The sequence below is a fragment of the Serratia proteamaculans genome, from assembly GCF_013337185.1.
GTDB lineage: Bacteria > Pseudomonadota > Gammaproteobacteria > Enterobacterales > Enterobacteriaceae > Serratia > Serratia proteamaculans_D.
Window position 1 is genome coordinate 403,315 of record NZ_SWDE01000004.1, and the last position, 57,671, is coordinate 460,985.

The window sequence follows — 57,671 nt, forward strand, 5'->3', positions numbered from 1 at the left end:
GTTGCCAGCACTGCAATTGGTGGCCGAACTGCCAGGCCGGTACCACGTGTTCCCATTCAATACGCTGTGCGCGTTGGGCGTTTTTACGTGCCTGATAACCGCAACTGTTCAGATCGGGAATGCCTTTTTTGCCCTGCCAGTCGATCTGGCAGCCGCAGTAGAAAGAGCCGGGCGCATCCTGATTGATTTTGGCCGCGGCCGCCTTGGCCTGAGAAAAGTTATTGATGCCGTGCGCCTGTGCGGCACCGGCAGTGAGAACCACCATAAATAAAATTTTGCGAAGCATATTCCAAAACAGCTCAAAATTGGAAAAGCAGGCAGGGTAGCGGAAGTTTGCAGCCGTAGCAAACGGCGATATTTGCTTGTTTTAACGGATAAATCGTTCCGCTAAATGGGCTCGCCGGCGAAAAAATTCAGTTTGTCGCCACACTGTCGGCAGCGATATTCGCTTTCTCCACGCATCACCCGATTGTGGCGGCGCACGGTCAACTGGTGTAGCTGGCAACTGCAGCGGTAGGGGTAGGTTTTGCTCTGCACCGAGGCAATCTCAAACTGATGGGTACGGCTGGCCGGTACCTGCAACACGCTTTCCATCATCCAGCGCCATTCGTTGCCGTGGGGTGGCACGCGACCAAACTGGCGGAATACCAGCAGGTGCGCCAGTTCATGCGGCACCACTTCATCGATAAACGGCTGTTGGTTTTCCATCAGCAGCACCGGATTAAGCCGGATTTCCCAGGCTTGCAGCCAGGCGGTGCCCGCGCTGGTACCACGTTGCTGGTAAACGACTTTGGGCTCGGGGAACTCGACGGAAAAGTGCTGACGGGCCAGCTGCAGTTTTTCTCGCAGACAGCGCATCACCGCCTGTTGCAGCGCAATGGGGATTCTTACTTTGTTCATTGCGGCTAGCTTAAGCAATGGCGCGCCGGCTGGCAATAAGAGGCAAAGCAAATTCGCGAGCGGCCCGCCAGGCAGGTTTTTCACCACATTGATAACCCGATCGACGCTGATGGATTGTAATCATTGTGTTAACTGCGGGATAATAAAGGGTACATGCTGAGACTGTACCTGTAGGGGATGAATATATTCGTCCCGATTAACACGGGCGCAGTATACAGCGCCCCTACAAACCAGCAGGGTATTATGCGATTTAGCGCAATAACCGGCTGATTAAAAATACGTAAGGTGTGGGGAGTTTTTTGACGCGGCCTGCCCCGAGCTGGCTCAGTAAGTGTGAATTTAACGCAGCTGACGTTGCAAGTGAGAGATTAATGTCGAATAAACCGTTCCATTATCAAGATCCGTTCCCGCTGAAAAAAGACGATACCGAATACTATCTGTTGAGCCGTGACCACGTTTCCGTGAGTGAGTTTGAAGGCCAGGAAGTGCTGAAAGTAGCCCCCGAAGCGTTAACCCTCCTTGCTCAACATGCGTTCCATGACGCCTCATTCATGCTGCGCCCGGCGCACCAGCAGCAGGTGGCCGATATCCTTAAGGATCCGGACGCCAGCGAAAACGACAAGTACGTTGCGCTGCAATTTTTACGTAACTCAGAAATCGCCGCCAAGGGTATTTTACCGACCTGCCAGGACACCGGCACCGCCATCATCGTCGGCAAAAAAGGCCAGCGTGTCTGGACCGGCGGCGGTGATGAAGCCGCATTGTCACGTGGGGTGTACAACACCTATATCGAAGACAACCTGCGCTACTCGCAAAACGCCGCGCTGGATATGTACAACGAGGTCAACACCGGCAGCAACCTGCCGGCGCAGATCGATCTCTATAGCGTTGACGGTGAAGAATACAAATTCCTGTGTATCGCCAAGGGCGGTGGTTCAGCCAATAAAACCTATCTTTACCAGGAAACCAAAGCATTGCTGTCCCCGGGCAAGCTGAAGGATTATCTGGTCGAAAAAATGCGCACGCTGGGCACCGCAGCCTGCCCGCCTTACCACGTGGCATTCGTTATCGGTGGCACCTCGGCCGAAGCGACGCTGAAAACCGTCAAGCTAGCCTCGACCAAGTACTATGACGGCCTGCCGACCGAAGGTAACGAGCACGGTCAGGCATTCCGTGACGTAGCGCTGGAAGAAGAGTTACTGAAAGAAGCCCAGAATCTGGGGTTGGGCGCGCAGTTTGGCGGCAAATACTTTGCGCACGACATCCGCGTGGTGCGTCTGCCACGCCATGGCGCTTCCTGCCCGGTAGGCATGGGGGTTTCCTGCTCCGCTGACCGTAACATCAAGGGCAAGATTAACCGTGACGGCATCTGGCTGGAGAAGCTGGAGCACAATCCGGGCAAGTTCATTCCGCAAGAACTGCGTCAGGCCGGGGAGGGCGAAGCCGTCAAGATTGACCTCAACCGCCCAATGGTCGAGATCCTCAAGCAGCTGTCGCAATTCCCGGTGTCTACCCGCCTGTCACTGAGCGGCACCATCATCGTGGGCCGCGACATTGCCCACGCCAAGCTGAAAGAGCGGCTGGACAACGGCGAAGGTCTGCCGCAGTACGTTAAAGATCACCCGATTTACTACGCCGGTCCGGCTAAAACGCCGGACGGTTACGCCTCTGGTTCTCTGGGGCCAACCACCGCCGGACGTATGGACTCTTACGTTGATCTACTGCAGTCCCACGGCGGCAGCATGATCATGTTGGCCAAGGGCAACCGCAGCCAGCAAGTGACCGACGCCTGCCATAAGCACGGCGGTTTCTACCTCGGCAGTATTGGCGGCCCGGCGGCGGTGCTGGCGCAACAAAGCATCAAGAGCCTGACCTGTGTCGAATACCCTGAACTGGGGATGGAAGCCATCTGGAAAATCGAAGTGGAAGATTTCCCGGCGTTCATTCTGGTGGATGATAAAGGCAATGACTTCTTCCAGAAAATCCAGGCCGGTCAGTGTTCGCGCTGTGTGAAATAACTTTAGTGAATACTTGCCGCTCAACTGCGGGCGGCAAGTTTCAGGTTTGATCAGACCCTGTGTAAAGTCCTGTAGCCCGCTGGACGCCGCGTTTTAACCTGTATACCCTACGTGCGCAGCAATAACATACGTATAAAGGCATATTTGGCACAGAAGGCTCGGCAACTACATGGAAACGCAAGAAAATCATATCAGGGAATTACTGGTCTGGATTGAAGACAACCTGACCAACCCGCTATCATTGGATATCGTTTCTGCCAAATCAGGCTACTCGAAATGGTACCTGCAACGAATGTTCAAGACGCAGACCAGTCTGTCGCTGGCCTCTTATATTCGCGCCCGTCGTTTGTATCTCGCCGCTTTTGCCCTGCGCTTCACGCAAAAGAGCATTCTTGATATTTCCATTGAATATCAATTTGATAACCAGCAAACCTTTTCCCGCTGCTTCAAAAAGCACTTTGCCGAATCTCCCAGCGTCTATCGCCATGCCCGCAAGCAGGATTTCAGCCACCTGGTTCGTTCGCTGTCAACCAACCATCCCGGCGACATTCAGGTTGATCGCATCAAGGTGGTCAAAGGGCAGTATGCGATTAAGGGGAAAAGTTACGCTTACCACCTCGATATTGCCGATTTGGATAAGTCGCACCTGCACATTCGCAGCAAAATCAGAGAGCAGTTCTATCAATCGGTGGCCAGTCGGCCGGCGTTGACCTATGCATTGACCCAGTTTATTCCTGATGGAGAGCAGGTCAGAGTGGAATATGCGCTTGGCATTGCCGAGGACTGCCCGGCCAGTGATGCCGCCGGGCTTGAGCCATGGCCGGAAATTCACGGCGATTATTGCCGCTTTTGTTACTCCGGCAAGCCGGTGGCCTTGCACGACCATGTGGTGCAGATTTACACCCAGGCACTACCGGAATTGGGCCTGGCCCGCAGAGTAGGGCCAGACCTGACGATGTTTAACTATTCGCTGAACGAGCGGGAGGAGTTGCAGCTTGAGCTCCAGCATCTGGTGCCAGTGACTCCGCTTGGTTGACAGACAGGGCGGCGGTAGTGCGGTTTTTCTGCTGCACGATATCCGCCATCACCGCCAGCGCGATTTCCGCCGGGGTTTTACTGCCGAGTGGCAACCCGATCGGGGCATGAATACGCTCGAGTTCCAGCGGGCTGAATTCGGCAATTTGCTGTAAGCGCTGGCGCCGACGCGCGCTGTTGCGTAATGATCCCATGGCACCGATATAAAACGCCGGGGTATGGATCGCCTCCATCAGCGTCAGATCGTCCATGCGCGGATCGTGGGTCAGCGCCACAATCGCGGTATTGGCGTGGCAGCCGCCGTCTTCAATAAACTTGGCCGGGAACTGGCGCAACAAGGTGACGTTGGCTCTGAGCTGCGGGGCGAAATTATCCAGCGCCTCCGGCCGATTCTCACAGACCAACACTTCAAACCCCAGAGAGCTGGCGAAGTCGGCGCAGTACAGCGCCACGCTCGATAGCCCGGCGATCAGTAAACGCGGGGCCGCAGCGATATGCAAAGTGACCTGCGGGCCGCGACGTTCCACCTGGGTGGCGCTGGCAAAGTCGGTCAATGTCAGGCTGGTACAGGCATCGGGCAGTGTCAGACGTTTGGCCAGCGCATGGTGTCCGTTCAGTGCACCGGCAATTTTTGTCAGATAGGCAATGCTGTCGTCGCCGGCAGGCAGGGATTCGATCAGCACTTCCAGTACGCCACCGCACGGCAGCGCCACGTTCGGCTCCAGACCTCCTTCACCATAACGGATCACCTGGCTGGCCGCCTGATATTCCCCCGCCGCCACGCGTCGCAGAAAATCCTCTTCAACGCAGCCCCCCGACAGCGACCCGCAATAATGCCCGTCCTGGGTGGCCACCAACATGGCCCCCGGCGAACGCGGTGAGGAGCCATAGGTGCTCAGTACGGTGCACAGCCATACCGGTTGTTGCTTCAGCCAGCTTATCGCCTGGTTGACCACGGTGATATCGAGATGTTGCATGATGATTTACTCGCTGGCCGGTAGCTGTGACGGAAGATCAATATCCTGCACCACCTCGGACCTTTCAAGAGGAAGCAGGAACACCGACTGCCCTTTAAGCAGTTCACGTGCGCCATTATCACCGCGCAATTGGCCCAGTTGTTTGCGCAAAATGGCGGAAAACCCGACCGGGTGTCCCGGTTGCTGCTGGAAACCGGGGCGGGCGATGGTGTGTTGCTGTAGAGCGGCCGCCACCTGCTGGAAAACCGTCGGCGTAACGAAGGGCATATCCGCTAAGTGGATCAGCCAGCCTTGCCAGTGCGGGGTGGCGTTAACGCCGGCGGCGATGGATTCTCCGAGGCCAGAGCTTGCCAGCAGTGTGACCGGAACCTGATAGGCCGCGCAGACCTGCTGCACCTGGAGATTGTCCGGCCGGGTCACCACCCATACCGGCAAACCAGAGGCCAGCGCCTGACGCAGCGTTTGTTCAAATACGGAACGTTGCTGGCCGGAGTCGTCTGCAAACCCGGCATTCAATTTATTGCCTTCGCCACCGGCCAGAGAGAAACGCTCTCCACGTCCGGCGGCGGCGATCACTATGCCCGTTGTCATCTTACCCGCCCGAATTTGCGCAACTTATTATTACCTTACTAAAAATATGTGTTCTTGAGATGTGTTTTTCTTGAAAACAGCATGTTAATCATCACATAATTTTGGTTATAAGCATATGCTTATGACGTCTACGGCAAGGTCGTCAGCGTTTGCGCAACACCACCGCTGAATACAAAAATACAATAAAGAAACAAAGGACTTTTTATGAGCAACTTTAACCCGTCGCGGCGCCGCTTTATCAAAAGCGCCGTGATTGCGGGGGTCTCCGTATACCTCGCTCCACTGTACAGCCGTGCCTACGCCGCGCTGTTCGAGCAAAAAATCCTTCAGTCTCCGAACTGGGATGCCCATGAAAAGCGTATTCGCTTTCGCATCGATGGCCGCGCCAAGGTGATGGGGCAGAAGGTGTTCGCCCGCGACATTCGCGCGGTCGATATGCCGCACTGGCCGCAACAGCAGGCGCACGCTTTTATTTTACGTGTCACCAAGGCTGACCGGCTGTTCGAGGGCATCGATCTCTCGTTGCTGGGGGATGACCTGCAGCCCGACCGGCTGGTAACGGCAGATGATTTGGCGCGTGACGGCCTGGCCTTCCCGGCATTCTATGGCGACGACATGCTGCTGCCGATCGGTAAAACTCCGGCCTATCTGGGCCAGGCGGTGGCGATCCTGATTTATCACGATTTCGCCCGTTTCCGCTTTGCCAAAGACAAGCTGAAATTCCGTGAAGAAACTCTCAAGTACGGGGCGGAGACCGGCCCGCTGGAGCGGGATCCCTGGGGCACTTTCCGCTATGTACGTGTGGGGGGCGATAAGCCGTTCGACGACGATCGCTTCTCCAGCCTGAAAGACACGCCGATTTTCCCGGTTTCGATGAAGAAACACCTGCCGGTCTGGCCGGAAGGCCGCGAAGGCGGCAAGCTGGATCAGGAAGGGATGTATTACGCCGGGATGATCGCCAATGAGCTGCAAACGCCGCCGGAAGACTGGCTGGTGATGTCGCGCCGCTATACCACGCAGTCCGTCGATACCTCGGCGCTGGAGCCGGATAACGCCAACGGCTGGTATGATGCCACGACGCAGACTCTGCATTTGGTGGTGCCGACCCAGTCACCACAGGAAGTGGCCGACGAAATGCCGCGCATGCTGGCCAAACACAATCCGCCGGTGAAACAGCTGATTCTGCACCCGTGCTACACCGTGGGTTACGGTTCGAAAGATCACTATAACTTCCCGTACTACGGCGCGGTGGCGGCGATGTACGGCGACGGACACCCGGTACGCCTGGCCAATGACCGTTTCGAACAGTTCCAGACGGCGCTGAAGCGCCATGCTTTCGACATGAATTACCGCATTGCGGTCAACCGTCAAACCGGTGTCTTGCAGTCATTCCACGGTGAGATGACGGCAGACGGCGGTGGCCGCAGCAACTTCACGCCGTCGGTGGTGATGGTGGCGGCGACGGCGGCACAGTCGATTTACTACTTCCCGAAAAGCGATTTGTCATCGGTGGGGTTGGCTTCGCGCGCCATTGATGCCGGTTCGGCACGCGGCTACGGCACGCTGCAAAGCATGGCCGCTACCGAGATGATGGTGGATGAACTGGCTGCCGAGCTGAAGATCGACCCGATCGAATTCCGTTTGCGCAACGTGCTGAAATCCGGCATGAAAAATACCCAGGGCGCTATCCCGGCCGGGGCCATTCGTGCCGATGAAGTGTTGGAAAAGGCAGCCAGGCATGAGATGTGGCTGCAACGTGCCCAGCGCAAGGCGGAGTTTGAGAGCAAGCACCCGGGTAAACGTTATGGCGTCGGCTTTGGCTGCGTGCAAAAAGACTTCGGCACCGGGGCTGAGACCTCGTTTGCCCGCGTCGAGCTGGGGGAAGACGGGCGCATCATGCTGCATCACAGCGGTGCCGAAATGGGAACCGGCATGTCGACCTCACAATCGGTGCTGTGCGCACAGTGGCTGGGTAAACCGGCGGATGAGGCGCACTTCTCGGTGACCGACTGGTCGGTACTGCCGATGGTCACCAGCGGCGATCCTTACATCATGTCGCAGGCCGAACAGGACAAGTTGCAGGCCAACCCGGCCTGGACGCCAAGCTATTGCTCACCGTCCAGCGCCAGCAACTCGGCATTTTACTTCTCCCACAGCACGCGTGAAGCGGCGCGGCTGATATTCGATCACGGCCTGTGGCCGGCGGCGATGGCTATTTGGCAATCCGGCCCCGGTGGCGGCCAGGCTGCGCCATTGGTAGTGCGCAGAGAAGACGCCCGCTGGGTAGAAGGCGGCCTGACCGCGGCCGGCATGGAAGTGCTGAGCCTGGAGCGGCTGGCGAAACAAGCCTACCAGATGGGCGGTATCACCGGTGCAGCGGTACACGTATTTAACCGCTGGCAGTGGGCGGAAGCGGACTTCACCCTGAGCGGCAAAAGCGAGCGTCTGCCGATTGACGGGTTGGCGGTGCGCAATGCCAATGGTGAGTTTAAAACCTTGCCGCGCAGCCAGGCCTACTATCCACCGACCCAACGCAATAACGCGGCGGTCACCTATTACAGCGCCGTCGGGACCCTGGCGGAAGTGGCGGTGGATATCGCTACCGGTCAGGTGGAACTGCTGAACCACCATTCAATCATGGAGTGCGGCAACCTGATTGTGCCGGAACTGGTTTCCGGCCAATTGCAGGGTGGCCTGGCGATGGGGATTGGCCATGCGCTGCACGAATATTTACCGCTGTACGAAGACGGGCCCGGTAACGGTACCTGGAACTTTAACCGTTACCACCTGCCGCGCGCCAGCGATGTGGCGGTCTGGAAACAGACCGATGACATCCTGCCCGCGCTGTCGGAAACCGATCCACCCAAAGGCATGGCCGAAGTGGTGATGATCCCGGTAGTGGCGGCACTGGTTAACGCTATCGCCGACGCTACCGGCCACCGTTTCCGTGATTTGCCCGTTCGTGCAGAAAATATTCGTGAGGTATTACAATGAGCATTAAAACCCAGCCAATTTCCCTGACCATCAATGAAAAGCAGTACGGCCCGATCGAAGTGCCGGAAGGGCTGATGATGATCGACTTCCTGCACGAGTACCTCGACCTGACCGGCTCACGTCTTGGTTGCGGGCAGGGGATCTGCCACGCCTGCGTGGCGATTGTCGATCACCCGAGCGGCACCAGTGAGGAAGTGCGTACCTGTATCACCGGCGCGCATTTCTTCAGCGGCAAGAAAGTGCGTACCGTCGAAGGCCACGCCAAGGTGGATGAGCAGGGCGAAGTGGTCGAGCTTTCGCCGATCCAGCAGGCTTTCCTGGAGCATTACAGCTTCCAGTGCGGTTACTGCACGCCGGGCTTTGTTAACGCCGCCACTATTTTTGTCGAGAAACTCAAGCGGGAGCCGATTGCCCGCGATCAGCTGGAAAGTGCGATTGAACAGGCGCTGGACAGCCATATCTGCCGCTGTACCGGCTATGTGCGTTACTACGAAGCGGTACGCGACGTGGTGCTGAAAACCCCAGGTCTGGTGAAGGAGACGGCGCAATGAAAAAACGTCTCGCACTGCTGATCCTGCTGGTGGTGATTATTGTCATCGCCGTGCTGTGGTGGCGTGAAAATCGCCATTACGACGGCCCGGTACAGAAGGTCACCGCCAGCACGGAACAGGTTGCCCGGGGCCGCTATCTGGCTCAGGCCGCCGACTGCGCCGCCTGTCATACCGCCAGTGGTGGCGCGCCAATGGCCGGTGGTTATCCGCTGGATACGCCGTTCGGCACTATCTATGGCAGTAACCTGACGCCTTCGGCCGATCAGGGGATTGGTCGCTGGACCAAGGACGACTTCTTCCTGGCGGTGACTCAGGGTGTGGCACCGGGTGGCCGTCATCTGTATCCGGCGATGCCTTATACCTCGTATAAAGGGATGTCGCGTCAGGATGCCGATGACATCTATGCCTATCTGATGACCCGTCCGGCGGTGGATGTTGCCATTCCGGAAAACGCCATGCCGTTCCCGTTTAACCAGCGCATGGCGCTGATTGGCTGGAATCTGTTGTTCCGTAGTCAGGATCCGCTGCCGGCCAGTTCGCAGGGGGCTTCGGCGCAGTGGCAACGCGGTCGTTATCTGGCGGATACGCTGGGCCACTGTGGGGAATGCCACACGCCACGCGGTATGCTGGGGCAAATGGATCTGAGTAAACCTATGCAGGGCGGTGATCTTGGGCGCTTTATGGCACCGAATATCACTCCGCACGGGTTGGCACAGCGTGGCTGGACGCCGGAGGATCTGAACCGTTTCCTCTCCACCGGTTTGGCGCCGCAGGGCTCCGCCTTTAGCGAGATGCATATGGTGGTGGATCTCAGCACCCGTCATCTGACACCGGAAGACCACCAGGCGCTGGCGACCTATCTGATGGGTGAGCAGCCGCCGGCGGCTGTGCCGGTTAAAATCGGTCAGGGCAGCGATGCCGGGCGCATCAGCTATCAGGATCAGTGCTCCGGTTGTCATGCGCGTGAAGGCCAGGGTAAGCCTCATGTGGCGGTCGCGATGCGTGATAACGCTACGCTGCGCCAACCGGACGCTAAAAACCTGATTGTCTCGATACTGGACGGTTTACCGGCACAGCAATTCCCTAACGGCGAGAGCATGCAGAGTATGCCGGCCTTTGGCGAACGACTCGATGATGCACAGGTGGCGGAGCTGGTGAACTATCTGCGTGTGACCTGGGGCGGGTTGCCGGCGGATGTGACGGCTGAGCAGGTGAAAGCGCTGCGTAAGTAAGGTTCAATGAAAAAATGGCTCGGTATACCGAGCCATTTTTTATTAACGATTATCTGCCGGGGGTTCACCCAATACCGGCATTCCTTCCTCATCCCATTCCAGCGGTTTAATCCGTGTATGACGATTTGGGTCATAGAGCGGATCCCCCTCGATCTCTGTGTAATTACGCGCATGGTAAACCAAAATATCTTGCCCCTGTTCATCCAGGGTAAAGCTGTTGTGCCCAGGGCCGAACTGGCGGTTTTTTACGCTGGTGCGAAACACGGGCTGGTCGAGCTTATGCCATTGGGTGGCATCGGTAATGTCGCTGTCGATATCGGCCCACAGCAGGCCGAGGCAATAGTTCTCGTCGGTCGCGCTGGCGGAGTAACTGATAAATATCTTCTGGCCATGGGTGATCACCGCCGGCCCTTCATTGACCGAGAACCCGACGGTTTCCCAAGGGAGTTCCGGTTGGCTGAGCATCACCGGTCGGCCCTTCAGCGTCCAGGGATCCTCCATCTCGGCCAGATACAGGTTGGAGTTGCCGGGGATCGTTGGATCCTTCTGCGCCCAGAGATAATAGTGTTGGCCACGATGTTCAAAATGGGTGGCGTCGAGGGAGAAACTGTCGATATGGGTGTAAATTCGACCTTTTTCCTCCCACTCTCCGGTCAGTGGGTTGGCTGCACTGCATTCCAGAGCAAACATTCGGTGCTGGAACAGGCCATTGGCAATCTCCGGGCTATGGGCTGCGGCAAAGTATAAATACCATTTGCCGTTAATAAAGTGCAGTTCCGGCGCCCAGATCAAATGGCTCATTGGCCCCTGCTGTGGTTTTCGCCACACCACCGTCGGGCTGGCTTGCGCCAGTTCGCTGAGGCTACGCGCGCGCCGAAGTTCTAACCGGTCATATTCCGGTACCGAGGCGGTGAAGTAGTAATAGCCATCGCTGTGGCGCAGAACAAATGGGTCGGCCCGCTGTTCAATCAAGGGATTAGGGTAGTCGCGCATCGCAGGCTCCTTACGGGGTTCGGGTTTTTAGTTGCTGTTCAGAGTAGTCGGTTAGCTCGCGGTAATTAATGCGTCGCTTTTCCAGGTCGATCTGAATCTGGCGCATCAGTTGGCGATCAACCTTCAGCAGGCGTACCACGCCGGCAGTGATCAGATATCCGATACCGGGGATCACGGTGAACAACAGCACGATGCTGTTAAGTGCTCCGGCGCTTTGGCTGGCCGCATCCGCCTGATAGCCGGACAACGACATCAGGAAGCCCACCATGGCACCGGCCACCGCCAGCCCGACTTTAAGGAAGAACAGGTTGCCGGAAAAACTGATGCCGGTGATGCGCTTGCCGGTTTTCCATTCGCCGTAATCGTCCACGTCGGCCATTAACGACCAGTGCAGCGGCGAAGGGATCTGATGCAGGATATTCAGCAGGAAATAGGCGGCGACTATCAGCGAAGTAACCTGAGGGTTGAGGAAATAAAAGCCGCACGAAAACGCCGCCAGCAAAATATTGGTCCAGAAGAACACTTTCAGTTTGCAGAAGCGATCGGTCAAGGGCTTGGCCAACGCGCTGCCAACCATCATGCCCACTACGCCCAGCGCGATAAACAGGCTGGCGAAGGAGGCGGATTGTTGCATGACATAGGTGACGTAATACATGGTGGCGGCCATGCGGATAAAACCGGGGCAGACGTTGCAAAACGTCAGCAGCAGAATGCGCACCCACTGATCGTTTTTCCATACGTCTCTCAGATCGGATTTAAGGGCGTCATGGGTTGGCACTGCCGGACGTATGCGTTCTTTAACCGTAGCAAAGCAGAATAGAAACATGAACAGGGCAATCAGTGCCAGTACACCCATTGCCATCTGATAGCCACGCGCCTTGTTTGCGCCGCCAAACCATTCGGCCATGGGCAACAGCGTCAGGGACAGGATCAGGGTAGCGATGCCGACCAGGATAAACCGGTAGGACTGACAGGAGACCCGTTCGTGCGGATCGGCAGTAATCACGCCGCCCAGCGAACAGTAGGGGATATTGATTGCCGTGTAGGTCAGCGACATCAGGAAGTAAGTGGCGAAGGCGTAGACCACTTTACTGTTGTAGCTCCATTCCGGCGTTGTAAACATCAACACGCTGAATAATACATACGGCAGGGAGATCCACAGCAACCAGGGGCGAAAGCGGCCCCAACGGCTTTGGGTGCGATCGGCTATGGCGCCCATAATCGGATCGGTGATGGCATCCAGCACGCGGACTGACAGCAGCAGCACGCCGACCAATGCGGGAGTCAGACCGTAGATATCGGTATAGAAATAGTTGAGAAACAGCATAATCGCGCCGCCGATCATGTTGCAGCCGGCATCTCCCATGCCGTAGCCAATTTTTTCTTTTATTGATAGGGCGTTGCTCTTCATGGACATTTTCTCCGCACCGGCAAAGTCTGACTGAGTGGCAACGATTATTGTCCCGGTTGGCGGCGAGTTATCAGAAGTGAATGGTTGTAGAGATGGACAAATCAACCGTGGCGGGGAAACTGTGAGCCAGCTTGCAGAATAGAGCGGCAATAAAAAGGCCCACAGTTTGCACTGCGGGCCTTGTTTTTTTTGTTAATTAACCGCGGCCGGCTGCGTTTACGGCACGCTGGCTGCGCTGTTTAACGGCATAGCCGATGCCTAAAATGGCGACCCAAACCGGAATCAATAACACCGAGATTTGAATGCCCGGCGTCAGGTACATAATCACCAGGATCGCGGCCATAAATACCAGACACAGATAGTTGCTGAACGGATACCAGAAGGCCTTGAACTTCGGTTCAACGCCTTCGCGGTTCTTGGCGGCGCGGAACTTCAGGTGCGCCAGGCTGATCATTGCCCAGTTGATCACCAGTGCCGACACCACCAATGCCATCAGCAGTTCGAAGGCACGGCCAGGGATCAGGTAGTTAATCAGTACGCAGAACGCCGTGGCAGTGGCGGAGACGGCAATCGCAATGACAGGGACGCCGCGACCGTCGACTTTCAGCAGGCTTTTCGGCCCGTTGCCCTGCTTTGCCAGGCCGTACAGCATGCGGCTGTTGCAGTAGACGCAGCTGTTGTATACCGACAGCGCGGCGGTCAACACCACCACGTTCAGCACCGTTGCAACCAGGTTGCTGTTCAGCGCGTGGAAGATCAGTACGAACGGGCTACCGCCTTCAACCACTTTGCCCCACGGGTACAGCGACAACAGAATGGTCAGTGAACCGATATAGAACAGCAGAATACGGTAGATCACCTGATTGGTGGCTTTGGGAATGCTTTTCTGCGGATTGTCGGCTTCTGCCGCGGTGATGCCCACCAACTCCAGTCCACCAAAGGAGAACATGATCACCGCCATCGCCATCACCAGTCCCATGACGCCGTTCGGGAAGAACCCGCCCTGCGCCCACAGATTGGTCACGGTGGCTTCCGGGCCGCCCATGCCGCTGAACAGCAGGTAGGCACCGAACACGATCATGCCGATAATCGCCACTACCTTGATGATGGCGAACCAGAACTCCATCTCGCCATACACCTTCACGTTCGCCAGGTTGATGGCATTAATCGCCAGGAAGAATACGGCTGCCGATACCCAGGTCGGGATCTCCGGCCACCAGTACTGCACATAGATCCCTACCGCGGTCAGTTCCGCCATGGCAACCAGGACGTACAGCACCCAGTAGTTCCAGCCGGAAGCGAAGCCGGCGAAGTTGCCCCAGTATTTATAGGCGAAGTGACTAAAGGAACCGGCCACCGGCTCTTCGACCACCATTTCACCCAGTTGGCGCATGATCAGAAATGCGATAAAGCCGCCAATGGCATAACCGAGAATGACCGAAGGGCCGGCCATCTTTATTGTTTGCGCGATGCCGAGAAATAGCCCGGTACCAATAGCGCCCCCTAGTGCAATAAGCTGAATATGGCGGTTTTTAAGGCCGCGTTTCAGCTGGTCGCCATCATGCTGTTGACCATCCATCAATGAAACCCTCTGTCGTTGCAGAATTACTCACATGCTGTAAAGCAGTGGTTACGATGTGTGTTTTGTTTTATTTACGGCGTTATATCTATTAATTCCACGGAGCCGCTACCGTTTGGCAAAGAATAATGTTATGTGCGCCAGTTTGCACCTGCTTTATGTGGTGAGTGATTAAGATTTCAGCAGTTTAGGAAACAAAATGCGGGTTGTGTGACGACAGGGGGGATTCAATGCATGAAATAAGCATTAACTCACATAATGCGCAAAAATAATTTAGCTCTGACGGTGGGGGGATGGCGAAGTATTAACCGATTAAAGGCATCTTATGCGACGAAAATAGCCATTCATTTAAGCTTAATAAACATGCAATAAAACTCTGCCTTAGATGCTTCAGTCTGCCTGACGGCAGGTTTCGCAAAAGTTAAATCAAAAACCTACCTCGTAAATGGTATTACCAAGCGTGCGTTAGCGGTTTGCAGCAGGTCTGGTATTGAGGTGTTAAAATGTGCGGGTAACCTGATTTCGATCAAGGCCCATATGGACAGGAGGTGAATACTTTGTTACTTTACCGTCACGTTTTTGAAATTGGTATTACCAATTGACTCCGCGCCATTCGCAGAGAAGAAATCACCCATGGCCTACAGCAAAATCCGCCAACCCAAGTTGTCAGACGTTATCGAGCAGCAGCTCGAACATCTGATCCTCGAGGGAACACTGCGTCCAGGCGAAAAACTGCCCCCGGAGCGTGAACTGGCGAAACAATTTGATGTTTCCCGCCCTTCTCTGAGAGAGGCTATCCAGCGCCTGGAAGCCAAAGGGCTGCTCCTGCGCCGTCAGGGCGGTGGCACCTTTGTACAAACTAATCTGTGGCAGAGCTTTAGCGATCCGCTGGCTGAACTGCTGGCCGACCATCCTGAATCACAATTCGATCTGTTGGAAACCCGTCATGCTCTCGAAGGCATTGCTGCCTATTACGCGGCATTGCGCGGTACCGACGAAGATCTGGCACGCATCCGCGATTGCCATATGCTGATTCAGCAGGCCCAGGACAGCGGCGATCTCGACGCCGAAGCCGACGCGGTCATGCAATACCAAATCGCCGTGACCGAAGCTGCCCACAACGTTGTGTTACTGCACCTGCTGCGCTGTATGGGGCCGATGCTGGAACAGAACGTGCGTCAGAACTTTGAATTGCTCTACTCGCGCCGTGAGATGTTGGCAAAAGTGAGCAGCCACCGCGCCGGAATTTTTGAGGCGATTGTGGCACGCGAGCCAGAAAAAGCTCGTGAAGCCTCGCACCGCCATTTGGCGTTTATCGAGGAAATCTTGCTGGATCTCAGTCGGGAGCATACCCGACGCGAGAGATCGCTGCGGCGTCTCCAGCAACGCAAGGATTAAGAGCGGTTCTCTTCAGGGCACACCAGCCTGCGGGGTTTGCGTTCGAAGTGCTTAATTAAGCATTTAAGTAAGCGGCAACTAAACTGATGGGCCTGTCTTCGTGTGTTTTGTCTCAGAACACAGGAAGACAGGCTCCAAAACAAACCATTAGACAGATAAGGAATACCACCATGTCAGAACGTTTAAACAATGACGTGGATCCGATCGAAACCCGCGACTGGCTGCAGGCGATCGAATCGGTCATCCGTGAAGAGGGTGTTGAGCGAGCTCAGTTTCTGATTGATCAGGTTCTGGGTGAAGCCCGTAAAGGCGGTGTTAGCGTTGCAGCCGGTGCTGCGGCTCACAACTACGTCAACACCATCGCGGTGGAAGACGAACCTGCTTACCCTGGTAACCTGGATCTTGAGCGTCGTATCCGCAGCGCTATTCGCTGGAATGCGGTAATGACCGTTCTTCGTGCTTCCAAAAAAGATCTGGATCTGGGCGGCCACATGGCTTCCTTCCAATCTTCTGCGACCTTCTATGAAGTCTGCTTCAACCACTTCTTCCGTGCACGCACCGAACAAGATGGCGGCGATCTGGTTTACTTCCAGGGCCACATCTCTCCGGGCGTTTACGCACGTGCCTTCCTTGAAGGCCGCTTGACCGAAGACCAAATGAATAACTTCCGTCAGGAAGTTCACGGCAAAGGCCTGTCCTCTTACCCGCATCCTAAACTGATGCCGGAATTCTGGCAGTTCCCGACCGTTTCTATGGGCCTGGGCCCAATCAGCGCCATTTATCAAGCGAAGTTCCTGAAATATCTGGAACACCGTGGCCTGAAGAACACCTCTGCTCAAACCGTTTATGCCTTCCTGGGCGACGGCGAGATGGATGAGCCGGAATCCAAGGGCGCGATCACCATCGCTACCCGTGAGAAGCTGGACAACCTGGTCTTCGTCATCAACTGCAACCTGCAGCGTCTGGACGGCCCGGTTACCGGTAACGGCAAGATCATCAATGAGCTGGAAGGCATCTTCGCTGGCGCAGGCTGGCAGGTACTGAAAGTGATCTGGGGTGGTCGTTGGGATGAACTGCTGCGTAAAGATACCAGCGGCAAGCTGATCCAGCTGATGAACGAAACCCTGGACGGCGACTACCAGACCTTCAAATCCAAAGACGGCGCTTACGTACGTGAGCACTTCTTCGGTCGCTTCCCGGAAACGGCTGCGCTGGTCAAAGATATGACCGACGAAGAGATCTGGGCGCTGAACCGTGGCGGTCACGATCCGAAGAAAGTCTTTGCTGCACTGAAAAAAGCGCAGGACACCCAAGGCAAACCAACCGTTATCCTGGCCCATACCATCAAAGGTTACGGCATGGGTGAAACCGCGGAAGGTAAAAACATTGCTCACCAGGTGAAGAAAATGAACATGGAAGGGGTTCACCACTTCCGCGATCGTTTCAACGTGCCGGTTGCCGATGCTGACATCGAAAAACTGCCGTACGTCACCTTCGAGAAAGATTCCGAAGAGTACAAATACCTGCATGAACGCCGTCAGGCACTGGCAGGCTATGTGCCTACCCGTATGCCGAAGTTCACCGAGAAGCTGGAAATGCCGGCTCTGGCAGACTTCAGCTCCTTGCTGGAAGAGCAGAACAAAGAAATTTCTACCACCATCGCCTTTGTGCGTGCCCTGAACGTGATGCTGAAGAACAAGTCGATCAAAGATCGCCTGGTTCCAATCATTGCCGACGAAGCTCGTACCTTCGGGATGGAAGGTCTGTTCCGTCAGATCGGTATCTACAGCCCGAACGGCCAGCAGTACACTCCGCAGGACCGTGAGCAGGTTGCTTACTACAAAGAAGACGAGAAAGGCCAGATCCTGCAGGAAGGTATCAACGAACTGGGCGCAGCCTCTTCATGGTTGGCCGCAGCGACTTCCTACAGCACCAACAATCTGCCAATGATCCCGTTCTACATCTACTATTCGATGTTCGGTTTCCAGCGTATCGGTGATCTGTGCTGGGCAGCGGGCGACCAACAGGCGCGCGGCTTCCTGGTAGGCGGTACTTCAGGCCGTACCACCCTGAACGGTGAAGGTCTGCAGCACGAAGACGGCCACAGCCACATCCAGTCCCTGACTATTCCTAACTGTATCTCTTACGATCCAGCTTACGCGTACGAAGTGGCAGTGATCATGCACGACGGTCTGGTTCGCATGTACGGTGATGCGCAAGAAAACGTCTACTACTACATCACCACGCTGAACGAAAACTACCATATGCCGGCTATGCCGCAGGGTGCAGAAGAAGGTATCCGTAAAGGTATCTACAAGCTGGACACTCTGGCAGGCAGCAAAGGCAAGGTTCAGTTGCTGGGTTCAGGTTCTATCCTGCGTCACGTTCGTGATGCGGCGAAGATCCTGGCTGACGATTACGGCGTGGGTTCTGACATCTACAGCGTGACCTCCTTCACTGAACTGGCGCGTGATGGCCAGGATTGTGAGCGTTGGAACATGCTGCACCCAACCGAAACTCCGCGCGTACCTTACATCGCTCAGGTGATGAACGAAGCGCCGGCGGTTGCGTCTACCGACTACATGAAACTGTTCGCAGAACAGGTTCGTACTTACGTTCCAGCCAGCGACTATCGCGTTCTGGGTACTGACGGCTTCGGTCGTTCAGACAGCCGCGAAAACCTGCGCCACCACTTTGAAGTTGATGCTTCTTACGTTGTGGTTGCTGCACTGGGTGAACTGGCTAAACGCGGTGAAATTGAAGCTTCTGTGGTAGCTGATGCGATTAAGAAATTCGACATCAACCCAGAAAAAGTTAACCCGCGTCTGGCATAAGAGGTACTGAAGAATGTCTATCGAAATTAAAGTACCGGACATCGGTGCAGACGAAGTGGAAATCACCGAAATTCTGGTGAAAGTGGGCGATAAAGTTGAAGCTGAACAATCGCTGATCACCGTTGAAGGTGATAAAGCTTCCATGGAAGTCCCATCCCCGCAGGCGGGTGTGGTTAAAGAAATCAAGGTTTCCGTCGGTGATAAAACCGAAACCGGCAAACTGCTGATGATCTTTGAAGCAGAAGGGGCGGCTCAGGCCGCACCAGCAGCCAAGGCTGAAGAAAAACCGGCCGCAGCACCTGCTGCTGCACCGGCTGCCGCTGCTGCCAAAGACGTTGCGGTACCGGACATCGGCGCTGACGAAGTTGAAGTGACCGAGATCCTGGTGAAAGTGGGCGACAAGGTGGAAGCCGAGCAGTCCCTGATCACCGTTGAAGGCGACAAGGCTTCAATGGAAGTGCCGGCACCGTTCGCAGGTACCGTGAAAGAGATCAAAATCGCCACCGGCGACAAAGTCACCACCGGTTCTATGATCATGGTGTTCGAAGTGGCTGGCGCCGCTTCTGCTGCTGCTCCGGCTGCGGCACAAGCACCGGCTGCCCCAGCGGCACCGGCGGCTTCTGCTGCCAAAGACGTTGCAGTACCGGACATCGGCGGCGACGAAGTAGAAGTCACAGAAGTGATGGTTAAAGTGGGCGACAAAGTTGCCGCTGAGCAGTCACTGATCACCGTTGAAGGTGACAAGGCTTCTATGGAAGTGCCGGCACCGTTCGCAGGTACCGTGAAAGAAATCAAAATCAGCGCCGGCGATAAAGTAAAAACCGGTTCCCTGATCATGGTCTTCGAAGTAGAAGGCGCTGCGCCTGCTGCCGCTCCTGCCCAAAAAGCAGAAGCTGCACCGGCTCCGGCTGCAAGTTCTGCACCGGCCCAACAGGCTGCACCGGCTGCCAAAGGCGAGTTCGCTGAGAACGACGCTTATGTGCACGCTACCCCGGTCATCCGCCGTCTGGCGCGTGAATTCGGCGTAAACCTGGCGAAAGTGAAAGGCACCGGTCGTAAAGGCCGCATCCTGCGCGAAGACGTTCAGACTTACGTGAAAGACGCGGTCAAACGTGCAGAAGCGGCTCCGGCTGCTGCTGCCGGTGGCGGTCTGCCAGGCATGCTGCCATGGCCGAAAGTGGACTTCAGCAAGTTCGGTGAGATCGAAGAAGTTGAACTGGGTCGTATCCAGAAAATCTCTGGTGCCAACCTGAGCCGTAACTGGGTGATGATCCCGCACGTGACTCACTTCGACAAAACCGATATCACCGATCTGGAAGCTTTCCGCAAGCAACAGAACGAAGAAGCGGCCAAGCGTAAGCTGGATGTGAAGTTCACCCCGGTGGTGTTCATCATGAAAGCCGTTGCCGCTGCTCTGGAGCAGATGCCACGCTTCAACAGCTCTCTGTCCGAAGATGGCCAGAAGCTGACGCTGAAAAAATACATCAACGTGGGTGTGGCGGTTGATACGCCAAACGGTCTGGTGGTTCCAGTGTTCAAGGATGTGAACAAGAAGAGCATCACCGAACTGTCCCGCGAACTGATGGCTATCTCCAAAAAAGCTCGTGACGGCAAGCTGACCGCAGGCGAAATGCAGGGTGGGTGTTTCACCATCTCTAGCCTGGGCGGTATCGGGACGACTCACTTCGCACCGATTGTGAATGCACCGGAAGTGGCCATTCTGGGCGTCTCCAAGTCTGCTATGGAGCCGGTCTGGAACGGTAAAGAGTTCGTGCCGCGTCTGATGATGCCAATGTCGCTCTCCTTCGACCACCGTGTGATTGACGGTGCAGATGGTGCGCGCTTTATTACCATCATCAACAACATGCTGGCAGACATCCGCCGTATGGTGATGTAATGAAAAAAGGGCGCAGCATGCTGCGCCCTTATCGCTTCAGTAGCAGTTTTGTCGGTTTTTGCACGACTCGACAAAATTGTTGAGACACGGGTCACTCGAACACGCTTTGCAGATTATTAACAATTCTGTAAACTGCTGTCGGTGTAAGCGTCCCGGTGGATGAAGGGCGTTATGAGATCGATTAGCTATAAAAATGACGTCTGACCCGCCGGACAATCAATTAAGAGGTCATGATGAGTACTGAAATTAAAACTCAGGTCGTGGTACTTGGGGCGGGCCCGGCAGGTTACTCTGCAGCCTTTCGTTGCGCTGACTTAGGTCTTGAAACCGTTCTGGTTGAACGTTATTCCACTCTGGGCGGGGTTTGCCTGAACGTGGGATGTATTCCTTCCAAAGCCCTGTTGCACGTTGCCAAAGTGATCGAAGAAGCCAAAGCGCTGGCCGAACACGGCATCGTTTTCGGCGAGCCGAAAACTGACATCGACAAAGTGCGCGTCTGGAAAGAAAAAGTCATCAATCAGCTGACCGGCGGTCTGGCTGGTATGGCTAAAGGCCGTAAAGTGAAAGTGGTTAACGGCCTGGGCAAGTTCACCGGCGCTAACACCCTGGTTGTTGAAGGCGAAAATGGCCCAACCACCATCAACTTCGACAATGCCATCATTGCCGCAGGTTCCCGTCCGATCCAACTGCCATTCATTCCTCATGAAGACCCACGCGTGTGGGACTCTACCGATGCACTGGAACTGAAAACTGTCCCAGAGCGTCTGCTGGTTATGGGCGGCGGCATCATCGGCCTGGAAATGGGCACCGTATACCATGCGTTGGGTTCACAGATTGACGTGGTCGAAATGTTTGACCAGGTGATCCCGGCTGCTGACAAAGACGTGGTGAAAGTCTTCACCAAACGCATCAGCAAGCAGTTCAACCTGATGCTGGAAACCAAAGTGACCGCGGTAGAAGCCAAAGAAGACGGCATCTACGTCACTATGGAAGGCAAAAAAGCGCCTGCAGAACCACAGCGTTACGACGCGGTGCTGGTGGCTATCGGTCGTGTGCCGAACGGCAAACTGCTGGAAGCGGGTAAAGCCGGTGTTGAAGTTGACGAGCGTGGCTTCATCAACGTCGACAAACAGCTGCGCACCAACGTGCCGCACATCTTCGCTATCGGCGACATCGTCGGTCAACCGATGCTGGCGCACAAAGGCGTGCATGAAGGCCACGTTGCCGCTGAAGTTATCGCCGGCATGAAGCACTACTTCGACCCGAAAGTGATCCCATCGATCGCGTACACCGAGCCGGAAGTTGCCTGGGTGGGTCTGACCGAGAAAGAAGCGAAAGAGAAAGGCATCAGCTACGAAACTTCCACCTTCCCGTGGGCAGCTTCCGGCCGTGCTATCGCTTCCGATTGTGCAGACGGCATGACCAAACTGATCTTCGACAAAGAAACTCACCGTATCATCGGTGGCGCGATTGTCGGCACCAACGGCGGCGAGCTGCTGGGTGAGATCGGTCTGGCTATCGAGATGGGTTGTGACGCAGAAGACATCGCGCTGACTATCCATGCTCACCCAACCCTGCACGAATCTGTAGGTTTGGCGGCTGAGATCTACGAAGGCAGCATCACCGACTTGCCTAACCCGAAAGCCAAGAAGAAGTAATTCTGCTGGTTTGAACGGTTGATAAGCGGCTCCTGAAAAGGGGCCGTTTTTTTATGGATGACGTTCAGTAAAAGGCCGCTCAGTGAGCGGCCAGTAGCTTACTTGTTCTGGAATATCACATTCAGCGTCAGGTTGTTACCGTTAACCGACCAACCCCCTTTGCTCACGCCAAACGCCGATCCCAGTACAATGAGCAGGATAAACATAGAACTCCCTTTCATTGCGCGATCCCTGTGGAACCACGACCACCGCGACTTCACCGGAAAAATCCCGGCGGAACAAGCGCTCGGTAGCGCCTGTATCGCAGTAGTTGCAGCACTGTTCTCAAGCCCGATGACCGGCTGCTAAACCGGCAGAACAGACCCATCGAGAGAGTACCTAAAAACAGCAGTGATAACATTGTTTAGTTGATTTTTTGAACGATGTTGCGCACAATGCTTTGGCTCGGTAGCGCTTGTATCGTTCTTTAACGATGTAAGAAACCCGTGAGGTGCCTGCTAACACCGAACGGAACAAAAGAACCGCCTTTACGGCGGTTTTTTTGTGTCTCCGGCTCTCAACTTTTGATCTTCACAAACAGTAACCATTGTAAATGTATGGCTATTGTGTTGTGCTCGTCAGGCTAAATCGTATTGCTTACCACACCCCGGCTGGCCTGTACCGCAGCCGATTACACTGTACTCAACGATTCAGCAAAGATTTAATGTTGCTTTTATGTGAACGAATTAACAACCAATTCAAATCCTGATATGCTGGCTGAGCGGAACCGGGCACTGTAACTTACAGTCCAGGACATCGACAGCAGTGCCCCGTCAGGATCAATGGCATCAACACCGTGCGCTAAACCCGGTTTGAAAATATATACCCTACGGCTTTAAAGACGACGGGTATAAACGCCAGGCACAATAAATGACAATGAGAGCGAGGAGAATGTCGTGCTAGAAGAATACCGTAAGCACGTAGCCGAGCGTGCTGCAGAGGGCATCGTCCCTAAGCCGTTAGACGCCACCCAAATGGCAGCGCTGGTTGAATCATTAAAGAATCCGCCAAAAGGCGAAGAAGAATTCCTGTTAGACCTGCTGATTAACCGTGTACCCCCAGGCGTCGACGAAGCCGCCTATGTGAAAGCAGGTTTCCTGGCAGCCATCGCCAAAGGCGAAGCAACCTCTCCCCTGATTACCCCTGAGAAAGCCATTGAACTGCTGGGCACCATGCAGGGCGGCTATAACATTCATCCGCTGATTGACGCGCTGGATAACGAAAAATTGGCTGCGATTGCCGCCAAAGCGCTGTCCCATACGCTGCTGATGTTTGATAACTTCTACGACGTGGAAGAGAAAGCCAAGGCGGGTAACCCACACGCCAAACAGATTATGCAGTCCTGGGCCGATGCCGAGTGGTATCTGTCACGTCCGCAGTTGGCGGAAAAAATCACCGTTACCGTGTTCAAAGTCACCGGCGAAACCAATACCGATGATCTGTCACCGGCACCGGATGCCTGGTCGCGCCCGGATATCCCGCTGCACGCCCTGGCGATGCTGAAAAACGAACGTGAAGGCATAGTGCCGGATCAGCCGGGCAGCGTTGGCCCGATCAAGCAAATCGAACTGCTTAACAAAAAAGGCTTCCCACTGGCCTACGTCGGTGACGTGGTCGGTACCGGTTCTTCCCGTAAGTCCGCCACCAACTCGGTGCTGTGGTTTATGGGCGACGACATCCCGCACGTGCCTAACAAGCGCGGCGGCGGTGTGGTACTGGGCGGTAAAATTGCGCCAATCTTCTTCAACACCATGGAAGATGCCGGTGCACTGCCGATTGAAGTGGACGTTAATGACCTGAACATGGGCGATGTGATCGACATTTACCCGTACAAAGGTGAAGTGCGTAACCATGAAACCGGTGAACTGATTGCCAACTTCGAACTGAAAACCGACGTGCTGCTCGACGAAGTGCGCGCCGGTGGCCGTATCCCACTGATCATCGGCCGTGGCCTGACCACCAAAGCGCGCGAATCTTTGGGTCTGCCGCACAGCGATGTGTTCCGCATTGCCAAAGAAGTGGCAGCCAGCAACAAAGGCTTCTCGCTGGCGCAGAAAATGGTTGGCCGCGCCTGTGGCGTTGCCGGCGTGCGTCCGGGGGAATACTGCGAGCCGAAGATGACCTCCGTCGGTTCTCAGGACACCACCGGTCCGATGACCCGTGACGAGCTGAAAGACCTGGCTTGCCTGGGCTTCTCCGCCGATCTGGTGATGCAGTCGTTCTGCCACACTGCCGCGTACCCGAAACCGGTTGATGTGACCACTCACCACACGCTGCCTGACTTTATCATGAACCGTGGTGGCGTATCGCTGCGCCCTGGCGACGGCGTTATCCACTCCTGGCTGAACCGTATGCTGCTGCCGGATACCGTGGGTACCGGTGGTGACTCCCACACCCGTTTCCCGATCGGCATTTCCTTCCCGGCGGGTTCAGGCCTGGTCGCCTTTGCGGCCGCCACCGGCGTGATGCCGCTGGATATGCCTGAGTCGGTGCTGGTGCGCTTCAAAGGTAAAATGCAGCCAGGTATCACGCTGCGCGACCTGGTGCATGCCATCCCTTACTACGCTATCCAGCAGGGTCTGCTGACGGTTGAGAAGAAGGGCAAGAAGAACATCTTCTCCGGCCGTATTCTGGAAATCGAAGGTTTGCCGGAGCTGAAAGTTGAGCAGGCGTTCGAACTGACCGACGCCTCCGCCGAGCGTTCCGCTGCCGGTTGTACCATCAAACTGGATAAGGCACCGATTGAAGAGTACCTGAACTCCAACATCGTACTGCTGAAGTGGATGATCTCCGAAGGCTATGGCGACCGCCGTACGCTGGAGCGTCGTATCCAGGGCATGCAGAAATGGCTGGCGGATCCGCAACTGCTGGAAGGCGATGCGGATGCAGAATACGCTGCGGTGATCGAGATCGATCTGGCAGAGATCACTCAGCCAATCCTGTGCGCACCAAACGATCCGGATGATGCGCGTCTGCTGTCTGATGTGGCCAACAGCAAGATTGATGAAGTGTTCATCGGCTCTTGCATGACCAACATCGGTCACTTCCGTGCCGCCGGTAAGTTGCTGGATCAGCACAAGGGCCAGTTGCCGACCCGTCTGTGGGTGGCTCCGCCAACCAAGATGGACGCAGCTCAGTTGACCGAAGAAGGCTACTACAGCGTATTCGGCAAGAGCGGGGCACGCATCGAGATCCCGGGTTGTTCACTGTGCATGGGTAACCAGGCGCGTGTGGCCGACGGCGCGACGGTAGTTTCCACCTCTACCCGTAACTTCCCGAACCGTTTGGGTACTGGCGCTAACGTGTATCTGGCTTCTGCAGAACTGGCGGCGGTGGCTTCATTGCTGGGCCGTCTGCCAACGCCGGACGAGTACCAGACGTACATGGCACAGGTCGATAAATCTGCGGCGGATACCTACCGCTATCTGAACTTTGACCAACTGGGTCAGTACACTGAAAAAGCCGACGGCGTGATCTTCCAAACCGCTGTTTAAGTCGCTATATTGCGCAACTGTTTAACGGGAGGCCTTGGCCTCCCGTTTTATTTTTCTCAGTTGCCAACTTTGCGAGCGCTCACTGAGTTAGTCATGAATTAATGTTTACACTAAGAGAAAGGGCTCAGGAGGGCGTGCTATGGATTACGAATTTCTGCGTGACGTGACCGGACAGGTGATCGTCAGATTTTCGATGGGGCATGAGGTCATTGGCCACTGGATCAACGAAGAACTCAAAGGCGATTTTAACCTGCTGGATCGCATTGAAGCCGGTGCGGCGGAAGTGAAAGGCAGTGAGCGTCAATGGCAATTGGAAGGCCATGAATACACGCTGCTGATGGACGGTGAAGAAGTGATGATCCGTGCCAATCTGCTGGAGTTTGAAGGCGAAGAGATGGAGGAGGGGATGAATTATTATGACGAAGAAAGCCTCTCATTCTGCGGCGTCGAAGATTTCCTGCAGGTGCTGAAGGCCTACCGTTCTTTTATGCTGAATTACTAAGCGTAGGGTGCGGCATGCCGCACCCGTTACTTATCACAGATGCGGAATATTGCGGCCGTAATAGATTTCCTGCATCTCTTTCCACAGCAGATCGGTAATCTCTTTACGTTCGGCGGCACTCAGCGCATCCGGTTTGGCATTAAACAGGTAGTGCTTCAGATCGAAATCCTTCAGCAACATCTTGGTATGGAAGATGTTCTCCTGGTAAACATTCACGTCCATCATGTGGTACAGCGACTTCATATCATCAGACATAAAGTTCTGGATCGAGTTGATCTCATGATCGATGTAATGCTTCACGCCGTTCACGTCGCGGGTAAAGCCGCGCACGCGGTAATCCATGGTAACGATGTCGGATTCCAACTGGTGGATCAGGTAATTCAGCGCTTTAAGCGGTGAAATCACGCCGCAGGTCGACACTTCGATATCGGCGCGGAAAGTGCACAGACCGCCTTCCGGATGGCTCTCCGGATAGGTGTGAACGCAGATGTGGCTCTTGTCCAGGTGCGCAACCACGGTTTTTGACAGTGGGCCAGGATGCTCCGAGGTATCGACATCGTTCGGATCAACCGGTTCTTCACTGACCAGAATGGTGACGCTGGCACCCTGAGGTTCATAGTCCTGACGGGCGATGTTCAGAATATTGGCGCCAATGATCGAGCAGGTCTCGCTCAGGATCTCGGTCAGGCGATTGGCGTTGTATTGTTCGTCAATGTAGGCGATATAGCCAGCGCGGTCGTCCGCGGTTTTGGCGTAACAAATATCGTAAATACAAAAACTCAGGCTCTTGGTCAGGTTGTTGAAGCCGTGCAGTTTTAGCTTATGCAATTTGGTTCACCTCCTTTATCTTCTCGCTTAACGTGAAACGTTCAGTGCGTCGAGCAAATACTGTGGCAGAGCAAAGCTGCCCGCGTGAATTGCCGGGTTGTAATAACGACAGTTTAGGCCGCTTTGATGAAAGCGATGTTGCAGCGTTGGCAGATCAAGCTGGCGCAGTGCCGGATCCTGGCTCGCCCAGGCGAAGGTCATGATGCCGCCGTAATAGGTCGGGATCGCCGCCTGATAGAAGCTGACGTCGTTGAAGTACTGGCTCAGTCTGGTGTGACTGTTGACCGCTTCGTCTTGTTGCAGGAAGCACACGCCGTTCTGCGCAACAAAAATGCCGCCGTCGTTCAGGCAGCGGGCGCAGCCTTCATAGAATGCCGAGGTGAACAGACTTTCGCCGGGGCCGATGGGATCGGTACAGTCAGAGATAATCACATCGAATTTTTCATCGGTCTGATTAACAAAGTTGACGCCGTCGTCGATCACCAGCTTGAAGCGTGGGTCATCGTAAGCACCGGCATTGTGGTTTGGCAGATATTGGCGGCAGAATTCGACCACGCCGGCGTCGATCTCAACCATAGTGATCTGCTCTACGCCCTGATGGCGGCTGACTTCGCGCAGCATGGCACCGTCGCCACCACCGATGATCAGCACCTTCCTGGCCTGGCCGTGGGCCAGCAGCGGGATGTGGGTCATCATTTCGTGATAAATGAACTCATCGCGCTCGGTGGTTTGCACCACGCCGTCGAGCGCCATCACGCGCCCCAGAACCGGGTTTTCAAAAATCACCAAATCCTGATGCTCGGTCTTCTCACGATACAGCACGTTCTCTACCGAGAAGTACTGGCCGAAGTTGGCATGCAGTGTTTCATACCAAATTTCTTTCTGGGTCATGTGCGGGGACTCCGTAATAACAGCCATGAAAAATTGGCGCAACATCATAGCTAACTCTGCCTGGTGATGCACGGCTGAATTTCAAACAGAGGTAGCGCAAGGCGGGGGGATTAGTTGGCGTAGGCCAGCAGGCTTAGCGAGTCGCGCGCCAGGGATTTGCACTTGTTGGGGGTAGGGATGGCGATCCCGCTGAGATCGCGATAGCTGTCTTCACCCAGCGCCTTCATATTAAAACTATTATAGTTGGTCAGATCCCAACGGTTTTGCTGAGCGAAATAAACGATGGCGCGCTTGATTTGTGCATTGGGCAAGTCGTTGTAGCCGCAGTCATTTTTCAAATAAATAAAGACCGCCGTCAGATCGGCCAGATCTTCCGCTTCAGACTCATTCAGCGCCAGACTGGCGTTGGAGAACCCCAGCATGGTGAGCAACAGCACCAGTAACGTTGTTTTTTTCATCATGAAAATAGACCTGTTTATTGTCCACAGACGTTATCACACTTGCCTGTAAAGGCACCAAATTTTATTACCTGCAGGTAACATAACCGGCAGCAAAGGCTTGACCTTCCGCTAAGGGGAGGGTTTAGGCTGTGAACAGATCAATCTATACCCATACTCTTTCAAGTTGCAGTGCAGCTTGTGCCGCATTAAGTGCCGATCACTGAAAAAGGGAGTCAGCGATGTTACGCCGTGATTTTATCAAATTGACCGCTGCGCTGGGCGCGGCAAGTGCTTTACCTCTGTGGAGTCGGGGCGTGTGGGCCGCCGAGCTGCCGGCGTTGCCGATCCCGCCACTGCTGATGCCGGACGCTCAAGGGAACATTGCGCTGGCGCTGCAAACCGGCGAAATGAACTGGCTGCCGGGCAAGGCGACCCAAACCTGGGGAGTTAATGGGGCGTTATTGGGCCCTGCGGTGCGATTGCAACGCGGTAAACCGGTGACGGTGGATATTCGCAATGGCTTGCCGGAGGCCAGTACCGTTCATTGGCACGGCCTGGAAATCCCCGGTGACGTTGATGGCGGCCCGCAGGCACTGATTCAGCCAGGCACCACGCGCAGGGTGCAATTCACGGTCGAACAGCCCGCAGCCACCTGCTGGTTCCATCCGCACACTCACGGCAAGACGGGTCATCAGGTGATGATGGGTTTGGCGGGGCTGGTTCTGCTGGAAGACGACGAGAGCAGCAAGCTGCCGCTGCCTAAAACCTGGGGACAGGATGATATTCCGGTGATCCTGCAGGACAAACGGTTGGGTAAAGATGCACAGATTGAATACCAACTGGACGTAATGAGTGCTGCAGTCGGCTGGTTCGGTGACCGCATGTTCACCAATGGCGCCCAGTATCCACGACATGTGGCCCCGCGCGGTTGGCTGCGCTTACGATTCCTCAACGGTTGTAACGCGCGTTCATTGAATCTGGCAACCAGCGATCATCGTCCGCTCTACGTGATCGCCAGCGACGGCGGTTTTTTGGCCGAGCCGGTCAAGCTGACCGAACTGCCGATGCTGATGGGGGAACGCTTTGAAGTGCTGGTGGATGCCTCCGACGGCAAGCCCTTCGATATTGTCACGCTGCCGGTTAAACAGATGGGCATGACGCTGGCTCCGTTCGACCAGCCGCTGCCGGTATTACATATTCAGCCTTCACTGGCGCAGGGTATCAAGACCATGCCGGACAGCCTGGTCAAACTGCCGGCATTACCGGCGGTGAGCGGGATCCAGGAGCGCTGGCTGCAACTGATGATGAATCCGCAGTTGGATAAGCTGGGTATGCAGGCGCTGATGGATCGTTACGGTCATCAGGCCATGGCCGGCATGAGCATGGATCACGGCAGCATGCCTAAAGACGGTGGTGATATGGCCGGCATGAAAGGCATGGATCACGGCAGTATGAAGGGGATGGACCACGGCAATATGAAAGGGATGGATCAGGGTGCCAAGCCGTTCGACTTCAGCCATGGCAATATGATCAACGGTAAGGCCTTCGACATGACCAAGCCGATGTTTGAGGCCAAGCGCGGCAAATACGAAAAATGGACCATTTCGGGTGAGGGCGACATGATGCTGCATCCGTTCCATATTCACGGCACCCAGTTCCGCATCCTGTCGGAAAACGGCAAACCCCCGGCGGCTCACCGCAGCGGCTGGAAAGACACCGTGCGGGTCGAAGGTTGGCGCAGTGAAGTGCTGGTACGCTTCGATCACCCGGCCAATAGCGATCATGCCTATATGGCCCACTGCCACCTGTTGGAACATGAAGATACCGGCATGATGCTGGGCTTTACCGTAACCGACTGATCAACCCACGCGGGAAAAACTGGCGGCGCACTCGCGTCGCCAGCGGCTTCAGGCTATGCTAAACTCTGCGCCCTTCTTCCGGCAACTGACCTGAAAACCTATGAAACACACTGTAGAAGTAATGATTTCCGAGCAGGAAGTTAAGACCCGTATCGCCGAACTTGGCCGCCAGATCACCGAAGATTACCGCGATAGCGGCAGTGATATGGTACTGGTCGGGCTGCTGCGCGGCTCCTTTATGTTCATGGCCGATCTGTGTCGCACCATTGAAGTGCCGCATGAGGTCGACTTTATGACCGCCTCCAGCTACGGCAGCGGCATGTCCACTACCCGTGACGTGAAAATCCTCAAGGATTTGGATGAAGACATCCGTGGCAAAGACGTGCTGATCGTCGAAGACATCATTGACTCCGGCAATACGCTGAACAAAGTGCGTGAAATTCTGGCACTGCGCGGGCCGAAATCGCTGGCGATTTGCACCCTGCTGGACAAGCCTGAACGTCGTGAAGTCGAAGTGCCGGTTGAGTACGTGGGCTTCCCGATCCCGGACGAGTTCGTGGTGGGTTACGGCATCGACTACGCTCAGCGTTATCGCCATTTGCCGTACGTCGGTAAAGTAGTGCTGCTGGACGAGTAATATGCGGTGGGCGCGGTTTGCCGCGCCCTGACAGGATTAAATACCCTTATCCTGCTGCAAGGTGGCCATTGCCTTGCGATAACCCATCTCCAGGCTCTCGCGGCTGGTGGCGGCCACTTCAAGATCGCGCAGGCGCCCGTCCTGAATGCCGTACACCCAACCGTGAATCATCACTTTCTGGCCACGTTTCCATGCTGACTGCATGATAGTTGAATGGCCCAGGTTGTAGACCTGCTCAATCACGTTGATTTCACAGAGGACGTCGAGGCGTTGTTCCGGCTCCAGTTCACCCAGCAGTGAGCTGTGCTTGTACCACAGGTCACGGATGTGCAGCAGCCAGTTGTTGATCAGCCCCAGTTCCGGATTCTCAACCGCGGCTTCTACACCACCGCAGCCCAGGTGACCGCAGATAATGATATGCTCAACTTCCAGTACGTCGACGGCGTACTGCACCACCGACAGGCAGTTTAAATCGGTGTGAATCACCAGGTTGGCCACGTTACGGTGAACAAAGAGTTCACCCGGCTCCAGCCCGGTCAGTCTTTCCGCGGGAACGCGGCTGTCTGAGCAACCTATCCATAAAAAGCGAGGCTTTTGCGCCTGGGCTAAACGTTCAAAAAAGTCCGGGTCTTCCTTGCTGATATTAGCTGACCAGGTATGGTTATTAGCGATAAGCTTTTCGATTTCTTTCATGGAAGTTATAGGCCTGTAGCGGACAGATTGCGTTGGGGTAATATAGGACAAGCGTCACAATTTGGAAATCGGAACAATTACGCGAGAGGGTATTCAGCCACTTTTTACACAGTAAGGCGGGATGGAACCTGAATTTTCCGCACGGATTTGCCTCAGTGAAAACGCTGCTGATGATAACATCACCTTCATTACAAGACGCAGCAGCATACTCATCGTCACAAGGTACTTTTTAACTTATGAATTATGCACTGGAAATAGCGCAGCTAACCAAGACTTACGCCGGTGGCGTCAAGGCATTGCGCGGGATTGACCTGAACGTCGAGGCGGGGGATTTTTACGCTTTACTGGGGCCTAACGGCGCCGGAAAATCCACGACCATCGGCATTATCAGCTCGCTGGTCAATAAGACGTCCGGCAGCGTGCGGGTGTTCGGCTACGACATCGATAAAGACATCGTCAACGCCAAACGCCAACTCGGGCTGGTGCCGCAGGAATTCAACTTTAACCCGTTTGAAACCGTGATGCAGATTGTGGTCAATCAGGCCGGCTACTATGGCGTGACCCGCCGTGAGGCACTGGTGCGGGCGGAAAAATACCTGACCCAGCTGGATCTGTGGGGCAAGCGCGACGAACGCGCCCGCATGTTATCTGGCGGGATGAAGCGCCGACTGATGATTGCTCGTGCATTGATGCATCAGCCAAAATTGCTGATCCTCGACGAACCGACCGCCGGGGTAGATATCGAGCTGCGTCGCTCGATGTGGGGCTTCCTGAAAGAGCTGAATGCCCAGGGCACCACCATCATTCTCACCACCCACTATCTGGAAGAGGCAGAGATGCTGTGCCGCAATATCGGCATTATCCAGAACGGTGAACTGGTGGAAAACACCTCGATGAAAGGCCTGTTGGCCAAGCTGAAGTCTGAAACCTTTATCCTCGATCTGGCGGCGAAAAGCCCGTTGCCGAAGCTGGACGGTTACCGCCATCGCCTGACGGACACTTCAACGCTGGAAGTGGAAGTGATGCGTGAACAGGGCCTGAATGGCCTGTTTGCTCAGCTCAGTGCGCAGGGCGTTCAGGTACTGAGCATGCGTAACAAGGCTAACCGGCTGGAAGAGCTGTTTGTCACCCTGGTTAACGGTAATGGAGAAAAAGCATGATGCGTTTGTATTGGGTGGCCTTGCAGAGCATCTGGGCCAAAGAGATCAACCGTTTTGCCCGCATCTGGATCCAGACGCTGGTGCCGCCGGTGATCACCATGACGCTGTATTTCATCATCTTCGGCAACCTGATTGGTTCACGCATTGGGGAAATGCACGGTTTTGATTACATGCAGTTTATCGTCCCCGGTCTGATTATGATGGCGGTGATCACCAACTCGTACGCCAATGTGGCGTCATCGTTCTTCAGCGCCAAATTCCAGCGCAATATCGAAGAGTTGCTGGTGGCGCCGGTACCGACGCACGTGGTGATTGCCGGTTACGTCGGTGGTGGCGTAGCGCGCGGTATTTGCGTTGGCGTGCTGGTGACCGTGATTTCGCTGTTTTTCGTGCCGTTGCAGGTGCATGCCTGGTGGGTGATTGTCGCTACGCTGCTGCTGACGGCGATTTTGTTTTCGCTGGCGGGGCTGATCAACGCGGTGTTTGCCACGACCTTTGACGACATCAGCCTGATCCCAACCTTCGTGCTGACGCCGCTGACCTATCTGGGCGGGGTGTTTTACTCGCTGACGCTGCTGCCGCCGTTCTGGCAGGCGGTGTCCAAACTGAACCCGATCGTCTACATGATCAGCGGGTTCCGCTATGGCTTCCTGGGCATCAGCGACGTGCCGTTGACGCTGACCATGACGGTGCTGGTGGCGTTTATTGCGGTGTTCTACCTGCTGTCCTGGTACCTGATTGAGCGCGGTCGCGGTCTGCGTACCTGATTAACCAGCGTCCCCGGGAATCACCTGCGGGGACGCTTTTCTTGACCTGAAGCAAGCCGCCTGTAAATCAATAGAATTGCTCAAATAACCCCTTTCTCCCCGCTGTTCAAATCATGCTATGCTGGCGCTCCACATTTTCTCCATTTTGTTATATGCCCTATGCATTTCAAGTTGCGGCTAGAAAGGCGACGGGTATTACGCACTCGTAAGCAGAACATAACCATGCGGTCTACACACAAGATAGCGGCTGGGTTACTCGGCATTATGTTGTCACTTGTCGCCCCGGCAAGCCTGGCAAATTTGCTGTCGGAAGACAGTGCCGTTAAATCCGAATATATGGAAGCGCAACGCGACAGTGAGGTTTATTCGCTGATTGGCGAGCATGTCATTCCTGTCGGTGAAGTGAAGCAGGGGCAACTGATCCAGGTGTTCCCGGCGGATGCGGAATATTACGAGTTCAAATTCGGCCACGGAACGGGTTTTATCGATAAAGACGACGTGCGTGAGCTTAAAAAATCACGCAAGGTGAAAGATGATCTGGGGGAACTGAATAAACCGCTGACTAACCAGAACCTGATCACGCAAAAGGCGATCAACGTCTATACCGATGCGGATAACACCAGCGATGTGTTTGGCATGCTGGAAGAAAACTTGCGCTACCCGATTATCGGCAAGCTGAAAGATCGGCTCAACAATACCTGGTATGAGATTAACATTGGCGATCGCCTGGGTTATGTCAGTGAGCTGGACTGCGAGATTGACAGCGGTATACCGATACTGACCTATCATCATCTGCTGAAAAACGAAGAGAACAAGCGCTTCCGCCATACCTCGACGACCACCTCTGACGTGGCGTTCAGTAACCAGATGACCTACCTGAAGCAGGCGGGCTACGACACCATTTCCCTGTATCAGTTGGAAGCCTACCTGAAGAACCAGATTAACCTGCCGGGCAGGGCGGTGGTGCTGACGTTTGATGACGGGCTGAAATCGGTCTATCGCTACGCTTACCCGGTATTGAAGAACTACGGTTTCCGCGCCACGGCGTTTATTATTTCTTCGCGCATCAAGCGCCACCCGCAGAAGTGGAACCCTGACTCGCTACAGTTTATGAGCGTTTCCGAACTCAAGCAGATCCAGGATGTGTTTGACGTGCAGTCGCATACCCATTTCCTGCACCGTACCGACGGTAATCGTCAACCGATCCTGCTGAGCCGCTCGTTGCACAATATTGAATTCGATTTTGAGCATTCACGTCGTGCGCTGTCGCAGTTTAATCCGCATGTGCTGTACCTGTCCTATCCGTTCGGTGGCTACAACCAGCGGGCGATACAGGCCGCGAAAGACGCCGGTTTTCATATGGCGGTGACCACGGTGCAGGGCAAAGTGAAACCGGGGGATAACCCCTATACGCTGAAACGGCTGTATATTTTGCGCACCGACTCGATTCAGACCATGGCGGACAGAATCGCCAACAAGCCAGGAACGCTGGTGGTGCAATAGCAGGAAGGAACGGGCGCCGGCAGCGCCCGTTTTTACTTTTACGCGACCTGAACCGGCACGGCTTTCGCCTTGCGCTGCAGGTGGTTGTCACCCTCGAAGTAGCCAACTTTCGGGCGATGTTGGCGGGCATCGGCATCGCTCATCTGTACGTAGGAGCAGATGATCAGTTTGTCGCCCACGCAGGCGCAGCGTGCTGCCGCACCATTGACCGAAATAATGCGCGAACCGCGTTCGGCTGCGATGGCATAGGTCGAGAAACGCTGACCGTTATCAACGTTATAAATATCGATAGCTTCATATTCCAGAATGCCTGCGGCCTCCAGAAAGTCCTGATCGATGGCGCAGGAGCCTTCATAGTGCAAGTCGGCCTGAGTCACTTTCACCCGATGCAGCTTGCCTTGCAGCATAGTACGTATCATAACTTTACCTAACTGAGTATCAGCCTTCACAGGCGATTGAGGTGGCGTTTATACCCTTCGTCTTTCAAGCTGCGGCGTTGTTGGCTGCTTTACAAGACCCATCCGTGGGTCTTGCCCCTAGGGGCCGCTGCAAGCAGCGTTCAAATCTGTTCCCGACAGATTTGTCGCTCACCCCAGTCACTTACTTGAGTAAGCTCCTGGGGATTCCCGTACTTGCCGCCTAGCTGCAACTCGAAATCCATTAGGGTAGATTTTTTATTACTTTCCCGGTAACAACGGTACCAAATATGCAAAAACCTACAGCGTCAGGTCAACCTGCTGGTTGTCGATCAACCGCGCTTTACCCAGCCAGGCGGCCATTAACACCACGGCACGTTGGCTTTCAACACCCAGCGGTTGCAGGTTGTCGGCGTCGCGGATAAACAGCTCGTCCGGGGTGAACCCGGCGTTGCGCAGGTGCTCTGCGGTTTGCTCCAGCAGTTCGTCGACGTGGCGTTCACCGTTGCTGAGCTGTTCAGCCAGCGCATTCATGATTTTGCTGAGCTGCGGGGCGATTTTCCGCTCTTCGGCAGTCAGGTAACCGTTGCGTGAGCTGAGCGCCAGGCCATCTTTGGCGCGAACTGTCGGTACGCCAACAATGTCGATGTCGTAGCCCATATCCGCCACCATCTTGCGGATCAGCGCCAGTTGCTGGTAGTCCTTCTCGCCAAAACAGGCCAGGTCCGGTTGCACCAGATTGAACAGCTTGCTGACAATGGTGGCGACGCCGCGGTAGTGGCCCGGACGACTGGCACCTTCCAGCATGGTGGAAATGCCCGGTACGTCGACATAGGTTTGCTGTGCCAGCCCCTGCGGATAGACATCGGCCGGTGCGGGTGCGAACACCAGTTCGACGCCGCGGCGGGTGAGTTTTTCGCTGTCTTCCTGCAGGGTGCGTGGGTAACTGGCCAGATCTTCAGGGCGTTCGAATTGCATCGGATTGACGAAAATACTGACGACCACGATATCGGCACGCGCGCGGGCTTCATCGATAAGCCGCATATGACCTTCGTGCAGGTTACCCATGGTCGGCACCAGCGCGATGCGTTTCCCATCCTGACGCCAGCGGCGGGTCTGCTGACGCAACAGCGGCAGGGTTTCGATAATTACCATTCCATAACTCCTAACGCGGACACTTTAGTTGAAAGAGTGCTCTTCAGCGGGGTAAATGCCTTGCTCTACGTCCTGAATATATTGTTGCACCGCCGAGCGGATATCGCCGCTCTGTGCCAGGAAGTTTTTAGCGAATTTTGGCGTGTGGCCACCGGTAATCCCGAAGGCGTCGTGCATCACCAGGATCTGCCCATCGGTGACGTTACCGGCACCAATGCCGATCACCGGAATGGTCAGGGCTTCGGTGACCTTGCGTGCCAGTTCGGTTGGTACACACTCCAGCACCAGCAGTTGGATTCCGGCCAGTTCCAGATTTTTTGCATCTTCCAACAGTTGCTTGGCGGCGAGTTCATCGCGGCCTTGCACCTTGTAGCCACCGAATACGTTGACTGACTGCGGCGTCAGGCCGAGATGGCCGCAGACCGGCACCGCGCGTTCGGTGAGTGTTTTCACCGTTTCACACAGCCAACTGCCGCCTTCCAGCTTCACCATATTGGCACCGGCCTGCATCAGCTCGGCGGCATTGGTGCAGGCCAACTGCGGGGTGGCATAGCTCATAAAGGGCAGGTCGGCCAACAGCAGGCAAGCCGGAGCCCCCCGGCGCACGGCACGGGTATGATAGGCGATGTCGGCGACGGTGACCGGTAGGGTGGAGTCGTGGCCCTGCAGCGTCATGCCCAGTGAATCGCCCACCAGCAGCACTTTAACGCCTTGCTCTTCAAACAGTTTGGCAAAGCTGGCATCGTAGGCGGTGAGGGAGGCAAACTTTCGCTGTTCCTGCTTCCACTGGCGCAAATGGGTCACGGTGGTGGGTTTCATCACTACGTCTCCTGAATAGAGCCGCGCGGCGTACGCAGGGCCCTGGCTGCAAAAAAGTGCTGTCATTCTACTGTAACCCTAACGGGGTGGGTAGCGCAGATCATAATGCTTAAGCGGTTCTTAAGAACCTTGTGGTGTAATGGGCGGCAATGGCTAAAAAAGGACGCACATGCGAATTCTGCTGATAGAAGATGACAAGTTAATCGGCGACGGGATCAAGGCCGGGCTGACCAAACTGGGCTTTAATCTGGACTGGTTTACCGATGGACTGGTCGGCAAAAATGCGCTGGAAAGCGCGCCCTACGATGCGGTGATCCTCGATCTGAGCCTGCCGGGCCTCGATGGCCTGGATCTGCTGCGTCAGTGGCGACAGGCCGGCCATGACGTACCGGTGCTGATCCTGACCGCGCGCGACGCACTGGAGCAACGGGTCAGCGGTCTGCAAAGCGGTGCCGATGATTACCTGTGCAAGCCTTTTGCCCTGACGGAGGTTGCGGCGCGCCTGCAGGCATTGATCCGCCGCCGTCATGGCCAACTGATGCCGCAGCTGGTCCATGGCAATGTGGTGTTCGATACCGCAACCCGTAGCGTGAGCTGCAACGGTGAGCCGGTCACGCTGACCCCGCGTGAATTGGCGGTGCTGGAGCTGTTCCTGCATAACAAGGGACGGGTATTGGCGCGTCCGCTGATCCAGGAAAAGCTGTACAACTGGGACGACGAAGTCAGCAGCAACGCGGTGGAGGTGCATATCCATCATCTGCGGCGCAAGCTGGGTAACGGGTTTATCCGCACCATTCACGGCGTAGGTTATACGCTGGGGGACAACGCGTGAAACATCTTAGTCTGCGGTTGAGATTGATCCTGATTTTCAGCCTGCTGGCGTTATTGACCTGGTGCGCTGCCAGCCTGGTGGCGTGGAAGATGAGCCGCAACACCATCAACGAAGTCTTCGATACCCAGCAGATGCTGTTCGCCAAACGGCTGGCAACCGCCAACCTGGGCGATCTGTTGGCAGACGAGAGCGTGCGCAGCCTGCCGAAAACCAAAAAACTGGTGCACCACGGCAAGCGTGGCGAGCAGGATGATGATGCGCTGGCGTTCGCCATCTTCGACCGCAACGGCAAGATGCTGCTCAATGATGGGGAGAACGGCGCGGATTTTCGCTTTGACGGCGACCGCGAAGGTTTCACCGACGGAGAACGCAAGGGCGATGACGACAGTTGGCGGCTGCTGTGGCTGACCAGCCCGGACGGCCGTTATCGCATCGTGGTGGGGCAGGAGTGGGATTATCGCCGCGATATGGCACTGGGCATGGTGACCGGGCAACTGGTGCCGTGGCTGGTGACGCTGCCGATGCTGATGCTGCTGATTGCGCTGATGGTCGGGCGCGAGCTGCGGCCATTACGCACCGTCGCTGCCGGGCTGCGTAAGCGCGCACCGGACGATGCCACGCCGCTGGATGCCGGTCAGGTACCGACCGAAGTCCGGCCACTGGTCGATGCGCTTAATGCTCTGTTTAGCCGAATCAATGCGCTATTGGTACGTGAACGACGTTTTACTTCTGACGCCGCCCACGAACTGCGCAGCCCGTTGGCGGCGCTGCGGGTGCAAACGGAAGTGGTACAACTGGCCGGTGATGATGAGCAGATGCGCGAGCATGCGCTGGGTAATCTGACGGTAGGTATCGATCGCGCCACCCGGCTGGTGGATCAACTGCTGACGCTGTCGCGGCTGGACTCCCTGTCAGACCTCGCCGAGTTGGAAGCTGCCGACTGGAGCCAACTGGTGCCGATGACGTTGGCCGAGCAGGATCGTCATGCACATGCGGCCGGCGTCACGTTGCGTTACGAACAGCAGGGCACCCCAGCGCCGTTACAGGGGCAAGCGTTGCTGCTGTCGCTGCTGGTGCGCAATTTGGTGGATAATGCGGTGCGTTACACCCCGGCGGGCGGTACGGTCACTGTGAGGCTGACAGAGCGTCTGCTGACGATCGAGGATAATGGTCCGGGCGTGACGACGGAACATCTGGCGCGGTTGGGGGAGCGTTTTTATCGTCCGCCGGGTCAGGAACAGACCGGTAGCGGGTTGGGGTTGTCAATTGTGCAACGCATCGCCGGTTTACACGGGCTGCGGGTTAGCTTTGCCAATCGGCCTGAAGGGGGCTTTGTTGCTCAGGTAGCGCTGTAGGGGGCGTTCTGCAGATCCTGCGCTGACTCAGGCTTTTGGCCTGGGTTGGTGCCAGAGCTCCATGCCGTTTTGCGGTACGCGTTTGAGGCAGCTGGCCAGCGATTCGCCGTCCGGGAAGACTAACTCGGGGGCGATTTCTGCCAATGGATAGAGCATGAACTCACGCTCTTTCAGACCGTAGTGCGGCACCGTCAGGCGATCGGTATGAATCACCTGTTCGCCATACAGCATGATGTCCAGATCGAGGGTGCGTGGGCCCCAGCGCTCATCTTTGCGCACGCGACCCTGATTGCGTTCTATCGCCTGAGTGTGATCGAGTAACTGTTCGGCGGGCAGCAAGGTATCCAGAGCCACCACCGCATTGAGAAAGTCCGGCTGGTTCTGCGGCCCCAGCGGCTTGGTGCGGTAAAACGAAGAACAAACGATCAACCGGGTGCGCGGGAGATGCTCCAGCGCTTCCAGTGCGGCTTTCACCTGCTGTAGCGGGTGCGCCAGGTTGCTGCCCAGCGCGATATAAACGCGGATCATTATTCTCCTTCTTTACGCGGCGTCCGACGGCGAGGGCGGCGCTGACGCGCACGGCGCGGTGCCGGATCGTCACCCAAAGTGCTCAACATGGTTTTCTGTCGTGCCGGTGTGGCTTCCTGGAACTCGCCCCACCATTCGGTCAGACGCAGCATTTCCTGGTTTTCTTCTACTTCGGCACGCAGCGCCAGCAAATCGTAAGCGGCGCGGAATTTCGGATGTTCCATCAGCTTGTGTGCACGCTTGCCCTGACGACGGGACAGACGCAGCTGCAACTGCCAGATATCGCGAACCAGCGTAGTGATGCGTTTCGGGATGGCCAGCGAACGACACTGCTCGTCCAACACATCATTCATCGCCAGCGCGAAGGCGTCGTAGTACGCCAGCCCACTTTCCTGCGCCAGTTTCTGCGCATGTTCCAGCAGCGGATACCAAAGCATAGCAGCAAACAGGAACGCCGGATTGACGCGCATGTCGTTTTGCAGACGGTAGTCGGTGTTCTTCAGCACCTGCGCCAGAATACGCTCCATTGGCGTGTCCTGACTCGGCGTGAAGTGACGTGCAATCTGCGGGAACAGCGGCTGGAACAGCTGGTATTCACAGAGTTTCAGATAGGTCGGATAACCGTAGCCTGCCTGCAGCAGCTTGAGTGATTCCTCAAACAGACGCGCCGGCGGGATCTCATGCAGCAAGGACGCCAGGCGCGGGATTGGCTCGGCGGTTTCATCGCTGATGGTCATGTCCAGCTTGGCGGCAAAGCGCACCGCGCGCAGCATACGCACCGGGTCTTCACGGTAACGGGTTTCCGGATCGCCAATCAGGCGGATCACGCCCTGTTTGAGATCGCGCAGGCCATCGACGTAATCACGCAGGGTGAAGTCCGCTACGCCGTAATACAGGCTGTTGATGGTGAAGTCGCGGCGCTGGGCATCTTCTTCGATCGAGCCGAAAATGTTGTCGCGCAGCAGCATGCCGTTTTGGGCCTGCTGGGAAGAATTTTTGTCAGATTCCGGCGTTTGCTGCTCGTGGTGACCACGGAAGGTGGCAACCTCAATGATTTCCGGCCCGAACATCACGTGGGCCAGGCGGAAGCGGCGGCCTACCAGACGGCAGTTGCGGAACAGCTTGCGCACTTGCTCCGGCGTCGCGTTGGTGGTGATGTCGAAATCTTTCGGTTTTTTGCCCAGCAGCAGGTCGCGTACACCGCCACCGACCAGATAGGCTTCGAAGCCGGATTTGTTCAGGCGATACAGCACCTTCAGCGCATTCTCACTGATGTCTTTACGTGAGATGGAGTGCTGGTCGCGGGGGATCACGGTCATTGAGCCGGTTCCCTCGGCGGCAGGAAAAGGTGGGCGTTTACGCGGTGCCGGCCGGCGGGCAGGGCTCTCTCTGCCGCGATCGACGGAACGTCGCTGCGGCGCGGCCGGCTGTTCCGCCACCACGCTTTCTTCGCGGACTACGTTTTTATCGCTGACCGGCGCATCATCGCGCGGCTGCTTGTCATCGCGGATTAGCACCTTACGGCAGAAATTGGCTACTCGGGTAAAAATGGTACACCTCGATAGTGTCTGATAAAAATGGCGCTAACAAAAAATAGCGGCTAATCATAGCTCACCATGGCTCTTTTGAGAATGCCGATGTGTTTTCGTCCAGGGAAATGGCCTCCCGGCGCGGCACATGGTCCAGCTTCCAGTGAGCGACTGCCCAGCTCAATAATAACGACAGGTCAAGATCTTGCCAGCTTTCCGGCAGCGGTTGGCGCAGAAATTTCAGCGCGGCCACCAGTGTTGGGCGTGGATCGCCGTCGGGGAGAGCGGGCGCATGGTTTTGCTTCGACAATTTGATACCGTTAGCGCCCAGCGCCAGCGGCAGATGCACATAGGCGGGCACCGGCGCCTGCAGTTGATGGTACAGCGCTATCTGGCGCACCGTGGGTTCGATCAGGTCGGCCCCACGCACGATTTCGGTAACGCCCTGAAAATGGTCATCCACCACCACTGCCAGATTATAGGCGAACAGCCCATCGCGACGGCGGATGATAAAGTCTTCCCGTGCCAGTGCCGGGTCGGCCTGCAACTCGCCCTGCAGACGGTCATGAAAGGCGTAAACCGGGGCGGACTGACGTAAGCGAATGGCGGCGCCCTGTGGGCCAAGATTCAAATGACGACAGTGGCTGTCATACAGACCGCCAAGCTGCTGGATACGGCTGCGGGTGCAGTTGCAGCAATAGCTTAGCCCCTGCTGATGCAGTTGATCCAAAGTAGCGCGGTAAGATTCATGACGTTGGGATTGATAGATGACCTGGCCGTCCCAGAGGAGACCATAGTGTTCCAGAGCGGATAAGATACGATCGGCCGCACCGGCGACTTCGCGCGGGGGATCGATATCTTCAATGCGAACCAGCCACTGCCCGTGTTGGGCACGAGCCTGGAGGTAGCTTCCCAGAGCGGCAATCAGCGAGCCGAAATGCAGATCTCCGGAAGGCGATGGGGCAAAGCGCCCCACATATTGTCTTTCTTGCATATCAGAGGGGAAACATTCCCTTTTCTCTGTGCGGCGCACGCAGAACGCACGCCGCAGCGGTAACAACTGTATTAGCCTGCCATCTGCTTTTCGCGGATTTCGGCCAGAGTCTTGCAGTCGATGCACAAATCGGCAGTCGGACGCGCTTCAAGGCGACGAATGCCAATCTCCACGCCGCAAGAGTCGCAGTAGCCGAAATCTTCGTCTTCTACTTTCTTCAGCGTTTTCTCGATCTTTTTGATCAGTTTGCGTTCACGATCGCGGTTACGCAGTTCAAGACTGAACTCTTCTTCCTGAGTGGCACGGTCGGCCGGATCAGGGAAGTTAGCTGCCTCTTCCTGCATATGAGTTACCGTACGATCAACTTCATCCCTGAGCTGGTTACGCCATGCTTCAAGAATGCGCTTGAAATGCGACAACTGGGCGTCGTTCATGTACTCTTCGCCCGGCTTCTCTTGGTACGGCTCCACCCCAGCGATGGCGAGAATGCTCAAGGACGAGGTTTTACGGGTTTGCCCTTCTTGCATGTTGCTTCTCCTACATACACACGCACTATCGAATCCCCAATGTGGGGGAAAAACAGGCCGCTATAAATAACAGATGGGAAGTAGGTTGGCAATTATTCCTGTCGCCTGCTTGACAATGGTGTGAAGGAAGGCGTATTTGGCGACGCGTTAACCGGTTGTCGAATTATTAGTACCCGGTCAGTGCTAATCGATAAAAAACGGTAACTTATCGCAGAGATATATACCGTCAGGTGATAATTTAGCCCCATAACAAACCACTTCTACACCCAACTGCTGAACCTGTGCCAACAGTGTCGCATAACGCTCATCTATATGATGTGCCGGTGCGACCTGCTCAATACCGCTATGTAACACAGCAAAGAACAATACCGCCCGTTGCCCGCTTTCAACCACGCTTAGCAACTCACGTAAGTGCTTCTGTCCTCTGAGCGTTACCGCATCAGGGAAGTAACCACGTTGTTGTTGCAATAATGTGACTGACTTAACTTCAATATAGCAGTTAGCGCGATCTTCTGCCTGTAATAACAAATCGATACGGCTGTTCTCACCGCCATATTTTACTTCGCTGCTGATTTTACTGTAACCGGATAATTCATTGATTAGATTCTGTTCGATTGCCTCACGTACCAGGGTGTTGGCACGCAGGGTGTTCACGCAGATCCAGTCCCCCTGTTGGGTATGCGTCAGCTCCCAGCTGTGGGCATATTTGCGCTTGGGGTTATCCGAGGTGGAATACCAGACGGTATCGCCGGGCGTGGCACAGCCGGTCATGGCACCGGTATTGGCGCAGTGCAGGGTGAAGGTTTCCCCTTCCGGGGTAACGACATCCGCCAGAAAGCGTTTGTAACGTTTAATCAGCGTGGCGTGGCGCAACGGTGGCGAAAAAATCATGGCGTTTCCTGATGGGCTAAAGACCATTGCTCAAGCATCTGATAACGTGTGCGGCCGTTTTCAAACACTGACTGGTACAGGGCGAATTCGTTGGCGCTGAAGTTCCAGCCCGGCGTAGCGGGCGGTACGGCGACCGGCTGCGTGGCACTGCGCAGCAGGGTGATATGCGGATGAAACGGCATTGGGCTTTGATAGCAGCCGCTGCGGGCCGCTTGCGATCGCAACAGCTCCGCCAACTGCAACAGGCCGCGTGGTGCACGGCGGGTACCTAGCCAGACCACGCCGGGGCGCGGCCAGTGGCCGAGGTCATCGAGCACCATGCTGAAACCGGGCTGGCTAATACGGCTGGCCAACTTTTTCAACGCGGATTCTTTTTGCGCCGAGACATCACCAAGAAAGGCCAGCGTCAGATGCAAATTGGCTGCCGCGACCGGCCGGCCGACTTCCGGCGCGAAGGCTTCGGCGCGCCAGCGGATCACCTGTTGCTGCAGCGCATCAGGCAAGGTCAGGGCGAAAAACAGGCGGCGCGAGCTGGACATAGGTTCCCGGCAAGTAATGAAAGGCGGAGTCTAATGCTACAATGTGCGCCGTCCAATGTTAACCACTACGGAGAGTTCTGTGTCTTCACTGCCCGTCAGCGCGGTTCTTGATCAATTACTCACTGCGCTGCAATCCGCCCCGCAGGTCTTGCTGCATGCGCCGACCGGTGCCGGTAAATCCACCTGGCTGCCATTGCAGATCCTGGCCAAAGCCGGGTTGCCGGGACGCATTATCATGCTCGAACCGCGGCGATTGGCGGCGAAAAACGTGGCTTACAGGTTGGCACAGCAACTGGGAGAAGAACCGGGCCAGACGGTGGGTTACCGCATGCGCGCCGAAAGCAAAAGCGGACCCAATACCCGGTTAGAGGTGGTTACCGAAGGTATTCTTACCCGCATGCTGCAGCAGGACGCCGAGCTGCAGGGCGTCTCGCTGGTGATCCTCGACGAATTCCATGAGCGTAGCCTGCAGGCCGATCTGGCATTGGCGCTGCTGCTGGACGTTCAGCAGGGTCTGCGTGACGATCTAAAGCTGCTGATCATGTCGGCGACGCTGGATAACGCCCGCCTGTCGCAGTTGCTGCCGCAGGCCCCTGTGGTGGTGTCTGAAGGCCGCAGTTTCCCGGTTGAACGCCAGTATCAGCCGTTGGCCAGCCATCAGCGGCTGGAGGACGGCGTGGCCGCGGCGGTCAAACGCCTGCTGTCGGAACAGACAGGATCGCTGTTGCTGTTCCTGCCGGGCGTAGCGGAAATCAACCGGGTGCACGAGCGCTTGAACGGTGAGGTGGCGGCCGATACCGATCTATGCCCGCTGTACGGTGCCTTGCCGTTGGCACAGCAGCAAAAAGCGATTCAACCAGCCCCCGCCGGGCGACGTAAAGTGGTGCTGGCGACCAATATCGCCGAAACCAGCCTGACCATCGAAGGTATTCGGCTGGTGGTAGACAGCGGTCTGGAGCGAGTGGCGCGATATGACGTGCGTAACGGTCTCACGCGGCTGGTCACACAGCGTATCAGTCAGGCGTCAATGATTCAGCGTGCAGGTCGTGCCGGGCGTCTGGAGCCGGGTATCTGCTGGCATCTGTTGGCCAGGGAGCAGGCGGAACGGGCGGTAGAGCACGCCGAACCGGAAATTCTGCAAAGCGATCTGGCCGGTTTTTGGCTCGAGTTGCTGCAATGGGGTTGCCATGACGTCGGGCAACTGACCTGGCTCGACAGGCCACCGGAAACGGCGCTGGCGGCAGCCCGCAGGCTGTTGCAGCGGTTGGGGGCCATCGATGACGGGGATAAGCTCACCTCGCGCGGCCGGCAGATGGCCAAACTGGGCTGTGAGCCACGGCTGGCGGCGATGCTGACCCACGGCGCGGATCTCGGAGCCGATGGGCTGGCAACGGCCGCCGCGCTGGCAGCGTTACTGGAAGAACCTCCGCGTAGCGGACAAATGGATATCGGCTACTGGCTCAGTCGCCCACAGCCGAACTGGCAACGCCGTGCCACCCAGCTTGCCCGACGTTTGCCGGTGAAGGCCGGGCAGGTTGATGTCGAGTTGGCACCGCGCCTGCTGGCGTTAGCCTTCACTGACCGCATCGCTCAACGGCGCGGTCAGGATGGCCGTTATCTGCTGGCCAACGGCATGGGCGCGGCGATGAATCAGGACGAGGCGTTATCGCGTGCGCCATGGCTGATCGTACCCAGTCTGCTACAGGGGCATAACAGCCCGGATGCTCGTATCCTGCTGGCGCTGCCGGTGGATATCGAGGCGCTGGCGGCACAGTTACCGGCGATGGTTTCCCAGCAAACCGCCGTAGAGTGGGATGAGGAAAAAGGCACGCTGCGCGCCTGGAAACGCCAGCAAATTGGTCGCCTGACGCTGCGTGCGCAGCCGTTGGCCAAACCGGCTGCCGAAGAACTGCAACTGGCACTGCTCAATTGGGTGCGTGCCCAGGGGGTAGCGGTGCTCAACTGGGACACCGCCGCCGAACAGTTGCGCCTGCGCCTGCAGTGCGCACAGAGCTGGCTGCCGGAGGCTGACTGGCCACTGGTCGATGATGAGTCGTTGTTGGCATCACTGGAGCAGTGGCTGTTGCCGTCGCTGAGTGGTGTACGTGACATGCGCGGGCTGAAACAGGTGAATATCGCCGAGGCTCTGGCGCGGTTACTGAATTGGCAGCAAAAGCAGCGACTGGATAATGCGTTACCCACTCATTACACTGTGCCGACCGGCAGCAGACTGCCGATCCGCTATGATGCCGGCAAACCCCCGGCGCTGGCGGTGCGTTTACAGGAAGTGTTTGGTGAACAACGCAGTCCGATGCTGGCCGAAGGTCGCATCCCGGTGGTGCTTGAGTTACTCTCACCGGCGCACCGGCCGTTGCAAATCACCGGCGATCTGGCGGCGTTCTGGCAGGGCGCTTACCGGGAAGTGCAAAAAGAGATGAAAGGGCGTTACCCGAAGCACGTGTGGCCGGACGACCCGGCAAATACCGCCCCCACGCGGCGCACGAAAAAATATCAGTAAATGAATTCAGATGTTTCTTCTGTTCAGCGGCGTCACGCCACGACAGATTAAGCGACTTATAATGGCCGGCAGTGCCGCCAAGTCTGGAGATTAACAGCAATGGCTGGGGATGACCGCGAGCCCATTGGGCGCAAAGGGAAACAACCAAAACGCACCGCGTCGCGCAAGCCGCCGCGCCGTCGTCGAGATGACGATTACGATGATTACGAGGAAGACGAGTACCAGGATGAAGATGATGATTATGAAGACGAGGAAGAACGCATGCCGCGTAAGGTAAAAGCGACTCCGCCGCGTAAAAAACGCCGCTGGCTCGGCTTGCTGATCAAACTGATTCTGGTGGTTGCCGTGCTGTTGGCCATCTACGGCGTTTATCTGGATTCGCAGATCCGCAGCCGCATTGACGGCAAGGTCTGGCAGTTGCCGGCGGCGGTGTATGGCCGCATGGTTAACCTGGAACCGGGGATGCCGTACAGCAAAAAGGAAATGGTCGATCTGCTGGAGGGCATGCAATACCGCCAGGTCAGTCGCATGACCCGTCCGGGGGAATTTACCGTACAGGCCAACAGCATTGAGATGCTGCGTCGTCCCTTTGATTTCCCGGACGGTAAAGAGGGGCAGATCCACGCCCGCCTGGATTTCCAGAACAACCGTCTGGCGAAAATCGAGAACATGGAAAACCAGCGCAGTTTCGGGTTCTTCCGCCTCGATCCGCGCCTGATCACTATGTTGCAGTCACCGAACGGTGAACAACGTCTGTTCGTGCCGCGCGCCGGTTTCCCGGATCTGCTGGTGGATACGTTGATCGCCACCGAAGACCGTCACTTTTATGAACATGACGGTATCAGCCCGTATTCCATCGGCCGTGCCGTGTTGGCTAACCTGACCGCCGGGCGTGCGGTGCAGGGCGGCAGCACCCTGACGCAGCAGTTGGTGAAAAACCTGTTCCTGACCAACGAGCGTTCGCTGTGGCGCAAGGCCAACGAAGCCTACATGGCGTTACTGGTGGATTACCGTTACAGCAAGGATCGTATCCTTGAGCTGTATCTGAACGAGGTTTACCTCGGCCAGAGCGGCAACGACCAGATCCGCGGTTTCCCACTGGCCAGCCTGTATTACTTCGGCCGCCCGGTGGATGAACTGAGTCTGGATCAGCAGGCGCTGCTGGTGGGCATGGTCAAAGGGGCGTCGCTGTATAACCCTTGGCGTAACCCGAAACTGGCGCTGGAACGCCGTAATCTGGTCCTGAAACTGTTGCAGAACCAGGGCGTTATCGATGCAGAACTGTATAACATGCTCAGCGCCAGGCCGTTGGGCGTGCAGCCGAAAGGTGGGGTGATCACACCACAGCCGGCGTTTATGCAGATGGTGCGTCAGGAACTGCAAGCCAAGCTGGGCGACAAGGTTAACGATCTGTCCGGGGTGAAAATCTTCACCACGCTGGATCCGGTTTCGCAGGATGCGGCGGAAAAAGCGGTCGAAGACGGTATTCCGGCATTGAGGGCGGCTCGTCACGTTCAGGATCTGGAAGCGGCGATGGTGATTGTCGATCGCTTCAGCGGTGAAGTCCGCGCCATGGTCGGCGGTGCCAACCCGCAGTTCGCCGGGTTTAACCGTGCGATGCAGGCGCGCCGTTTGGTCGGTTCACTGGCCAAGCCACCCACTTACCTGACTGCGCTTTCCGAGCCGGACAAATATCGCCTCAACACCTGGCTGGCGGATCAGCCTTTGACGCTGAAATTGTCGAACGGCACCGTCTGGCAGCCAAACAACTATGACCGCAAATTCCGTGGGCAGGTGATGCTGGTGGACGGGTTGGCCTTCTCGCTCAACGTCCCGACGGTGAATCTGGGTATGGCGGTTGGGCTGGATCAAATCAGTGCCACACTGCAACGTCTGGGCATTCCGAAAGCGGAAATCAATCCGGTACCTTCCATGCTGCTCGGGGCGATTGGCCTGACGCCGATGGAAGTGGCGCAGGAATACCAGACCATCGCCGGTGGCGGTAATCGTGCGACGCTGTCAGCGGTGCGCTCGGTAATAGCCGAAGACGGCTCAGTGCTGTACCAGAGCTTCCCGCAGGCGGAACGCGTGGTGCCGGCGCAGGCGGCTTATCTGACCTTGTACGCCATGCAACAGGGTGTCGCACGCGGGACTTCTCGCTCGTTGTCGGTGAAATTCCCCAACTACAATCTGGCGGCGAAAACCGGTACCACCAACGATCTGCGCGACAGCTGGTTTGCCGGTATTGATGGCAAAGAAGTGGCTATCGCCTGGGTGGGGCGTGATAACAACGGCCCTGCCAAGCTGACCGGTGCCAACGGTGCGCTGACCCTGTATCGCCGCTATCTGGAAAACCAGACGCCGCTGCCGCTGATGTTGCAGCCGCCGGAAGGTATCAACCAGATGGGCATCGACTCAGGCGGTAACTTTGTCTGTGGCGGTGGTGGGCGCACCATTCCGGTGTGGACCGACAATCCGCAAGGGCTGTGTCAGGCAAGCCAGGCGGCTCAGCAACAGCAACAAGAGCAACAACAACAGCAGCAGCAACAGGCTGCGGGTGAGCAAAAAGATGCTGACGGTGTTGCCGGTTGGATCAAGGACATGTTTGGCAAGTAAGCGGTCAACCATGTAAAGCGCTTAGGCGAAAAGTTTTTCTTTGTTATTAAGCCCGTAACTTTCTGTTGCGGGCTTTTTCGTTTCTCTGCGTAATTTATTTCCATCTGGTTAATGGGGCTAAGCGGTTAATCACACACCAATTTACCGGCTGAATTCGACTTGCAGTTTAATTTGGCTTCTGCATAAAATGCGTCGCTTATAATAATTATTATCGTTTACATTCGTCATCAAATAATTTACCAGAGAAACCACCTATGCTGACCAAGCGTCTCCCATCTTCCGCGGCCAAGCAGGGCCGAACTCACGTCAGTGGGTTAGCGATAACTATCGCTGCCGCACTTGGCACGCTGGCAATGCCGGCATTTTCCGCCGACACCAGGGAAGAGACCCTTACCGTGGTGGGCAGTAGCCAACCGCAGCAGGAAAGCGCCTGGGGGCCGGTCGGCACCTATGCGGCCAAGCACAGCGCCACCGGTACCAAAACCGATACGCCGATTGAAAAGACCCCGCAGTCGATTTCCGTGGTGACGCGTGAAGAGATGGATATGCGCCAGCCGGAGACGGTGAAAGGTGCGCTGGCTTATTCGCCGGGGGTGATGGTGGGTAACCGTGGTGCTTCTACCGCCTACGATGCGGTGAACATTCGCGGATTCAGTTCGGTGGGTACCAATATGTACCTCGACGGCCTGAAACTGCAGGACGACAACTACTCCATTTACCAGATCGATCCTTACTTCCTTGAGCGTGCCGAAGTGCTGCGTGGTCCTTCTTCGGTTCTCTATGGCAAGAGCAATCCGGGTGGCGTCGTTGCTCTGGTCAGCAAACGGCCAACCACCGAAAGCCTTCGTGAAGTTCAGTTCAAGATGGGTACCGACAACCTGTTCCAGACCGGTTTCGATTTTGGCGGCGCGGTGGATGATGACGGTGTTTACTCTTACCGTTTGACCGGTCTGGCGCGTGATGAAGATCAGCAGCAGGTGGGTGAAAAGAGTAAGCGCTATGCCATTGCGCCTTCTTTCAGTTGGCGGCCGGATGATCGTACCTCTTTGACTTTCCTCAGCAGTTTCCAGGATGACCCGAGTGTGGGCTTTTATGGCTGGTTGCCGAAAGAGGGCACGGTGCAAAATGGCATCAATGGTAAATTACCAACCAGTTTCAACGACGGTGAGCCGGGTTACAACAATATCTCGCGTAAGCAGCAGATGGTCGGGTACGCCTTTGAGCATGGGTTTGATGACGTATGGACAGTGCGCCAAAACTTGCGCTACTCCAAGATGGACGTTGATTACCGCTCCATCTATGGCCAGGGTATCAGCGCGACTAACCCTGCTGAATTGACACGTGGCGTGATGAACTCAAAAGAACACATGTCCAGCTTTACTGTAGATACGCAGGCACAGGCCAAGTTTGCAACGGGGCAAGTTGACCATACCTTGTTGATGGGTGTGGACTACATGCGCATGCGTAACGACGTCGTCTATCAGTACGGCACTGCTGCCCCGCTGAATGTCGTGTCCCCCCAGTACGGCAACCAGAGTTACACCATTACCGGTGGTGCAAGTCAGGTCAATCGTCAGGAGCAAACCGGGCTTTATGTACAGGATCAGGCCGAGTGGAATCAATGGGTGCTGACCATGGGAGGGCGCTATGACTGGAGCGACACCAACAGCACCAACCGTTTGAACCAGAATTCGGTATCAAAGCAGAAGGACAACGAATTCAGCGGCCGCGCTGGTCTGAACTATGTCTTTGAAAATGGCATTGCGCCTTATGTCAGTTACAGTGAATCCTTTGAGCCGACTTCAGGCACGGACTTCAGTGGTAACACCTTCGCCGCCTCCAAAGGAAAACAGTATGAAGCCGGCGTGAAGTATGCACCGAAAGATCGCCCTATTACTGCCAGCATGGCGATTTATCAGCTGACTAAAACCAACAACAAGGTGGCTGACCCTAATCCAGATCATCCATTTGCCAGCGTGCAGGGCGGTGAGATTCGCTCTCGTGGTGTCGAGCTGGAAGCCAAAGCTGCGCTGTCGGCCAACGTTAACCTGCTGGGATCTTATACCTACACGGATGCCGAGTATTCCAAAGACACTACGCTTCAGGGCAATACCCCGGCTGCGATTCCAAAACACATGGCTTCACTGTGGGCGGATTACACCTTCCATGAAACCGCCATCAGTGGCCTGACCCTGGGTTCCGGTGTTCGCTATGTCGGCTCCAGCTATGGTGATGAAGCCAATACCTTTAAAGTGAAAGACTATACGGTGGTTGATGCCGCGATAAAATACGATTTGGCGCGCTTCAATCTGCCGGGTTCCTCGATTGGCATCAACGTGAACAACCTGTTTAATAAAGAATACGTCTCCAGCTGCTTCGCCACCTACGGCTGCTATTGGGGCGCAGAACGCCAGGTGGTCGCCACCGCAACCTTCCGCTTCTAACCGGATCACCGGGGCGGCGTGATGTCGCCCCGGATTAAGTAGGACCTATGCAGGATAAACACCCCAATCACGACGCCACTTTTACTCTGAACAGCGCCAGCTTTGCCGTTCCCGGCCGCGTGCTGCTGCAACCCTTGTCGCTGACCTTTCCCGTGGGCAAAGTCTGTGGGCTGATCGGCCATAACGGCTCCGGCAAGTCCACGCTGCTAAAAATTCTTGGTCGCCATCAAAGCCCTACCACCGGCAGTGCGTTGCTCAACCAGCAGCCACTGGGCCAGTGGGACAGCAAGGCTTTTGCGCGTCAGGTCGCCTATCTGCCCCAGCAACTGCCCGCTGCAGAAGGCATGACGGTGCGTGAACTGGTGGCGATTGGCCGCTACCCATGGCATGGCGCGCTGGGCCGTTTTGGCACTAACGATCGTCAGCAGGTGGAAGAGGCGATTGCGCTGGTGGGCTTGAAGCCCTTCGCCAACCGTCTGGTGGACAGTTTGTCCGGTGGGGAACGTCAACGCGCCTGGCTGGCGATGATGGTGGCGCAGGACAGCCGCTGTCTGCTGCTGGATGAACCTACCTCGGCACTGGATATCGCTCATCAGGTTGAGGTGCTGGCGCTGATCCAGCAACTGAGCCGGCAACGTGGCCTGACGGTGATTGCGGTGCTGCATGATATCAATATGGCGGCGCGCTACTGCGACCATCTGGTGGCCTTGCGCGGCGGTGAGATGATTGCCCAGGGTAGCCCACTGGATCTGATGCAGGGTGAGGTGCTGGAACAAATTTACGGTATTCCTATGGGAACGCTGCCACATCCAAGCGGCGGTGCGCCGGTGAGTTTTGTCTACTGATGCCTGATTCCTCTGATTTTCACCATGATTCCGTTCGCCGTCGCCTGTTAACGGCTATGGCGCTATCACCTTTGCTGTTTTCTTTGCCAGGGCAAGCCGCTGCCACGCCGCCTGATCTTGCGCGCATTGTGGCGCTGGAGTGGTTGCCGATTGAACTGCTGTTGGCGCTGGGGGTTACCCCCCTGGCCGTCGCTGATATCCATAACTACAACCTGTGGGTGGAAGAGCCAAAATTGCCTGCCTCGGTGATTGATGTCGGCCAGCGCACCGAACCTAACCTTGAGCTGTTACAGCAGCTTCAGCCATCGCTGATGTTGCTGTCGAAAGGCTATGGCCCCACGCCGCAAAAGCTGGAGCCTATCGCTCCCTCAATGAGCTTTAGCTTCAACGACGGCAGTGGCAAGCCGCTGACGGTGGCCAAACAGTCACTGCAAGCCTTGGCGCAGCGTCTGGGACTGGAAACCCGGGCGGTGCAGCATTTGGCCGAGTTTGAGTGCTTTATTCGGGATGCGCGTCAGCGTCTGCATTCATACACGGTACAGCCATTGCTGATGTTTTCACTGATCGACACTCGCCATGCGCTGGTCATTGGTCAGAAAAGCCTGTTTCAGGAAGTGATGGACCAGCTTGGAATAATCAATGCATGGGAAGGGGAAACCAACTTTTGGGGCACGGCAGTGGTGGGGATTGAACGTCTGGCGATGGTGAAAAGTGCGCGGGCGATTTATCTCGACCACGGTAATCAGGAAATGTTGAAGAAAGTCAGCGCCACCCCGCTATGGCAGGCATTACCCTTCGTGCGGCAGAATCAATTGCGCCAGGTACCGGCGGTGTGGTTCTACGGGGCAACGCTGTCGGCGATGCGCTTTTGCCATCTGCTGGAGCAGGCGCAGGAGAGTTATTCATGAGTGCGCACATCCGGGCATTCCCGCTGACGCTGGTACTGCTGCTGTTGGCTGCGGCCGGCGGCCTGACGCTCTACAACCTGCTGCAACAGCTGCCCTGGGCATTGTGGGGGCAGGCGCTGATGGCGCCGAACATCGATGATGTACAGCAAATGCTGTTCCACTACAGCCTGTTGCCGCGGCTGTCGGTCTCTCTGCTGGCCGGTGCCGGGTTGGGATTGGTCGGCGTGCTGTTTCAGCAGGTTTTGCGCAATCCGCTGGCCGAGCCGGCAACGCTTGGGGTTTCCGCCGGGGCACAGCTTGGGTTGACGGTTGCTACGCTGTGGATGTTGCCGGGCGGCGAACTGACTCGCCAGTTGGCCGCTATGGCGGGGGCGGTAGTGGTCGGTGGGCTGGTGTTCGGCGTGGCCTGGGGCAAACGCATGTCGCCGGTGACGCTGATCCTGGCCGGGCTGGTGCTGGGGTTATACTGCGGTGCGGTCAACAGCCTGCTGGCGTTGTTCAATTACGATCAACTGCAGGGGGTGTTCCTGTGGAGTACCGGAGCGCTGAACCAGCAAGACTGGAGCAACGTGCAGTTTATTCTGCCGCGCCTGCTGGTGGCCGGGCTGTTGGCGGTGCTGTTGCTGCGCCCACTGACGCTGCTGGGGCTGGACGATGGTGTGGCACGCAATCTGGGGCTCGGGCTGTCGATGGCGCGTTTCTGCGCGCTGGCCGTGGCAATTATCTTCAGCGCCATGTTGGTGAATGCCGTTGGGGTGATTGGTTTTATCGGCCTGTTTGCTCCGCTGATGGCGAAAATGCTGGGTGCGCGTCGGTTGGCGCACCGCATGATGTTGGCTCCGCTGTTGGGGGCTCTGCTGCTGTGGTTAACCGATCAGGTGATGATCTGGCTGACGCAGGTATGGCGAGAAGTCCCGACCGGTGCGGCTACCGCACTGTTTGGTGCACCGCTGTTGTTATGGTTGCTACCGCGCCTGCGCAGTGCTTCAACACCGCCACCGATGAATCTGGGCGATAAGGTGCCGGCCGAACGTGGCCATCTGCTGGTGTGGGTGACGCTGGCTGGAGCGGTGCTGTTGGCCGGTATTGCCGTTGCGTTGATGCTGGGCCAAAACGCCGCCGGTTGGCACTGGAGCCAGGGTGCCCAGCTGGAGTCATTGCTGCCGTGGCGCTGGCCTCGGGTGTTGTCGGCACTGGCTGCGGGCATGATGCTGGCGGTGGCGGGGACCTTAATCCAAAAACTGACCGGTAACCCGATGGCCAGCCCGGAAGTCCTGGGCATCAGCTCGGGGGCCGCCTTCGGCGTGGTGATGATGCTGCTGGTGGTACCGGGTGATGCCTTTGTCTGGTTGCTGCCGGCCGGGAGCCTGGGGGCCGCCGGGACCCTGCTGGTGATCATGATTGCCGCCGGGCGCGGAGGGTTCTCCACCGAGCGGATGCTGCTGGCCGGTATCGCGCTCAGCACGGCGTTTACCACCACCATTTTCCTGCTGCTGGCCAGTGGCGATCCGCGCACCGGTGGCCTGCTGACCTGGATTTCCGGCTCCACCTATTCGGTGACGCCGGAGCAGGCGGTGCGAACGGCGGTCATTGCAGTTGCGCTGATTGCGTTGGCGCCGCTGTGTCGTCGTTGGCTTAGCATCCTGCCGCTCGGCAGTGCCACCGCCCGCTCGGTGGGTATTGCCCTGACGCCGGTACGCCTGAGCATTCTGCTGCTGGCCGCCACGCTGACCGCCATGGCAACGCTGACCGTAGGGCCGCTGAGTTTTATCGGCCTGATGGCGCCGCATATGGCACGAATGTTGGGTTTCCGCCGTGCATTACCGCAGATGGTGATTGCCGCGCTGCTGGGGGGGCTGTTGATGGTATTTGCCGACTGGTGCGGACGCATGGTGATGTTCCCGTACCAAATTCCCGCCGGGCTGCTGGCGACCTTTATCGGCGCGCCGTATTTCGTTTACCTGTTGCGCAAGCAAACTTCGTAAACGACCTGGCGACTCCCGTTCTTGCCCTCAAAGGCTCAGCATTGCTGGGCCTTGTTTTTTTGTATTTACAGACTGTTGCAGCGCTTTGCGCAACGCTGTGCAGAAACGGAATTTGGTGCAGAAAGGGACGCTGAAATCAGGGGATGGGTGAATATACTGCGTGCGGGTGCTCTGGATCTTTCGTCCTGAGCATACGCAAGGGATAGAAAGAGAAAAGCCCCGTGTCGATATACATCAACCCGAGGCCAACTCTAACGCCAGAGAACGTTAGGTTAGCTTCTTACCTGCCGAGAGGCAAGGAAAAGGAGGTCAAAAATGCAGCAGGGACGGATAGTTCCAAGGCTGATGATTATCTGCATGACGCTGATTGCGCTTATGTGGATCACCCGCGGTTCGCTGTGCGAATTGCGCATCAAGCTGGGCGACACGGAAGTTGCAGCCATTCTGGCTTACGAATCCAAAGGGTAAGGCAACCCAACGGCGGGGGCGTTGTTCCCGCCTGTTGGTTGTTTGCGCGTTGATCCATGAGCACCCATCCGATAAAAACAAAACGGCAGGCCTCGGCTTGCCGTTTTCACTTTGGCAGCCTTGGCTGGCACTGCTGTATTTTCAGGCTGTTGCAGTGCTTTGCGCAACGCTGCGCAGAAACGGAATTTAGCGCGGAAAGAGACGCCGAAATCAGGGGGAAGGTGAATATACTGCGCGCGGGTGCTCTGGATCTTTCGTCCTGAGCATACGCAAGGGATAGAAAGAGAAAAGCCCCGAGTCGGTATACATCAACCCGAGGCCAACTCTAACGCCACACAACGTTAGGTTAGCTTCTTACCTGCCGAGAGGCAAGGAAAAGGAGGTCAAAAATGCAGCAGGGACGGACCGTTCCAAGGCTGATGATTATCTGCATGACGCTGATTGCGCTTATGTGGCTCACCCGCGGTTCGCTGTGCGAATTGCGCATCAAGCTGGGCGACACGGAAGTTGCAGCCATTCTGGCTTACGAATCCAAAGGGTAAGGCAACCCAACGGCGGGCATTGCTCCCGCCTGTTGGTTGTTTGTGCGTTGATCCATGAGCACCCATCCGATAAAAACAAAAACGGCAGGCCTCGGCTTGCCGTTTTCACTTTGGCAATCTTGGCTGGCACTGTTGTGTTTTCAGGCTGTTGCAGTGCTTTGCGCATTGCTGCGCAGCTATGACATTCAGTGTGGAAATGGGCGTCGCGCTCTGGAAGAAGGTGAATATACTGCGGGCGGGTGCTCCTCTCTGGTCGAGAGGCAAGGAAAGATGCATCCATACACTCAAATTACCTTGGTGTACGTAGTACATCTCATAGTGTATCGTGTACCTCAACATGGAGAGGGTGCCAGTGAGTCATGCGCTAGTATTTATTGAGACCCCGATGTTCACACGGCAGGTAAAGCAAATAGCCACGGACGACGAGCTAAAAGACCTCCAGAAAGAACTCATCGAATCACCAGGCAAAGGCGATCTGATTCAGAAAACCGGCGGCCTGCGAAAAATCAGGATGGCAACAGGATCCCAGGGGAAAAGCGGCAGTGCCAGGGTGATTTACTTTCTGGCAACCGAAGAGGTTATTTATCTGGTGATGGCCTACCCGAAAAGTATTAAAGACAGTCTGACCGAGACAGAAAAGTCAGTGCTGAAGAAATTGACGAAATTGCTGAAAGATGAGGTGTGACATGAGCTTTTTTGACGATATGAAAACGTCTCTTGAAGAGGCTGTCGACATTAAAAATGGCGTTACTGCACCGGCCAATGTCACTCGTTATGCTATCGCAGATGTGAAGGCGATTCGGGAGCAACTGAACGTTTCACAGAGCGAAATGGCAAAGGCGCTCGGTACCAGCGTTGATACCATCAAAAGCTGGGAAA

Annotated in this window: 49 protein-coding genes (2 of these 49 only partly in view); 28 read left to right on the forward strand and 21 right to left on the reverse strand. The window is 56.2% G+C overall.

Annotation, left to right across the window (positions count from 1 at the left end):
- A protein-coding gene (endA, locus tag FCL49_RS18040; RefSeq protein WP_174354595.1) for a deoxyribonuclease I crosses the window boundary here: on the reverse strand, nucleotides 1–286 show its 5' end (the start). 410 nt of this gene lie to the left of the window's left edge; the window shows 286 of its 696 coding nt (coding positions 1–286); the start codon lies at nucleotides 284–286; the stop codon falls past the left edge of the window.
- A 101-nt stretch (nucleotides 287–387) separates the two neighbouring features.
- Nucleotides 388–900 (reverse strand): SprT family zinc-dependent metalloprotease, encoded by a 513-nt coding sequence (locus tag FCL49_RS18045; RefSeq protein WP_174354596.1) that lies wholly within the window; start codon nucleotides 898–900, stop codon nucleotides 388–390.
- Nucleotides 901–1,271: 371 nt separating this feature from the next.
- Between FCL49_RS18045 and fumA the strand changes: the two genes are divergently transcribed.
- Entirely contained in the window at nucleotides 1,272–2,918 is a 1,647-nt protein-coding gene (gene fumA, locus FCL49_RS18050) for a class I fumarate hydratase FumA (RefSeq protein WP_174354597.1), read from the forward strand.
- 169 nt (nucleotides 2,919–3,087) lie between these two features.
- Nucleotides 3,088–3,954 carry a helix-turn-helix domain-containing protein gene (locus tag FCL49_RS18055; protein ID WP_174354598.1) on the forward strand — a complete coding sequence of 289 codons (867 nt, stop codon included), beginning with the start codon at nucleotides 3,088–3,090 and terminating at the stop codon, nucleotides 3,952–3,954.
- Here FCL49_RS18055 and FCL49_RS18060 read toward each other — a convergent pair.
- Both FCL49_RS18060 and FCL49_RS18065 read right to left on the reverse strand, forming a co-directional pair.
- Nucleotides 3,878–4,930 (reverse strand): XdhC family protein, encoded by a 1,053-nt coding sequence (locus FCL49_RS18060; RefSeq protein WP_174354599.1) that lies wholly within the window; start codon nucleotides 4,928–4,930, stop codon nucleotides 3,878–3,880. The genes FCL49_RS18055 and FCL49_RS18060 overlap by 77 nt on opposite strands.
- A 6-nt stretch (nucleotides 4,931–4,936) precedes the next feature.
- Nucleotides 4,937–5,521 carry a nucleotidyltransferase family protein gene (locus tag FCL49_RS18065; RefSeq protein ID WP_174354600.1) on the reverse strand — a complete coding sequence of 195 codons (585 nt, stop codon included), beginning with the start codon at nucleotides 5,519–5,521 and terminating at the stop codon, nucleotides 4,937–4,939.
- Nucleotides 5,522–5,725: 204 nt separating this feature from the next.
- Between FCL49_RS18065 and FCL49_RS18070 the strand changes: the two genes are divergently transcribed.
- The 3 genes from FCL49_RS18070 to FCL49_RS18080 are packed head-to-tail and all read left to right on the forward strand — an operon-like array spanning nucleotide 5,726 to nucleotide 10,298.
- Nucleotides 5,726–8,515 carry a xanthine dehydrogenase family protein molybdopterin-binding subunit gene (locus FCL49_RS18070; RefSeq protein WP_174354601.1) on the forward strand — a complete coding sequence of 930 codons (2,790 nt, stop codon included), beginning with the start codon at nucleotides 5,726–5,728 and terminating at the stop codon, nucleotides 8,513–8,515.
- Nucleotides 8,512–9,066: a (2Fe-2S)-binding protein gene (locus FCL49_RS18075; RefSeq protein ID WP_174354602.1), complete on the forward strand. Its 555-nt coding sequence runs from the start codon at nucleotides 8,512–8,514 to the stop codon at nucleotides 9,064–9,066. Before FCL49_RS18070 ends, FCL49_RS18075 begins: the two co-directional genes overlap by 4 nt.
- Entirely contained in the window at nucleotides 9,063–10,298 is a 1,236-nt protein-coding gene (locus FCL49_RS18080) for a cytochrome c (protein WP_174354603.1), read from the forward strand. Before FCL49_RS18075 ends, FCL49_RS18080 begins: the two co-directional genes overlap by 4 nt.
- 42 nt (nucleotides 10,299–10,340) lie before the next feature.
- Here the strand turns inward: FCL49_RS18080 and FCL49_RS18085 are convergent, their stop codons facing one another.
- The 3 genes from FCL49_RS18085 to FCL49_RS18095 form a co-directional block, all read right to left on the reverse strand.
- On the reverse strand, nucleotides 10,341–11,291 hold the full coding sequence (locus FCL49_RS18085) for a glycoside hydrolase family 43 protein (RefSeq protein WP_174354604.1): 951 nt from the start codon (nucleotides 11,289–11,291) through the stop codon (nucleotides 10,341–10,343).
- Between the two features lie 10 nt (nucleotides 11,292–11,301).
- Entirely contained in the window at nucleotides 11,302–12,702 is a 1,401-nt protein-coding gene (locus FCL49_RS18090; RefSeq protein ID WP_174354605.1) for a glycoside-pentoside-hexuronide (GPH):cation symporter, read from the reverse strand.
- 196 nt (nucleotides 12,703–12,898) lie between these two features.
- Entirely contained in the window at nucleotides 12,899–14,281 is a 1,383-nt protein-coding gene (locus tag FCL49_RS18095) for an amino acid permease (protein WP_174354606.1), read from the reverse strand.
- 633 nt (nucleotides 14,282–14,914) lie between these two features.
- Between FCL49_RS18095 and pdhR the strand changes: the two genes are divergently transcribed.
- The 4 genes from pdhR to lpdA all read left to right on the forward strand — a co-directional run bounded on the left by pdhR (nucleotide 14,915) and on the right by lpdA (nucleotide 22,068).
- Nucleotides 14,915–15,679 carry a pyruvate dehydrogenase complex transcriptional repressor PdhR gene (gene pdhR / locus FCL49_RS18100; RefSeq protein ID WP_012146714.1) on the forward strand — a complete coding sequence of 255 codons (765 nt, stop codon included), beginning with the start codon at nucleotides 14,915–14,917 and terminating at the stop codon, nucleotides 15,677–15,679.
- A 170-nt stretch (nucleotides 15,680–15,849) separates the two neighbouring features.
- Complete coding sequence (gene aceE, locus FCL49_RS18105) at nucleotides 15,850–18,513, forward strand: pyruvate dehydrogenase (acetyl-transferring), homodimeric type (protein ID WP_174354607.1); 2,664 nt, start codon at nucleotides 15,850–15,852, stop codon at nucleotides 18,511–18,513.
- Between the two features lie 13 nt (nucleotides 18,514–18,526).
- Nucleotides 18,527–20,410 carry a pyruvate dehydrogenase complex dihydrolipoyllysine-residue acetyltransferase gene (gene aceF / locus FCL49_RS18110; protein WP_135317980.1) on the forward strand — a complete coding sequence of 628 codons (1,884 nt, stop codon included), beginning with the start codon at nucleotides 18,527–18,529 and terminating at the stop codon, nucleotides 20,408–20,410.
- 233 nt (nucleotides 20,411–20,643) lie between these two features.
- On the forward strand, nucleotides 20,644–22,068 hold the full coding sequence (lpdA, locus tag FCL49_RS18115) for a dihydrolipoyl dehydrogenase (protein ID WP_012146711.1): 1,425 nt from the start codon (nucleotides 20,644–20,646) through the stop codon (nucleotides 22,066–22,068).
- A gap of 98 nt (nucleotides 22,069–22,166) precedes the next feature.
- On the opposite strand, the gene FCL49_RS24785 is transcribed toward lpdA, so the two are convergent.
- Nucleotides 22,167–22,289: a hypothetical protein gene (locus FCL49_RS24785; protein ID WP_255212238.1), complete on the reverse strand. Its 123-nt coding sequence runs from the start codon at nucleotides 22,287–22,289 to the stop codon at nucleotides 22,167–22,169.
- A 714-nt stretch (nucleotides 22,290–23,003) separates the two neighbouring features.
- Between FCL49_RS24785 and acnB the strand changes: the two genes are divergently transcribed.
- Both acnB and yacL read left to right on the forward strand, forming a co-directional pair.
- The gene (gene acnB / locus FCL49_RS18120) at nucleotides 23,004–25,601 is read left to right on the forward strand and encodes a bifunctional aconitate hydratase 2/2-methylisocitrate dehydratase (protein ID WP_174354608.1); all 2,598 of its coding nucleotides are present in this window, start codon (nucleotides 23,004–23,006) and stop codon (nucleotides 25,599–25,601) included.
- A gap of 139 nt (nucleotides 25,602–25,740) precedes the next feature.
- Nucleotides 25,741–26,103, forward strand: a complete 363-nt coding sequence (gene yacL / locus FCL49_RS18125) for a protein YacL (RefSeq protein WP_174354609.1) — start codon at nucleotides 25,741–25,743, stop codon at nucleotides 26,101–26,103.
- Between the two features lie 33 nt (nucleotides 26,104–26,136).
- On the opposite strand, the gene speD is transcribed toward yacL, so the two are convergent.
- The 3 genes from speD to FCL49_RS18140 form a co-directional block, all read right to left on the reverse strand.
- A complete protein-coding gene (speD, locus tag FCL49_RS18130; RefSeq protein WP_174354610.1) occupies nucleotides 26,137–26,931 on the reverse strand; it encodes an adenosylmethionine decarboxylase in 795 nt (264 codons plus the stop codon).
- Nucleotides 26,932–26,958: 27 nt separating this feature from the next.
- Nucleotides 26,959–27,822 carry a polyamine aminopropyltransferase gene (speE, locus tag FCL49_RS18135; protein ID WP_174354611.1) on the reverse strand — a complete coding sequence of 288 codons (864 nt, stop codon included), beginning with the start codon at nucleotides 27,820–27,822 and terminating at the stop codon, nucleotides 26,959–26,961.
- A gap of 110 nt (nucleotides 27,823–27,932) precedes the next feature.
- On the reverse strand, nucleotides 27,933–28,280 hold the full coding sequence (locus FCL49_RS18140; protein ID WP_037410781.1) for a YacC family pilotin-like protein: 348 nt from the start codon (nucleotides 28,278–28,280) through the stop codon (nucleotides 27,933–27,935).
- 221 nt (nucleotides 28,281–28,501) lie between these two features.
- Here FCL49_RS18140 and cueO point away from each other — a divergent pair, with 221 nt between their 5' ends.
- Complete coding sequence (gene cueO, locus FCL49_RS18145; RefSeq protein ID WP_174354612.1) at nucleotides 28,502–30,121, forward strand: multicopper oxidase CueO; 1,620 nt, start codon at nucleotides 28,502–28,504, stop codon at nucleotides 30,119–30,121.
- A gap of 100 nt (nucleotides 30,122–30,221) precedes the next feature.
- Complete coding sequence (hpt, locus tag FCL49_RS18150) at nucleotides 30,222–30,758, forward strand: hypoxanthine phosphoribosyltransferase (protein ID WP_012146700.1); 537 nt, start codon at nucleotides 30,222–30,224, stop codon at nucleotides 30,756–30,758.
- Nucleotides 30,759–30,794: 36 nt separating this feature from the next.
- Here hpt and can read toward each other — a convergent pair whose 3' ends face one another.
- Nucleotides 30,795–31,451, reverse strand: coding sequence for a carbonate dehydratase (gene can, locus FCL49_RS18155; RefSeq protein ID WP_061807929.1), 657 nt, complete (start codon nucleotides 31,449–31,451; stop codon nucleotides 30,795–30,797).
- A 236-nt stretch (nucleotides 31,452–31,687) separates the two neighbouring features.
- On the opposite strand from can, the gene FCL49_RS18160 reads away from it, so the two are divergent.
- The 3 genes from FCL49_RS18160 to FCL49_RS18170 all read left to right on the forward strand — a co-directional run bounded on the left by FCL49_RS18160 (nucleotide 31,688) and on the right by FCL49_RS18170 (nucleotide 34,881).
- The gene (locus tag FCL49_RS18160; protein WP_012146698.1) at nucleotides 31,688–32,611 is read left to right on the forward strand and encodes an ABC transporter ATP-binding protein; all 924 of its coding nucleotides are present in this window, start codon (nucleotides 31,688–31,690) and stop codon (nucleotides 32,609–32,611) included.
- On the forward strand, nucleotides 32,608–33,378 hold the full coding sequence (locus tag FCL49_RS18165; RefSeq protein ID WP_012146697.1) for an ABC transporter permease: 771 nt from the start codon (nucleotides 32,608–32,610) through the stop codon (nucleotides 33,376–33,378). The genes FCL49_RS18160 and FCL49_RS18165 overlap by 4 nt, the downstream gene beginning before the upstream one ends.
- 222 nt (nucleotides 33,379–33,600) lie before the next feature.
- Nucleotides 33,601–34,881, forward strand: coding sequence for a polysaccharide deacetylase family protein (locus FCL49_RS18170; RefSeq protein WP_174354613.1), 1,281 nt, complete (start codon nucleotides 33,601–33,603; stop codon nucleotides 34,879–34,881).
- Between the two features lie 38 nt (nucleotides 34,882–34,919).
- Here FCL49_RS18170 and panD read toward each other — a convergent pair whose 3' ends face one another.
- From panD to panB, 3 genes are all read right to left on the reverse strand, one after another.
- Entirely contained in the window at nucleotides 34,920–35,300 is a 381-nt protein-coding gene (gene panD, locus FCL49_RS18175) for an aspartate 1-decarboxylase (RefSeq protein ID WP_012146695.1), read from the reverse strand.
- Nucleotides 35,301–35,597: 297 nt separating this feature from the next.
- Nucleotides 35,598–36,452: a pantoate--beta-alanine ligase gene (gene panC / locus FCL49_RS18180; RefSeq protein WP_174354614.1), complete on the reverse strand. Its 855-nt coding sequence runs from the start codon at nucleotides 36,450–36,452 to the stop codon at nucleotides 35,598–35,600.
- A 24-nt stretch (nucleotides 36,453–36,476) separates the two neighbouring features.
- Nucleotides 36,477–37,271: a 3-methyl-2-oxobutanoate hydroxymethyltransferase gene (gene panB / locus FCL49_RS18185; protein ID WP_174354615.1), complete on the reverse strand. Its 795-nt coding sequence runs from the start codon at nucleotides 37,269–37,271 to the stop codon at nucleotides 36,477–36,479.
- Between the two features lie 169 nt (nucleotides 37,272–37,440).
- Here panB and qseB point away from each other — a divergent pair, with 169 nt between their 5' ends.
- Together qseB and qseC are read left to right on the forward strand one after the other, a co-directional pair.
- On the forward strand, nucleotides 37,441–38,103 hold the full coding sequence (gene qseB / locus FCL49_RS18190; protein WP_135317967.1) for a quorum sensing response regulator transcription factor QseB: 663 nt from the start codon (nucleotides 37,441–37,443) through the stop codon (nucleotides 38,101–38,103).
- Nucleotides 38,100–39,458, forward strand: coding sequence for a quorum sensing histidine kinase QseC (gene qseC, locus FCL49_RS18195; protein ID WP_174354616.1), 1,359 nt, complete (start codon nucleotides 38,100–38,102; stop codon nucleotides 39,456–39,458). Before qseB ends, qseC begins: the two co-directional genes overlap by 4 nt.
- 27 nt (nucleotides 39,459–39,485) lie before the next feature.
- Here qseC and folK read toward each other — a convergent pair whose 3' ends face one another.
- The 6 genes from folK to thpR all read right to left on the reverse strand — a co-directional run bounded on the left by folK (nucleotide 39,486) and on the right by thpR (nucleotide 44,466).
- Complete coding sequence (folK, locus tag FCL49_RS18200; RefSeq protein ID WP_174354617.1) at nucleotides 39,486–39,986, reverse strand: 2-amino-4-hydroxy-6-hydroxymethyldihydropteridine diphosphokinase; 501 nt, start codon at nucleotides 39,984–39,986, stop codon at nucleotides 39,486–39,488.
- Complete coding sequence (gene pcnB, locus FCL49_RS18205) at nucleotides 39,986–41,536, reverse strand: polynucleotide adenylyltransferase PcnB (protein WP_174354656.1); 1,551 nt, start codon at nucleotides 41,534–41,536, stop codon at nucleotides 39,986–39,988. Before pcnB ends, folK begins: the two co-directional genes overlap by 1 nt.
- 61 nt (nucleotides 41,537–41,597) lie before the next feature.
- On the reverse strand, nucleotides 41,598–42,509 hold the full coding sequence (gluQRS, locus tag FCL49_RS18210; protein WP_174354618.1) for a tRNA glutamyl-Q(34) synthetase GluQRS: 912 nt from the start codon (nucleotides 42,507–42,509) through the stop codon (nucleotides 41,598–41,600).
- A 71-nt stretch (nucleotides 42,510–42,580) separates the two neighbouring features.
- On the reverse strand, nucleotides 42,581–43,036 hold the full coding sequence (dksA, locus tag FCL49_RS18215) for an RNA polymerase-binding protein DksA (protein WP_085119044.1): 456 nt from the start codon (nucleotides 43,034–43,036) through the stop codon (nucleotides 42,581–42,583).
- Nucleotides 43,037–43,219: 183 nt separating this feature from the next.
- The gene (gene sfsA / locus FCL49_RS18220; RefSeq protein WP_135317962.1) at nucleotides 43,220–43,927 is read right to left on the reverse strand and encodes a DNA/RNA nuclease SfsA; all 708 of its coding nucleotides are present in this window, start codon (nucleotides 43,925–43,927) and stop codon (nucleotides 43,220–43,222) included.
- On the reverse strand, nucleotides 43,924–44,466 hold the full coding sequence (gene thpR, locus FCL49_RS18225) for an RNA 2',3'-cyclic phosphodiesterase (protein ID WP_174354619.1): 543 nt from the start codon (nucleotides 44,464–44,466) through the stop codon (nucleotides 43,924–43,926). Before thpR ends, sfsA begins: the two co-directional genes overlap by 4 nt.
- A gap of 79 nt (nucleotides 44,467–44,545) precedes the next feature.
- Between thpR and hrpB the strand changes: the two genes are divergently transcribed.
- From hrpB to nadS, 10 genes are all read left to right on the forward strand, one after another.
- Complete coding sequence (hrpB, locus tag FCL49_RS18230; RefSeq protein ID WP_174354620.1) at nucleotides 44,546–46,984, forward strand: ATP-dependent helicase HrpB; 2,439 nt, start codon at nucleotides 44,546–44,548, stop codon at nucleotides 46,982–46,984.
- 99 nt (nucleotides 46,985–47,083) lie between these two features.
- Nucleotides 47,084–49,600 (forward strand): bifunctional glycosyl transferase/transpeptidase, encoded by a 2,517-nt coding sequence (gene mrcB / locus FCL49_RS18235; protein ID WP_174354621.1) that lies wholly within the window; start codon nucleotides 47,084–47,086, stop codon nucleotides 49,598–49,600.
- Nucleotides 49,601–49,854: 254 nt separating this feature from the next.
- Complete coding sequence (gene fhuA, locus FCL49_RS18240) at nucleotides 49,855–52,044, forward strand: ferrichrome porin FhuA (RefSeq protein ID WP_174354622.1); 2,190 nt, start codon at nucleotides 49,855–49,857, stop codon at nucleotides 52,042–52,044.
- Between the two features lie 47 nt (nucleotides 52,045–52,091).
- Nucleotides 52,092–52,889 carry a Fe3+-hydroxamate ABC transporter ATP-binding protein FhuC gene (fhuC, locus tag FCL49_RS18245; RefSeq protein WP_174354623.1) on the forward strand — a complete coding sequence of 266 codons (798 nt, stop codon included), beginning with the start codon at nucleotides 52,092–52,094 and terminating at the stop codon, nucleotides 52,887–52,889.
- Nucleotides 52,889–53,797: a Fe(3+)-hydroxamate ABC transporter substrate-binding protein FhuD gene (fhuD, locus tag FCL49_RS18250; protein ID WP_174354624.1), complete on the forward strand. Its 909-nt coding sequence runs from the start codon at nucleotides 52,889–52,891 to the stop codon at nucleotides 53,795–53,797. The genes fhuC and fhuD overlap by 1 nt, the downstream gene beginning before the upstream one ends.
- A complete protein-coding gene (fhuB, locus tag FCL49_RS18255) occupies nucleotides 53,794–55,782 on the forward strand; it encodes a Fe(3+)-hydroxamate ABC transporter permease FhuB (protein ID WP_174354625.1) in 1,989 nt (662 codons plus the stop codon). Before fhuD ends, fhuB begins: the two co-directional genes overlap by 4 nt.
- A gap of 315 nt (nucleotides 55,783–56,097) precedes the next feature.
- Nucleotides 56,098–56,250, forward strand: a complete 153-nt coding sequence (locus FCL49_RS18260) for a Hok/Gef family protein (protein WP_041418706.1) — start codon at nucleotides 56,098–56,100, stop codon at nucleotides 56,248–56,250.
- A gap of 389 nt (nucleotides 56,251–56,639) precedes the next feature.
- Nucleotides 56,640–56,792 (forward strand): Hok/Gef family protein, encoded by a 153-nt coding sequence (locus tag FCL49_RS18265; RefSeq protein WP_174354626.1) that lies wholly within the window; start codon nucleotides 56,640–56,642, stop codon nucleotides 56,790–56,792.
- A 352-nt stretch (nucleotides 56,793–57,144) separates the two neighbouring features.
- The gene (locus FCL49_RS18270; RefSeq protein ID WP_174354627.1) at nucleotides 57,145–57,477 is read left to right on the forward strand and encodes a type II toxin-antitoxin system RelE/ParE family toxin; all 333 of its coding nucleotides are present in this window, start codon (nucleotides 57,145–57,147) and stop codon (nucleotides 57,475–57,477) included.
- A gap of 1 nt (nucleotide 57,478) precedes the next feature.
- Nucleotides 57,479–57,671: the 5' portion of a NadS family protein gene (gene nadS, locus FCL49_RS18275; RefSeq protein ID WP_174354628.1), read on the forward strand. It continues 92 nt past the right edge of the window; the window shows 193 of its 285 coding nt (coding positions 1–193); it begins with the start codon at nucleotides 57,479–57,481; the stop codon falls past the right edge of the window.

What these genes read in the sequence shown, in the direction of transcription:
- FCL49_RS18045 (WP_174354596.1), bottom strand. Translation starts at nt 900, where the DNA reads ATGAACAAAGTAAGAATCCCCATTGCGCTGCAACAGGCGGTGATGCGC.
- fumA (WP_174354597.1), top strand. Translation starts at nt 1,272, where the DNA reads ATGTCGAATAAACCGTTCCATTATCAAGATCCGTTCCCGCTGAAAAAA.
- FCL49_RS18055 (WP_174354598.1), top strand. Translation starts at nt 3,088, where the DNA reads ATGGAAACGCAAGAAAATCATATCAGGGAATTACTGGTCTGGATTGAA.
- FCL49_RS18060 (WP_174354599.1), bottom strand. Translation starts at nt 4,930, where the DNA reads ATGCAACATCTCGATATCACCGTGGTCAACCAGGCGATAAGCTGGCTG.
- FCL49_RS18065 (WP_174354600.1), bottom strand. Translation starts at nt 5,521, where the DNA reads ATGACAACGGGCATAGTGATCGCCGCCGCCGGACGTGGAGAGCGTTTC.
- FCL49_RS18070 (WP_174354601.1), top strand. Translation starts at nt 5,726, where the DNA reads ATGAGCAACTTTAACCCGTCGCGGCGCCGCTTTATCAAAAGCGCCGTG.
- FCL49_RS18075 (WP_174354602.1), top strand. Translation starts at nt 8,512, where the DNA reads ATGAGCATTAAAACCCAGCCAATTTCCCTGACCATCAATGAAAAGCAG.
- FCL49_RS18080 (WP_174354603.1), top strand. Translation starts at nt 9,063, where the DNA reads ATGAAAAAACGTCTCGCACTGCTGATCCTGCTGGTGGTGATTATTGTC.
- FCL49_RS18085 (WP_174354604.1), bottom strand. Translation starts at nt 11,291, where the DNA reads ATGCGCGACTACCCTAATCCCTTGATTGAACAGCGGGCCGACCCATTT.
- FCL49_RS18090 (WP_174354605.1), bottom strand. Translation starts at nt 12,702, where the DNA reads ATGAAGAGCAACGCCCTATCAATAAAAGAAAAAATTGGCTACGGCATG.
- FCL49_RS18095 (WP_174354606.1), bottom strand. Translation starts at nt 14,281, where the DNA reads ATGGATGGTCAACAGCATGATGGCGACCAGCTGAAACGCGGCCTTAAA.
- pdhR (WP_012146714.1), top strand. Translation starts at nt 14,915, where the DNA reads ATGGCCTACAGCAAAATCCGCCAACCCAAGTTGTCAGACGTTATCGAG.
- aceE (WP_174354607.1), top strand. Translation starts at nt 15,850, where the DNA reads ATGTCAGAACGTTTAAACAATGACGTGGATCCGATCGAAACCCGCGAC.
- aceF (WP_135317980.1), top strand. Translation starts at nt 18,527, where the DNA reads ATGTCTATCGAAATTAAAGTACCGGACATCGGTGCAGACGAAGTGGAA.
- lpdA (WP_012146711.1), top strand. Translation starts at nt 20,644, where the DNA reads ATGAGTACTGAAATTAAAACTCAGGTCGTGGTACTTGGGGCGGGCCCG.
- FCL49_RS24785 (WP_255212238.1), bottom strand. Translation starts at nt 22,289, where the DNA reads ATGAAAGGGAGTTCTATGTTTATCCTGCTCATTGTACTGGGATCGGCG.
- yacL (WP_174354609.1), top strand. Translation starts at nt 25,741, where the DNA reads ATGGATTACGAATTTCTGCGTGACGTGACCGGACAGGTGATCGTCAGA.
- speE (WP_174354611.1), bottom strand. Translation starts at nt 27,822, where the DNA reads ATGACCCAGAAAGAAATTTGGTATGAAACACTGCATGCCAACTTCGGC.
- FCL49_RS18140 (WP_037410781.1), bottom strand. Translation starts at nt 28,280, where the DNA reads ATGAAAAAAACAACGTTACTGGTGCTGTTGCTCACCATGCTGGGGTTC.
- cueO (WP_174354612.1), top strand. Translation starts at nt 28,502, where the DNA reads ATGTTACGCCGTGATTTTATCAAATTGACCGCTGCGCTGGGCGCGGCA.
- hpt (WP_012146700.1), top strand. Translation starts at nt 30,222, where the DNA reads ATGAAACACACTGTAGAAGTAATGATTTCCGAGCAGGAAGTTAAGACC.
- can (WP_061807929.1), bottom strand. Translation starts at nt 31,451, where the DNA reads ATGAAAGAAATCGAAAAGCTTATCGCTAATAACCATACCTGGTCAGCT.
- FCL49_RS18160 (WP_012146698.1), top strand. Translation starts at nt 31,688, where the DNA reads ATGAATTATGCACTGGAAATAGCGCAGCTAACCAAGACTTACGCCGGT.
- FCL49_RS18165 (WP_012146697.1), top strand. Translation starts at nt 32,608, where the DNA reads ATGATGCGTTTGTATTGGGTGGCCTTGCAGAGCATCTGGGCCAAAGAG.
- FCL49_RS18170 (WP_174354613.1), top strand. Translation starts at nt 33,601, where the DNA reads ATGCGGTCTACACACAAGATAGCGGCTGGGTTACTCGGCATTATGTTG.
- panD (WP_012146695.1), bottom strand. Translation starts at nt 35,300, where the DNA reads ATGATACGTACTATGCTGCAAGGCAAGCTGCATCGGGTGAAAGTGACT.
- panC (WP_174354614.1), bottom strand. Translation starts at nt 36,452, where the DNA reads ATGGTAATTATCGAAACCCTGCCGCTGTTGCGTCAGCAGACCCGCCGC.
- panB (WP_174354615.1), bottom strand. Translation starts at nt 37,271, where the DNA reads ATGAAACCCACCACCGTGACCCATTTGCGCCAGTGGAAGCAGGAACAG.
- qseB (WP_135317967.1), top strand. Translation starts at nt 37,441, where the DNA reads ATGCGAATTCTGCTGATAGAAGATGACAAGTTAATCGGCGACGGGATC.
- folK (WP_174354617.1), bottom strand. Translation starts at nt 39,986, where the DNA reads ATGATCCGCGTTTATATCGCGCTGGGCAGCAACCTGGCGCACCCGCTA.
- gluQRS (WP_174354618.1), bottom strand. Translation starts at nt 42,509, where the DNA reads ATGCAAGAAAGACAATATGTGGGGCGCTTTGCCCCATCGCCTTCCGGA.
- dksA (WP_085119044.1), bottom strand. Translation starts at nt 43,036, where the DNA reads ATGCAAGAAGGGCAAACCCGTAAAACCTCGTCCTTGAGCATTCTCGCC.
- sfsA (WP_135317962.1), bottom strand. Translation starts at nt 43,927, where the DNA reads ATGATTTTTTCGCCACCGTTGCGCCACGCCACGCTGATTAAACGTTAC.
- thpR (WP_174354619.1), bottom strand. Translation starts at nt 44,466, where the DNA reads ATGTCCAGCTCGCGCCGCCTGTTTTTCGCCCTGACCTTGCCTGATGCG.
- mrcB (WP_174354621.1), top strand. Translation starts at nt 47,084, where the DNA reads ATGGCTGGGGATGACCGCGAGCCCATTGGGCGCAAAGGGAAACAACCA.
- fhuA (WP_174354622.1), top strand. Translation starts at nt 49,855, where the DNA reads ATGCTGACCAAGCGTCTCCCATCTTCCGCGGCCAAGCAGGGCCGAACT.
- fhuC (WP_174354623.1), top strand. Translation starts at nt 52,092, where the DNA reads ATGCAGGATAAACACCCCAATCACGACGCCACTTTTACTCTGAACAGC.
- fhuD (WP_174354624.1), top strand. Translation starts at nt 52,889, where the DNA reads ATGCCTGATTCCTCTGATTTTCACCATGATTCCGTTCGCCGTCGCCTG.
- fhuB (WP_174354625.1), top strand. Translation starts at nt 53,794, where the DNA reads ATGAGTGCGCACATCCGGGCATTCCCGCTGACGCTGGTACTGCTGCTG.
- FCL49_RS18260 (WP_041418706.1), top strand. Translation starts at nt 56,098, where the DNA reads ATGCAGCAGGGACGGATAGTTCCAAGGCTGATGATTATCTGCATGACG.
- FCL49_RS18265 (WP_174354626.1), top strand. Translation starts at nt 56,640, where the DNA reads ATGCAGCAGGGACGGACCGTTCCAAGGCTGATGATTATCTGCATGACG.